The sequence below is a fragment of the Agrobacterium vitis genome, from assembly GCF_013337045.2.
Classification (GTDB): Bacteria; Pseudomonadota; Alphaproteobacteria; order Rhizobiales; family Rhizobiaceae; genus Allorhizobium; species Allorhizobium vitis_B.
Genome location: NZ_CP118262.1, coordinates 55255 through 112215 on the forward strand (window position 1 = coordinate 55255; position 56961 = coordinate 112215).

The 56961-nt window shown below is 57.0% G+C and carries 53 protein-coding genes and 4 pseudogenes (2 of these 57 cut by a window edge); 33 read left to right on the plus strand and 24 right to left on the minus strand.

Translation table 11 applies throughout. From position 1 onward, the window contains the following. Together G6L01_RS26075 and G6L01_RS26080 are read left to right on the plus strand one after the other, a co-directional pair. Positions 1-345: the final stretch of a zinc-dependent alcohol dehydrogenase gene (locus G6L01_RS26075; RefSeq protein WP_060716629.1), read on the plus strand. It extends 825 nt beyond the left edge of the window; only the last 345 of its 1170 coding nucleotides appear in the window; its start codon lies off the left edge, out of view; the stop codon is at positions 343-345. Between the two features lie 11 nt (positions 346-356). Beyond that, positions 357-1154, plus strand: coding sequence for an SDR family NAD(P)-dependent oxidoreductase (locus G6L01_RS26080; RefSeq protein ID WP_060716628.1), 798 nt, complete (start codon positions 357-359; stop codon positions 1152-1154). A 143-nt stretch (positions 1155-1297) separates the two neighbouring features. Here G6L01_RS26080 and G6L01_RS26085 read toward each other — a convergent pair whose 3' ends face one another. Further along, the gene (locus G6L01_RS26085) at positions 1298-1921 is read right to left on the minus strand and encodes a plasmid pRiA4b ORF-3 family protein (RefSeq protein ID WP_060716627.1); all 624 of its coding nucleotides are present in this window, start codon (positions 1919-1921) and stop codon (positions 1298-1300) included. A 182-nt stretch (positions 1922-2103) separates the two neighbouring features. Here G6L01_RS26085 and G6L01_RS26090 point away from each other — a divergent pair, with 182 nt between their 5' ends. Continuing rightward, positions 2104-3522: a sensor domain-containing diguanylate cyclase gene (locus G6L01_RS26090; protein ID WP_141747318.1), complete on the plus strand. Its 1419-nt coding sequence runs from the start codon at positions 2104-2106 to the stop codon at positions 3520-3522. Between the two features lie 275 nt (positions 3523-3797). Next, positions 3798-4160 (plus strand): response regulator, encoded by a 363-nt coding sequence (locus G6L01_RS26095; protein WP_060716625.1) that lies wholly within the window; start codon positions 3798-3800, stop codon positions 4158-4160. 75 nt (positions 4161-4235) lie between these two features. Here the strand turns inward: G6L01_RS26095 and G6L01_RS26100 are convergent, their stop codons facing one another. The 3 genes from G6L01_RS26100 to G6L01_RS26110 form a co-directional block, all read right to left on the minus strand. After that, positions 4236-5696, minus strand: coding sequence for a sensor histidine kinase (locus G6L01_RS26100; RefSeq protein ID WP_060716624.1), 1461 nt, complete (start codon positions 5694-5696; stop codon positions 4236-4238). A gap of 285 nt (positions 5697-5981) precedes the next feature. Next, positions 5982-6434, minus strand: coding sequence for a VOC family protein (locus G6L01_RS26105; RefSeq protein WP_060716623.1), 453 nt, complete (start codon positions 6432-6434; stop codon positions 5982-5984). A gap of 500 nt (positions 6435-6934) precedes the next feature. Next, positions 6935-7117, minus strand: coding sequence for a hypothetical protein (locus G6L01_RS26110; protein ID WP_141747319.1), 183 nt, complete (start codon positions 7115-7117; stop codon positions 6935-6937). Positions 7118-7409: 292 nt separating this feature from the next. On the opposite strand from G6L01_RS26110, the gene tnpA reads away from it, so the two are divergent. The 3 genes from tnpA to tnpC are packed head-to-tail and all read left to right on the plus strand — an operon-like array spanning position 7410 to position 9866. Continuing rightward, entirely contained in the window at positions 7410-7880 is a 471-nt protein-coding gene (gene tnpA, locus G6L01_RS26115; protein ID WP_114386920.1) for an IS66-like element accessory protein TnpA, read from the plus strand. Then, complete coding sequence (gene tnpB, locus G6L01_RS26120) at positions 7873-8226, plus strand: IS66 family insertion sequence element accessory protein TnpB (RefSeq protein WP_060716621.1); 354 nt, start codon at positions 7873-7875, stop codon at positions 8224-8226. The genes tnpA and tnpB overlap by 8 nt, the downstream gene beginning before the upstream one ends. Before the next feature lie 53 nt (positions 8227-8279). Then, a complete protein-coding gene (gene tnpC, locus G6L01_RS26125; RefSeq protein ID WP_060716620.1) occupies positions 8280-9866 on the plus strand; it encodes an IS66 family transposase in 1587 nt (528 codons plus the stop codon). Positions 9867-10331: 465 nt separating this feature from the next. On the opposite strand, the gene G6L01_RS26130 is transcribed toward tnpC, so the two are convergent. Next, positions 10332-12224 (minus strand): methyl-accepting chemotaxis protein, encoded by a 1893-nt coding sequence (locus tag G6L01_RS26130; protein WP_234886446.1) that lies wholly within the window; start codon positions 12222-12224, stop codon positions 10332-10334. On the opposite strand from G6L01_RS26130, the gene G6L01_RS26135 reads away from it, so the two are divergent. Beyond that, the gene (locus G6L01_RS26135; RefSeq protein WP_234614290.1) at positions 12124-12348 is read left to right on the plus strand and encodes a hypothetical protein; all 225 of its coding nucleotides are present in this window, start codon (positions 12124-12126) and stop codon (positions 12346-12348) included. The genes G6L01_RS26130 and G6L01_RS26135 overlap by 101 nt on opposite strands. Positions 12349-13405: 1057 nt before the next feature. Here G6L01_RS26135 and G6L01_RS26140 read toward each other — a convergent pair. After that, positions 13406-13909, minus strand: coding sequence for a TetR/AcrR family transcriptional regulator (locus tag G6L01_RS26140; RefSeq protein ID WP_060716618.1), 504 nt, complete (start codon positions 13907-13909; stop codon positions 13406-13408). 179 nt (positions 13910-14088) lie between these two features. Here G6L01_RS26140 and G6L01_RS26145 point away from each other — a divergent pair, with 179 nt between their 5' ends. The 3 genes from G6L01_RS26145 to G6L01_RS26155 all read left to right on the plus strand — a co-directional run bounded on the left by G6L01_RS26145 (position 14089) and on the right by G6L01_RS26155 (position 17112). Next, positions 14089-14937 (plus strand): oxygenase MpaB family protein, encoded by an 849-nt coding sequence (locus G6L01_RS26145; RefSeq protein WP_156545263.1) that lies wholly within the window; start codon positions 14089-14091, stop codon positions 14935-14937. Positions 14938-15233: 296 nt separating this feature from the next. Then, on the plus strand, positions 15234-16598 hold the full coding sequence (locus tag G6L01_RS26150; RefSeq protein ID WP_060716617.1) for an LLM class flavin-dependent oxidoreductase: 1365 nt from the start codon (positions 15234-15236) through the stop codon (positions 16596-16598). Continuing rightward, positions 16591-17112, plus strand: coding sequence for a flavin reductase family protein (locus G6L01_RS26155; RefSeq protein ID WP_060716616.1), 522 nt, complete (start codon positions 16591-16593; stop codon positions 17110-17112). Before G6L01_RS26150 ends, G6L01_RS26155 begins: the two co-directional genes overlap by 8 nt. Here the strand turns inward: G6L01_RS26155 and G6L01_RS26160 are convergent. Next, the gene (locus G6L01_RS26160; protein WP_060716615.1) at positions 17097-18041 is read right to left on the minus strand and encodes a LysR substrate-binding domain-containing protein; all 945 of its coding nucleotides are present in this window, start codon (positions 18039-18041) and stop codon (positions 17097-17099) included. The genes G6L01_RS26155 and G6L01_RS26160 overlap by 16 nt on opposite strands. Positions 18042-18236: 195 nt before the next feature. Here G6L01_RS26160 and G6L01_RS26165 point away from each other — a divergent pair, with 195 nt between their 5' ends. The 7 genes from G6L01_RS26165 to hisC all read left to right on the plus strand — a co-directional run bounded on the left by G6L01_RS26165 (position 18237) and on the right by hisC (position 24483). Beyond that, a complete protein-coding gene (locus G6L01_RS26165; protein ID WP_081088921.1) occupies positions 18237-19091 on the plus strand; it encodes a transporter substrate-binding domain-containing protein in 855 nt (284 codons plus the stop codon). Positions 19092-19118: 27 nt separating this feature from the next. Further along, positions 19119-19766, plus strand: coding sequence for an amino acid ABC transporter permease (locus G6L01_RS26170; protein WP_060716614.1), 648 nt, complete (start codon positions 19119-19121; stop codon positions 19764-19766). Beyond that, positions 19763-20431 (plus strand): amino acid ABC transporter permease, encoded by a 669-nt coding sequence (locus G6L01_RS26175; RefSeq protein ID WP_060716613.1) that lies wholly within the window; start codon positions 19763-19765, stop codon positions 20429-20431. Before G6L01_RS26170 ends, G6L01_RS26175 begins: the two co-directional genes overlap by 4 nt. After that, positions 20431-21210 carry an amino acid ABC transporter ATP-binding protein gene (locus G6L01_RS26180; RefSeq protein ID WP_081088920.1) on the plus strand — a complete coding sequence of 260 codons (780 nt, stop codon included), beginning with the start codon at positions 20431-20433 and terminating at the stop codon, positions 21208-21210. The genes G6L01_RS26175 and G6L01_RS26180 overlap by 1 nt, the downstream gene beginning before the upstream one ends. Before the next feature lie 11 nt (positions 21211-21221). Next, on the plus strand, positions 21222-22148 hold the full coding sequence (locus G6L01_RS26185) for a hydroxymethylglutaryl-CoA lyase (protein WP_060716611.1): 927 nt from the start codon (positions 21222-21224) through the stop codon (positions 22146-22148). Next, the gene (locus tag G6L01_RS26190) at positions 22145-23305 is read left to right on the plus strand and encodes a CaiB/BaiF CoA transferase family protein (RefSeq protein WP_060716610.1); all 1161 of its coding nucleotides are present in this window, start codon (positions 22145-22147) and stop codon (positions 23303-23305) included. Before G6L01_RS26185 ends, G6L01_RS26190 begins: the two co-directional genes overlap by 4 nt. 74 nt (positions 23306-23379) lie before the next feature. After that, the gene (hisC, locus tag G6L01_RS26195; RefSeq protein WP_070167324.1) at positions 23380-24483 is read left to right on the plus strand and encodes a histidinol-phosphate transaminase; all 1104 of its coding nucleotides are present in this window, start codon (positions 23380-23382) and stop codon (positions 24481-24483) included. A gap of 1210 nt (positions 24484-25693) precedes the next feature. On the opposite strand, the gene G6L01_RS26200 is transcribed toward hisC, so the two are convergent. Further along, positions 25694-26410 carry an IS6 family transposase gene (locus G6L01_RS26200; protein WP_060720071.1) on the minus strand — a complete coding sequence of 239 codons (717 nt, stop codon included), beginning with the start codon at positions 26408-26410 and terminating at the stop codon, positions 25694-25696. A gap of 290 nt (positions 26411-26700) precedes the next feature. Here G6L01_RS26200 and G6L01_RS26205 point away from each other — a divergent pair, with 290 nt between their 5' ends. The 3 genes from G6L01_RS26205 (at position 26701) to G6L01_RS26215 (ending at position 31173) form a co-directional block, all read left to right on the plus strand. Beyond that, positions 26701-27678, plus strand: coding sequence for a TIGR03885 family FMN-dependent LLM class oxidoreductase (locus G6L01_RS26205; RefSeq protein ID WP_070167334.1), 978 nt, complete (start codon positions 26701-26703; stop codon positions 27676-27678). Positions 27679-27737: 59 nt separating this feature from the next. After that, positions 27738-29399, plus strand: coding sequence for an alpha-amylase family protein (locus tag G6L01_RS26210; RefSeq protein WP_070167325.1), 1662 nt, complete (start codon positions 27738-27740; stop codon positions 29397-29399). 106 nt (positions 29400-29505) lie between these two features. Further along, a complete protein-coding gene (locus G6L01_RS26215) occupies positions 29506-31173 on the plus strand; it encodes a glycoside hydrolase family 13 protein (protein ID WP_070167326.1) in 1668 nt (555 codons plus the stop codon). Positions 31174-31351: 178 nt separating this feature from the next. On the opposite strand, the gene G6L01_RS28210 is transcribed toward G6L01_RS26215, so the two are convergent. Then, complete coding sequence (locus G6L01_RS28210; protein WP_081344234.1) at positions 31352-31645, minus strand: helix-turn-helix domain-containing protein; 294 nt, start codon at positions 31643-31645, stop codon at positions 31352-31354. Positions 31646-31692: 47 nt separating this feature from the next. On the opposite strand from G6L01_RS28210, the gene G6L01_RS26220 reads away from it, so the two are divergent. After that, entirely contained in the window at positions 31693-32484 is a 792-nt protein-coding gene (locus tag G6L01_RS26220) for an SDR family NAD(P)-dependent oxidoreductase (RefSeq protein WP_070167327.1), read from the plus strand. Positions 32485-32644: 160 nt separating this feature from the next. Here G6L01_RS26220 and G6L01_RS26225 read toward each other — a convergent pair. Beyond that, positions 32645-33641: pseudogene (locus tag G6L01_RS26225) on the minus strand (IS5 family transposase). A 126-nt stretch (positions 33642-33767) separates the two neighbouring features. Next, positions 33768-34151, minus strand: a complete 384-nt coding sequence (locus G6L01_RS26230; protein ID WP_070167328.1) for a BRA0787 family protein — start codon at positions 34149-34151, stop codon at positions 33768-33770. Between the two features lie 400 nt (positions 34152-34551). On the opposite strand from G6L01_RS26230, the pseudogene G6L01_RS26235 reads away from it, so the two are divergent. Further along, positions 34552-34693 (plus strand): annotated as a pseudogene (locus tag G6L01_RS26235) (HNH endonuclease); the annotation flags it as partial. Between the two features lie 69 nt (positions 34694-34762). On the opposite strand, the gene G6L01_RS26240 reads toward G6L01_RS26235, so the two are convergent. Further along, the gene (locus tag G6L01_RS26240; protein ID WP_070167335.1) at positions 34763-35596 is read right to left on the minus strand and encodes a helix-turn-helix domain-containing protein; all 834 of its coding nucleotides are present in this window, start codon (positions 35594-35596) and stop codon (positions 34763-34765) included. A 277-nt stretch (positions 35597-35873) separates the two neighbouring features. Between G6L01_RS26240 and G6L01_RS26245 the strand changes: the two genes are divergently transcribed. Continuing rightward, positions 35874-36779: a helix-turn-helix transcriptional regulator gene (locus tag G6L01_RS26245; RefSeq protein ID WP_234614281.1), complete on the plus strand. Its 906-nt coding sequence runs from the start codon at positions 35874-35876 to the stop codon at positions 36777-36779. 53 nt (positions 36780-36832) lie between these two features. On the opposite strand, the gene G6L01_RS26250 is transcribed toward G6L01_RS26245, so the two are convergent. The 6 genes from G6L01_RS26250 to G6L01_RS26275 form a co-directional block, all read right to left on the minus strand. Next, a complete protein-coding gene (locus tag G6L01_RS26250; protein ID WP_070167329.1) occupies positions 36833-37669 on the minus strand; it encodes an alpha/beta fold hydrolase in 837 nt (278 codons plus the stop codon). A 276-nt stretch (positions 37670-37945) separates the two neighbouring features. Next, positions 37946-39547, minus strand: a complete 1602-nt coding sequence (locus G6L01_RS26255; protein WP_156545325.1) for an MFS transporter — start codon at positions 39545-39547, stop codon at positions 37946-37948. Further along, positions 39547-39987 carry a DoxX family protein gene (locus G6L01_RS26260; RefSeq protein ID WP_156545324.1) on the minus strand — a complete coding sequence of 147 codons (441 nt, stop codon included), beginning with the start codon at positions 39985-39987 and terminating at the stop codon, positions 39547-39549. Before G6L01_RS26260 ends, G6L01_RS26255 begins: the two co-directional genes overlap by 1 nt. Positions 39988-40156: 169 nt before the next feature. Next, positions 40157-42139: an amidohydrolase gene (locus G6L01_RS26265; protein ID WP_174096650.1), complete on the minus strand. Its 1983-nt coding sequence runs from the start codon at positions 42137-42139 to the stop codon at positions 40157-40159. Continuing rightward, positions 42139-42429 carry a XapX domain-containing protein gene (locus G6L01_RS26270; protein WP_156545322.1) on the minus strand — a complete coding sequence of 97 codons (291 nt, stop codon included), beginning with the start codon at positions 42427-42429 and terminating at the stop codon, positions 42139-42141. The genes G6L01_RS26265 and G6L01_RS26270 overlap by 1 nt, the downstream gene beginning before the upstream one ends. 61 nt (positions 42430-42490) lie before the next feature. Further along, complete coding sequence (locus G6L01_RS26275) at positions 42491-43183, minus strand: hydrolase (protein ID WP_156545321.1); 693 nt, start codon at positions 43181-43183, stop codon at positions 42491-42493. A 215-nt stretch (positions 43184-43398) separates the two neighbouring features. Here G6L01_RS26275 and G6L01_RS26280 point away from each other — a divergent pair, with 215 nt between their 5' ends. The 6 genes and pseudogenes from G6L01_RS26280 to G6L01_RS26305 form a co-directional block, all read left to right on the plus strand. Then, a complete protein-coding gene (locus G6L01_RS26280) occupies positions 43399-44301 on the plus strand; it encodes a LysR family transcriptional regulator (protein ID WP_174096618.1) in 903 nt (300 codons plus the stop codon). 144 nt (positions 44302-44445) lie between these two features. Further along, positions 44446-44859: pseudogene (locus G6L01_RS26285) on the plus strand (OB-fold nucleic acid binding domain-containing protein); the annotation flags it as partial. A 138-nt stretch (positions 44860-44997) separates the two neighbouring features. Further along, positions 44998-45372, plus strand: coding sequence for a VOC family protein (locus G6L01_RS26290; protein WP_174096619.1), 375 nt, complete (start codon positions 44998-45000; stop codon positions 45370-45372). Between the two features lie 54 nt (positions 45373-45426). Further along, entirely contained in the window at positions 45427-45573 is a 147-nt protein-coding gene (locus G6L01_RS26295; protein WP_156545318.1) for a DUF2256 domain-containing protein, read from the plus strand. 62 nt (positions 45574-45635) lie between these two features. Beyond that, positions 45636-46112: a VOC family protein gene (locus tag G6L01_RS26300; RefSeq protein WP_174096620.1), complete on the plus strand. Its 477-nt coding sequence runs from the start codon at positions 45636-45638 to the stop codon at positions 46110-46112. A 181-nt stretch (positions 46113-46293) separates the two neighbouring features. After that, positions 46294-46734 (plus strand): annotated as a pseudogene (locus tag G6L01_RS26305) (transposase); the annotation flags it as partial. 58 nt (positions 46735-46792) lie between these two features. Here G6L01_RS26305 and G6L01_RS26310 read toward each other — a convergent pair. From G6L01_RS26310 to G6L01_RS26335, 6 genes are all read right to left on the minus strand, one after another. Next, positions 46793-47785, minus strand: coding sequence for an IS30 family transposase (locus tag G6L01_RS26310; protein WP_174096621.1), 993 nt, complete (start codon positions 47783-47785; stop codon positions 46793-46795). A 199-nt stretch (positions 47786-47984) separates the two neighbouring features. Continuing rightward, the gene (locus G6L01_RS26315; protein WP_337796332.1) at positions 47985-48764 is read right to left on the minus strand and encodes a transporter substrate-binding domain-containing protein; all 780 of its coding nucleotides are present in this window, start codon (positions 48762-48764) and stop codon (positions 47985-47987) included. Between the two features lie 84 nt (positions 48765-48848). Continuing rightward, complete coding sequence (gene alr, locus G6L01_RS26320) at positions 48849-50006, minus strand: alanine racemase (RefSeq protein ID WP_234902246.1); 1158 nt, start codon at positions 50004-50006, stop codon at positions 48849-48851. After that, on the minus strand, positions 50003-50761 hold the full coding sequence (locus G6L01_RS26325; protein ID WP_174096623.1) for an ABC transporter permease: 759 nt from the start codon (positions 50759-50761) through the stop codon (positions 50003-50005). Before G6L01_RS26325 ends, alr begins: the two co-directional genes overlap by 4 nt. A 9-nt stretch (positions 50762-50770) precedes the next feature. Next, a complete protein-coding gene (locus tag G6L01_RS26330) occupies positions 50771-51457 on the minus strand; it encodes an ABC transporter permease (RefSeq protein WP_174096624.1) in 687 nt (228 codons plus the stop codon). A 62-nt stretch (positions 51458-51519) separates the two neighbouring features. Next, on the minus strand, positions 51520-52101 hold the full coding sequence (locus tag G6L01_RS26335; protein ID WP_060716698.1) for a recombinase family protein: 582 nt from the start codon (positions 52099-52101) through the stop codon (positions 51520-51522). 137 nt (positions 52102-52238) lie between these two features. On the opposite strand from G6L01_RS26335, the gene G6L01_RS26340 reads away from it, so the two are divergent. The 3 genes in view from G6L01_RS26340 to G6L01_RS26350 are tightly spaced (at most 57 nt apart) and all read left to right on the plus strand, a layout consistent with a single transcriptional unit that may run on beyond the window. Then, positions 52239-55205, plus strand: a complete 2967-nt coding sequence (locus G6L01_RS26340; RefSeq protein WP_070167330.1) for a Tn3 family transposase — start codon at positions 52239-52241, stop codon at positions 55203-55205. A 57-nt stretch (positions 55206-55262) separates the two neighbouring features. Beyond that, a complete protein-coding gene (locus G6L01_RS26345) occupies positions 55263-55877 on the plus strand; it encodes a hypothetical protein (RefSeq protein ID WP_174096420.1) in 615 nt (204 codons plus the stop codon). Between the two features lie 9 nt (positions 55878-55886). Beyond that, a protein-coding gene (locus G6L01_RS26350) for a hypothetical protein (RefSeq protein WP_345799437.1) crosses the window boundary here: on the plus strand, positions 55887-56961 show its 5' portion. It continues 5 nt past the right edge of the window; 1075 of the gene's 1080 nt are visible here — the first part of the coding sequence; its start codon is at positions 55887-55889; its stop codon lies beyond the right edge, outside the window.

The window sequence follows — 56961 nt, forward strand, 5'->3', positions numbered from 1 at the left end:
GACCGCATCAAAGTCGCAACCTTCATGGGCACGGACCGCCCGCACGTCCTGCGCCAAGCGATCCATTGCTGCCGAAATTTCGGCACAGTCTCGATCGTCGGCGTCTACGGCGGGTTCCTGGACAAGATCCCGATGGGATCGGCGATCAATCGCGGCCTGACGTTCAAAATGGCCCAGACACCGGTCCAGCACTATCTGCCGATCCTGATGGAGCGAATTCAGAACGGCGAAATCGACCCCTCATTCATCATCACCCATACCGGAAGCCTGGAAGACGGACCGGACCTCTACAAGACCTTCCTCGAAAAGAAGGACGGTTGCGTCAAAGTCGTTCTCAAACCGTAAGGAGATACAGCATGGCGATTGAAATGGGAAAAGGCCTTGCCGTCGTCACGGGTGCATCGACGGGCATTGGGTACGAACTGGCCAAATGTGCCGCCCAGGATGGCTATGATCTGATCATTGCAGCCGATGAGCCCCGCATCAAACAGGCTGCAGCCAGCCTCAGGGAATTCGGCACTTCGGTCGATGCCATCGAGGCCGACCTGTCAACGGAGGAAGGCGTCGACCACCTTCTCGAAAACATCGAGGCATCTGGCCGCTCCGTTGACCTGCTGATGGCCAACGCCGGCAGGGGGCTTGGTAAGGGCTTCCTCGATCAGGACTTCGGTGAGGCCCGCAAGGTCGTAGACACAAACATCGTCGGCACCATCTACCTCGTGCAGCAGGTCGGAAATCTGATGCGCAGTCGCGGCGAGGGCCGGATCCTGCTGACGGGCTCGATTGCCGGCTTCATGCCCGGATCTTATCAAGCCGTCTATAATGGCACCAAGGCCTTCATCAACAGCTTCTCCTTCGCTTTGCGGGAAGAGCTGAAAGACAGCGGCATTACGGTCAGCTGCCTGATGCCGGGTCCGACGGAGACTGAGTTCTTCCAGCGCGCTGACCTGATGGATACGTCCGTCGGGCAGGCAAAGAAGGACGATCCGGCCGACGTCGCACGGGTTGGTTATGATGCGATGATGGATGGCGAAGGCGATGTTGTCAGCGGCTGGAAAAACAAGCTGCAGGCTGCGGTCGCCAACGTCACGCCGGCGAACATGCTGGCCCATCAACATGCAAAGATGGCCGAGCCGGGCTCCGGCAACAACTAAATCAGGCGCCGGACCCATGGACCCAACGTCGTTGGACTAGCAGGCACCCGCTGGTGCCCATAGTAACCTTTGAAGGCGAGAGCTTTGCGGTAGCAGGATTAACCGTTCGATTCTTTTCAAGGCGCACCTTGAATTTAGCCAACTCATTTCTTCGGGAAGGCTTTGGGCTTCGGTTGATACAACCGCCTTTTGGCATTCGAGCGCAGAGCATTGCGAACATCCTTGTCCACGATCGACAGGTCGAACCATTCCGGATCAAAGCAGCCGCCGCACCACTGAATGGTTTCGGCGTATTCAGGATCTTCCCGGTCGGCGATGGTCTCCAGGAACCGCTCATATCCTGAAACCCCGCCAACATCTTCGGGCGGTCGCGCTCTTTCGCCGGCAACGCAGCTCCCGTGTTTGGGCGTAGAAGAGAGCGACAGGAACTCCTCAACCGAGACGGTGTGCCGCCATCCGTCCCCGAAATCATAATTGTAGCTGAATACGGCACCTTGCTCGAAGTCCTGCAAGCGAACCTCGCTCTGCTCGAAGACCCGGGGATCGTCATCGGTCGCATCCTCTGTCAGGATCTCGACTTCCCCGTACCGCAGGCCACCAATCCGGAACTCATAGAGATGATAGTTCCACCAGTTGAATGCGGCCTGAATTCCGAGATGCAGCTGCTCCAGGTTCCAATGGACTGGCAGGACCAGTCGACGCCAGACGTCTGGCTTAATCTCATTGATAGAAACTCTGATCTGCACAGCGTTTGCGGCTTTAAACATTGCCCAAATGAACAAGGTTGGCGGCGATCGTCAAGATGATTGCTCGCGCCGCATGCCCGGATATTTTGCCGTGCCGCGCGTGCGACTCCCACCAAGACAACAGTCTTTGGCAGCAGTCCGGCAAACTTTCGTGTTTGAGATAACGGTATTGAAAGGACCGCCGGCTATCAAGTTCTTAGCTCTTGCGTGAGCGATCCCTTATCGATCGGCTTGGTATGCGTTTCGTTCGTTTTAAACTGGTTGGCCCAACTATTATCGGCGTGGCGGTCCTCATAGTCGGCATGGCCGCCACTTCCTATTTCGGTGTTGCACAGCTAGATGCGGAAACCCGGCGGCGGCAGGAAATGTTGGTCGAGCGGAACGTCTCCATCTGGATCAGCGAGGTTGAATTTTCGCTGACCGCCTGGACGGTCTGGGACGAAGCGATCGCCAACCTCGACAACGAGTTCGATCAAGCATGGACTGATCGTAATATCGGCGCATCCTTGATCGGTACGTCGCGCACGCGCGGCGCAATCGTGCTCGACGCCGCTGATAAGATCATCTATTCCAAGACGGATGAGACCGTGCAAGGTCTGCCGTATTTCGTCAGGGGTCCGTCGGCGATCGCGAAGGATGCGGCGGAACTGGTGAAAGGCGTTCGCATAAGAGAGCAGGAGCCCAAGCAGGCCGGCATTCCTCACCCGATTGCGGTGAGCCGGATCATGGTTATCGGCGAGGAATCTGTTCTGCTTTCTGCCAGCCTGTTTCAATCGGACTTCGGAACATCGAAGCGCAAGGGACCGCGTGGACCCATTCTGATCACGGCCATGCCGATCGCCGGCACGCTGCAGGGCGTTTTCGGGGAGCGGTTCGATCTGGACGACGCGCGCATCGAGCCTCTGCGCGAGGTTTCGCCCGAACGCGCCAGGGCGGCAATTGCGGTAGGACCGCAAGGCGAGGTCGAAGTCCTATCCTGGCGTCCGCCAACTCCGGCAACCGATATATTGTGGCAATCGTTTCCCCTGATCGTCACGGTAAGCCTGGTCCTGATCATAGGATCGTATCTGATGATCAGAACGTCACATTCCGCCGCTCAGTCCCTTCTGGGGCGCGAACGTCAAATGCGCCATGCCGCCACCCACGACTTTCTTACAGGTCTTCCAAATCGATTTTTGCTGGATCTGGAGTTTGCTGCTTGCACGAGCGCTGGCGTGACACAGGTCATATGTCTCGATCTGGATGGCTTCAAAGGGGTAAACGATAGTCATGGTCACGCGGTTGGCGACGAGTTGCTGCAAGTGGTGGCCGAGCGACTCCGATCCGGGACACGCGGTTCGGATCGGGTTTTCCGTCTTGGTGGCGACGAGTTCGCGATATTCATGCCCGGTATTTCGAGCGAGGAAGCAAGAGAGGCTTGTCAAAGATTGTCGGCCTCGCTGGCAGCGAAATTTAAGTTGCCGACCTGTGAGGTTTCGATCGGCGCGTCATTTGGCATAAGCCAGGCTGACGGTACTTCCACGAGCTGTGATGCGGCGTTGAAAGCCGCCGATGCCGCCCTTTATCATGCGAAGTCGGTGAAACGCGGCAGTGTGGTGGTTAACGACGATCTTGTTAGTTAGAGCCGCGCAGGATGACGGTTTTCCGGGTGGTCTCGCAACCGTGTCGGTGGCTTCAGGAAAACCTGCCTCCGTTTCAATGGCTTCAAATCGTGCCGCTGGTCTATTTGCAGGACTTTCCTTCAGCCAATGCATGCGACTGATGCGGAAAACTCCGCAACGCATATAATAAGTTTCTGAAAAATAATCCAAATTCCCGGATCATTATGCCATCGAGAGCGTTATCAAAGTCCTGGCTACGTCTCTGTATACCAGTGAACCACGGTGGAGCTACGGCGATGGGCTACAACGGCATAACGGTTCTGGTTGTGGAGGACGAGGTTCTTATCCGGATGGGCATCGTGGAGTCGCTGCAAGAAGAGGGTTTCGAGGTGCTCGAAGCATCGAACGCGGATGACGCCATTGCCGTTCTCAACAGCCATTCAGAAATTCGTCTGATGTTCACCGATATAAATATGCCGGGTAGCATGGATGGTTTGAAGCTTGCGACTGCGGTTCGCGATCGATGGCCGCCAGTCAAGATCATCGTTACGTCGGGTCATCTTCACATACGCGAGGATGCTCTTCCGGTCGTGGGGCGATTCTTTAGCAAACCGTACGATTCAACTCTCGTCGTCCGCGCGATACGCGATATGCTATAGGCAGTGACATCCTTAGACATTTGTCAGCCTCATTGCACGCTATGCCACGAACTCACAGTTTGTGGCATCGTGGTGTCAAATTGGGGACTGACTGTGGTCATGGTCGCTCCATCCGGTGTCGAGCGGCGCGTTGATCATGCAGCGTACACCGTAAACATCATAGCTAAGGTCTACCTTTCCACCAAGCTGGCCAGACGACAGCGCTTCGATCAAGCGCGACCCAAACCCCCTTCGGGTCGGCGGAGTGACTTGAGGCCCGCCGCTCTCTTGCCATGACAGATCGAGTTGAGCGTTGGAAGGTGAAACGTCCCATGACAGTGTCACCTTTCCGGAACTCACTCCCAAGGCGCCATATTTCGCAGCGTTGGTTGCTAGTTCATGCAAGATGAGCGCGAGGCCCACCACAGCCTTTGGCGAGACCTCGACATCGGGCCCGCTGATGTTGAACTGCTCGGGTGGATAGGGAGATAACGCTTCCGAAACAGCGGTACGAAGGCTGGCAGCCTTCCAGCTTCCTCGCGTGAGCAGGTCATGTGCTCTGGCCAGGCTCTGCAACCTGGCGTCGAAGGCTGTCCTCGCGATATCGATGTCTTGTGCGCCGGCGAACGTCTGACGGGCGATTGCGGCGACCGTCGCAAGGACGTTCTTGACGCGATGGTTCAACTCCCCAATGAGGAGATGCTGAGCTCGCTCCGCTTCTTTTCGTGCCGTGATGTCACGAGCAATCTTCGCGGCGCCGATGATCGTGCCATCCGAGCCGTAGATTGGGGAGACAGCCAGCGAAACGTCCAGGAGACGTCCACTCTTATGCCGCCGGACGGTCTCATGGGTCTCTACCCGTTCGCCTGCCCTGATGCGGGAGAGGATGTGCTCTTCCTCATCAGGGAGGCCGTCCGGAACTAGAAGCGTGACGGACCGGCCCACAATCTCGTCGGCCGAAAACCCATACAGTTTTTCGGCTCCGGTGTTCCAGTCTGTAACCGTCATGTCGAGGTCGATGCCGAGAATTGCGTCTTCCGAGGAGGAGATGATCGACGCCATTCTTTTGAGCGTTGACTCGTAGCCGACCCGTTCCGTCGTTTCATTGACGATACAAAGGGCGGCCAACACATGGCCCTGTTCGTCGGAAACGGGTGAATACGAGATGTCGAAGTAAACTGTTTCTGGAGTGCCGCTGCGTTCGATATAAAAGGGCCTGTCTTTGGCAACGACCGTCTCGCCGCGGTCGCGAACCCTACGCAGAAGCGGCTCCAGATCGTCCCAAAGTTCGGCCCAGTTTTCTTTCGCTGGTTTCCCTAAAGCCTTCGGGTGCTTGGCACCGATCGTCGGAGCATATGCATCATTATAAATGGCGGTGAAGTCATGGCCGCAAAACAATACGATCTGCGCGCCTGAGGGAATTGCCATGTCGACCGCACACTTTAACTGGACCGGCCAGGAGGACATCGGTCCGAGGCTGGTGTTTTCCCAGTCATAGTTGCGAATGATGTCAGCCAAGGACCGCTGATCGGAGGTGTCCGGCTTGTGATCGTGCATTTGAACCTCCTCCCGCCTTGCATTTATTTGAAAGCTTCCTTTTAGAAAGTCAACGCAAATCACGGCTGAAGCCGTACCGCTTTGAGCATAAAGCTATTTGGTACATGGTGTTAGCGTAACCCCGTGCGGTTGGTGAGGCTCCGCGCGTTCGAGCCCATTCAAGGTCAATTAAGGTACTGACGGCCTCTATCCAGGTGCTCGTGTTTCGGCGTGACGCCTGGCTGGGATCAGCAGCGTTTCACGTCAACATGCACGGTGTCAGCAGGATATAAAGCCAGGCGGAACCTATTCGTTTTTCGGCTTACCGAGTTCCTCGGCAAGACCGATGAGAAGACCGTCGGGTCCGCGAATGTAGCAGAGCTTATAGGCGTCCTGATATCGAACGACATCGCCGACGAGCCTTGCGCCGTGCCCGCGCAATCTTTCAACGGTCTCTTCGACGTCATCGACTGTGAACATGGCGCGCAGATAACCAAGGGCGTTCACCGGAGCGTTCCGATGATCAGCCACGACTTCCGGCGTGAGGAAGCGCGAAAGTTCAAGCCGGCTATGCCCATCCGGTGTGCGCATCATGGCGATTTCGACATGCTGGTCGCCCAGTCCAGTGACACGGCCGGCCCATTCGCCCTCGATCGTCGCGCGGCCCTCAAGTTCCAAGCCCAGCTCCTGAAAAAAGCCTATCGCCACTCCAAGGTCTTCGACGACGATCCCGATGTTGTCCATCCGCTTGAGCGCCATACTTCGCCTCCTCCGGTTTTCGGTCTCATTTACAGCTAGGACGTTGATGAACCACCAGATCCGACATCGCTATCGAAATCTCTAGGGGACCTGAAAATAGCAGATCGGCGGTTCATTTCCTTTCAAGGCGATGACATCCTTTCAGCAACGGAAAAGAAAAACTATAAAAGGATTTCCTGTCGAGCCTCGATGCCAATGCCCGACGCGTTCAATATGCTTCGGGTAAAGGTCTAGGGCGCTTCAAACGTCGACGTGCTTTACGACGTGACGCGCCCAGAAAGATCGCAAGATTTCGTCTTCGGCAGGGTTCACCGTTTCATACTCCTCCAACAGCGTTAGGAACGCTCGATGTGGGTGCATGACATCTTCAGGATTGCGGAAGCCCCACTCACATTCCTCGCAATGCGCATAGATCGTCTGCCGTGTCACGTCCTTCTGGAGATAGAGGCGGCCCTGATTGTTACACTGTGGGCAGGTCCCGACATAATACAGTCTCACCATTAGCAATCGCCGCTTCCGCCATCCCCGCCGGTGTCGTTGCAGCCGCCGGTATGCGGAGGATAGTCGTTGCTGCCAGCGCTACCCATCACGCCGCTGCCAAACACTCGCCGCAGTCCCTCTCTCCGTTGCCAAATGAAGACCAGCAGCACGAGTAGTACCAAGGCGAAGCTTACAGCTATCATGAATTGTAACAACAATCCGAAGTCTCCGCTCTACGTGATTGCCCTGCTAGAAAAGTCCCGTCAGCCTGAGACTGGGAAAGCCGCCAAATTTCATAGATATCCCCGCGTATCTATAGCTGATAAACACTCCTACATCTAACTCAATATGGAAGCGGGGAGCGATACGCTGGCGACATGCGCATATTTGGCGCGTAGACGCCGGGTGCCTCTGCCGCTGTCGTTGGATGGACGGCCTAAGTCGCAACGTAAGCGCGAATTTCTCAGCACCTTCAGTATTTGAGCGAGCTTTGGCATGAGGTGTCCACCTAAAAGAGGCGGACACCAAGTTATGGATGAAGGTCAAAAACTTACAGTGCGACTGGTCGGTCGGAATGGAAGACGCCGTTTCGATCAAAGTTCGAAAGATCGCCTTGTCGCGGCCTGCCTTGAACCTGGCGCATCAGTATCGAAACTTGCGCGAGAACACGGGGTCAATGCGAATCTCGTTTGGAAATGGATCAGGAAACATACCCAGGCACATCCATTATCGCCGTCTTCGACATCTGCGTTTATTCCGGTTCAGATCGCCGCCCCGAGCAGCGAGTTCGACATTGAGATGCCAGCCACGGATCGCGAAGAGCGATTGCCGACGGCGAAGAGGAGCGACCCGCTGACCTCTCCAGCGAAGGTGAGAGCGTCATTGCCGAATGGTGTGAGATTGACGCTGGAGTGCCGCGATCTCAGCGCATTGACGGCAATAATCGGAGCTCTGGGTCATGTTTAAGCTTGGCGCTGATCTTCAAGTCTATCTGCATCGCGAACCGATCGACTTCCGGGCCGGCATCAACAGCCTTGCGGTCCTGGTCCAGGAGACGATGGCGCTGGACCCGTTTGCTCCTGCAGTGTTTGCCTTCTGCAACCGCCGGCGTGACCGGGTGAAGCTGCTATTCTTCGATCGCTCGGGCTTTGTGCTAATCCTGAAGCGGTTGACCGAAGACAAGTTCCGATGGCCGCGCCGAGAGGTGACGGTGGTCACACTGACGACCGAGCAACTGCATTGGATTCTCGACGGGATCGATATCGATGCGATGATCCGCCATCCCGTGCGGCAGTATCAGATCGCCGGCTGAAGGTGGCGAATTGAGCTGTTGACGCGGCGACGCGGCTCAGATTCAAAACTGGGATGACCCGAGCCGGCGAACTGAGCGTTGCAGAACTGATGGCGCAGTTGGCGGCCAACGCCGCCGAAATTGCTGCGCTCAAAGCCGAGAAGGAGGCCCTCTCGCAGCGGATCGTCAAACTTGAAGAAGAACTGGCGCTCGCAAGGCTCCATCGTTTTGCACCCCGCAGCGAAAAGCACATCGATCGCATCTTCAACGAGGCCGAGGAGGCCGCGGATGAGGATGACAGTAACGACGGCGACGGCGTCGATCTTCCGGATACAGGCCTGCCGCCTGTCGAGAGCGCGGCGGGAAAGAAGCGTGGCCGCAGGCCTTTACCGGAAGACCTGCCGCGCGAGCGTGTCGAATACGACCTTGCCGACGATCAGAAGGCCTGCCCTTGCTGCGACAGTCAAATGCATCGCATGGGCGAGGCCGTTACCGAGCAACTCCATATCGAGGTCAAGGCAAAGGTCCTGCAGAATGTGCGGTTCAAACATACCTGCCGCCATTGCGACCGCACCGGGATCAACACGCCTGTCGTGATCGCGCCTATGCCGAGCCAACCTCTGCCGGGCAGCATCGCAACCGCCTCGACGCTGGCCTTCGCGCTCGTCCACAAATACGTCGATGGCACGCCGCTCTACCGCGTGGCTCAGACGTTCGAGCGAGCCGGCGTTCCGATCAGCCGAGGCGCTCTCGCTCACTGGGTGATCGGCTCGAGCGAGAAGCATCTTCACCGCATCTATGATGCGCTGAGACTGAGGCTCAGGTCGCAGCCCCTCATTCACGGTGATGAGACGACCGTTCAGGTTCTCAAGGAAAAGGACAAGGAAGCCACCAGCACATCGTATATGTGGGCCTACCGGAGCGGCGAGGACAGTAGCGAGCCGATCGTGCTGCTCGATTATCAGCCCGGCCGCGGTCAGATTCACCCACAGGCCTTCCTCGGCGACTACCGCGGCATACTCATGAGCGATGGCTATACAGCCTGGCGCACATTGGATGGTGCCACGCATGTCGGATGCATGGCTCATTCCCGACGGCGCTTCGTTGAAGCACTCAAAACCAGAAAGAACGGAGGCGGACCGCCGGAACAGGCGCTCCGGTTCTTCGAGCAGCTTTATCGGATCGAAAAGCAGGCAAGAGACAAAGCCCCAGATGCCGGCGAGACGAAGGCCGACTGCATTCGCCGCTTTCGCCAACAGCACAGCTTGCCTGTCCTGAACGCCCTCAAGTCCTGGCTCGATAATATCGCGCCAAAAGTCGTGCCGGACACCAGGCTCGGTGATGCCGTGTCCTACACTCTGAACCAATGGGATTATCTGACCCGCTATATCTCCGATGGCAGAATGCCGATCGATAACAACATTCTGGAACGCGACATCAGAGTTTTTGCCACCGGCAGAAAGAGTTGGCTGTTCAGCGACACCGCTGATGGAGCCAAGGCCAGCGCCGTAATCTACAGTCTGATGCTGACCTGCCGTGCCTGTGGCGTCGACCCACTCACCTGGCTGCGCCACGTGCTTGCAGAGTTGCCGCAGCGCAATGAAGATGCCGACATCAGCGACTTGCTACCGTTCAACGCCTCCAACGCCGTCACAGCCTAGCCAAGCAAGTCAACGTGCAGGGAAAATCGCGCTTACGTCGCAACGTATGAGTGCGGCGTTCATCCTAATTCGCCGTTAGACGCTGAACAGCTTTCGGGAAAGCGAGATGTAGGCGAGCGGTTCGAGATATTACCGAAGCCGATCCCGATCCATGTTCGAGATCCTGCCACGGAGAACACAGGATAACGGGCAGCTCGTCGCGGCATCCAGAATATAGCTTGGCTTCGGTTGATGGTTCGATTCTCAATGAACTTGGATGAAGACTGTCCTCCCGAACGACCTTCAGCAGAGCTACCATTCGCTCGTGCAATGTGACTTCATTTTTGCCGCTATCTGTACCAATCCGAGCGGCGGCCTGGCCAAGGTGGGCCCGCATCTCGCCCACCCCTTAGAGATCGCTCGCCTAGATTAGTATTTTTTTTAAAGCCATACACCGCCGTCGTCGATAGGATCTTCAGACCGTCTTCAAAACTCCTCCCAGCTTTCAGCGGCTGTATTGCCGCCATAGGCTTTAGCGACCTGTGCCGTCAGCCTGCGAGCCGGCGACGCCACAGCGCGGTTTGGCGCTCCGGCAGCTGTCACAGGCGCCATTTGCCGTTTTCCTTCGCCAAACTGGAACCGGCCGATGAGCTCGCGCAGAGTTCCTGCCTCGCCGGCGAGAGTCGCACTCGCCGCGTTGCTTTCCTCGACCATCGCGGCGTTCTGCTGGGTGACCTGGTCCATCTGGTTAACGGCGGTGTTCACCTCTGCAAGCCCGACCGACTGTTCTCTGGCCGACGTGGCAATGGCGTCCATATGCTGGTTGACGGCGACGATATAGCCTTCGATGGTCTTCAATGCCTCGCCGGTCTCGCTGACCAGCTTGACGCCGCTTTGAACCTCGACAGAGGAGTTGCGGATCAGTTCTTTGATTTCTTTCGCAGCTTTGGCAGAGCGCTGTGCAAGTTCACGAACTTCCTGAGCGACCACGGCAAAGCCCTTGCCTGCCTCGCCGGCCCGGGCGGCTTCGACGCCCGCATTCAAGGCCAGAAGATTGGTTTGGAAAGCGATCTCGTCGATGACGCCGATAATGTTTGACACCTGATTGGATGATTGCTCGATTTTCTGCATGGCATCGACGGTGCTTGCGACGACCTTGCCGGAATGAGCCGCACTGGCATTGGCCTGGACAGCAACAGAGCGTGCTTCATCGGCGCGCTTCGACGAATTGGAGACATTCGCCGTGATCTGATCGAGGGCTGCGGCTGTTTGTTCGAGCGAGGCTGCCTGTTGTTCTGTCCGCTTCGACAGGTCATCGGTGCTTTGACTGATCTCGCGGGTGCCGCTGTCGATCTGTGTCGTAGCTTGTGCAACGGCGCGCAGGGTGTCAGCAAGTTGACTGACGGCGCCGTTCAGATCATGACGCAGCGCTTCAAAGTCCGGCGCAAATGGCTCGTTGAGCTGGAAGCCCAGATCGCCGGCGGCAAGACGGCGAAGGCCCGTGGCAAGACCAGAGGTTGCTTCCTGGAGCCGTTTTTGTGCAGCCGCTTCCGCTTCGGCGGTCAATCGAACACGATCTGCCTCGCCTTGTATACGTGCCCCCTCGGCCTCTTCTTCGAGGCGTTTGTTCGACAATGCTGCTTGACGGAAAACCTCGACGGCTCCGGCCATTTCCCCGATTTCATCGGCGCGCCCGGCAAAGGGTACCGCAGTTTTTGTATCGCCGCCCGCCAGCTTCGTCATTGCGCTGGTGATCGTCTGAATGGGACGGGCAATACCCGTCAGCGCGAACCAGATTGATGCGAGGAGGACCACCGCGCACAATCCGATGGCAAAAAATGTCAGAACAAGGGTGGTGCTGAAAATAGCCTGACTTTCTGCAAATACCGTCTTGGCGCCCGTGGCATTGATGTCGATCAGCTTGTCTATATCCGCGATGAGTCTTATGGCCAAAGGCTTCATGTCCGTGGCAAGCAAGATCTTTGCCTGCTCATCGTTGTCATTCGCCGACAGTTTCATCAACTGCGTACCCAGGTCCGTGTAGCCTTTGAACTCCTCACGAACCTGCTTGGCGATGTCCAGCTCGCTTTGATACGTGTAAATTGCCTCAAACTGTGACGTCGTTTCAAGAAACGCGGAGATCCTGTTCGTCACGTCCGTTTCCGCGTTTTTCATTCCCTTGTCGTCCAGGGCCATGATATGGTCACGATATGCCAGTCGCAGATTACTGAAATCCTGCTGCATCCGTGTCGCCAGCGAAACGCTGGGCATCCAGTCATTGGCGATATTGCTGACAAATTCGTTGGTCGTCCTCAAGCGATTGACGGAATATGCGGCAAAACCACCGACGATGATGCCGATAAAGATGAAAACACTGATGAGGGCGGTTTTGATTTTCGGTCTGGACATGACGTATCCTCAAGGGCTGCAAGATGTTTCATGGCTCGACCCGGAAGGACAAAATTATTTTGCTGGGGTGGAAGACACGGTTCTCATCCCATGAAGTCGTGAAATAAATTTATAGTTTCTAAGTCTTAAAAAAGTTCATGCGTTATGAGCGATATTCTGTCGAAAGAGCGCCCTTGACCTGGAGGGCGTGACATTGGCGAAGGCCGGATCGACTGAAAGTAAAGACAATGGCTGCGACAGTGAGCGCAGATGGACTCCGATGCATGGGCTCCTAAACTTACCTGACCCACCATCTGACTGATTAGCCCACTCCTGTCGTTTACGATCCTTTAACCATAACCTTTTACAATAAGGACATCGGCACTGTCTCCTCCCTCCGCTGTCGAAGAAAAAACTCGGGCCCTGAGACATGTTCTCGGGCCCTTTTTCGTTCTGCTCCCTGAAGACGACCTTATCTGGGGCGCGGCACGAACGACCAGCACCACTGGAACAAGCCTGGCTCCATAAACCTTTACGCAAATAGACAACCCGAAAAGAAGGTTGCGCTGGTAAAGTCCGAGCTCCGAAAAGAACTGTTCGCCATGACCCTGGAACTGCAAAACGTAATTCTAGAAATGATCGCCCGTGGCGAAGCTTTGCAGGCAACGCTCGAGCGACTGTGCCGCGAAGTAGAGGCTCTGTTCCCGGACGTGGTGTGTTCGGTGTTGTCGGTGACAAAGGACATCTTAATCCCCTTGCCGGCCCATCACTTCCGCATTCCTACATGCTCTCGTGGAGAGAGAAATCGAGGGCCGCTCGCGTCTTGCGGTTCCCCGAGTGGTTATCGCCAAATTTAAGGCCTCAGGTTTTTAAGCTAGAGTCAGTGTCATCCCGCCGTAACCTCGCGTTGGACAGACAGCCCACGGTCACGAGCCAGCGACTGATGTTGCAGGAATAAGCCTTCTCCGCGCCGCTGCCGATGGCCGACATTTAAGGTGATCGCCTAAGTATGGACGTCTGGATAATTGGAAATCGATCCCGAGCGGCATCCCCGATGTCACTTTAATCTCAGGCTGGCTCCCTAAGTCGAGTAAGCGACAAGACGAATTACTACCGGAGTGGCCCCGCACGGCACCGGCAGAGATGTCTGAAGCACACCGAAACTTTTGGTTTCAGTCTCGTATCATGAGCGGTTGAAGTATAAGGGAGCTCAGCAGCTCCGAGATCTCTCCCGTGCTCCGGTCAGGCTCCTCATTGAGCCACCAATCCAGCAGTTCGACGGTCGATGCCACTGCAATCCTGATCGCAAGTCGACGCGGCAGACGGGTCGCGTTCGGATCCGGCGAAGACGCGAGACGATCAACGACTTGATGCCTGAGTTCAGCGCGTAGCGCGTTTCCAACCCGAGTGAGGGCGCTGACCTCCCGCCGTCGCGCATTCACGGCCTCGATAAACGCCCGGGCAGCTCCAGCCCCATCAAGCCGCATCAACGCAGGCATCATAGCCTGCGCCAGGGCATCCGTCAGAATTTCAACAGCATCGAGGACAAGTGCCGAAACATCCGTATAATGCCGAAAATAGGTAGAATAACCGACGCCGGCGCGCTCGGCCACCATAGCCCCCGTAATCTTATCGAGTGGAATGTCCAAAAGCAGCTCGAAAAGTGCACGGTGCATAGCGGTACGGGATCGCGACCTTCGAGCATCCTGCCGCAATCCTACCATTGTCTTTCCCATAGTATCGCCTATTTATGACTAGTCACTTGTCATATCTCGGGCCGACATAGTGAAATCGCGTTGCCACTTTGAAGGCGAGCGTCGTCACTGTCACTCCTAATAATCAGCGAGGTGTAATAATGAGTGCATTTGATGAACTTCTTAAACCGCCACCGGGCATGGATATAAACTTTGCTCAGCCCGCGGGAGAGCCTTCTCTCGCGCCGGCTGGGGGTGTGACGTGGCGCGTTTTCAGTAATCCGATCACAATGTTCGTAGGCGGCGTTTCAGCTGTTCTGCTAGAACTGGCTGAACCTTCGGTGCGGTCAGGCGTGTGGGATCACAGCAGTTTTCGGACCGATCCGGCAAAGCGCCTGCACCGCACCGGCTTTGCTGCGATGATCACAGCATACGCGGCACAATCGAAGGCCAGAGAGGTCATCGCCCATGTTGTATCGATCCATGATAAGGTCCGCGGGGCAACACCCGACGGTAAGCCCTACTTTGCGAACGATCCCCGCTTGCTCAACTGGGTTCAAGCAACTGCGACATTCGGCTTTACCGAGGCCTATCATCGCTTCGCGGCCTCGTTGTCGTCCACCGATAAGGACGCCGCCTTCGCCGAAAGCGGCCCATCAGCAGAGCTCTTCGGGGCGACAGGTGCGCCGCGTTCCTGGCGCGAATGGGAAAACATTCTCGCTGAAATGGCACCGGATTTGGAGGGCTCTGACATCTTAGGGGAATTCCTCGCGATCATGAACCAGGCGCCAATCTTGCCAAGGCCGTTGAGGTGGGTACAGAGGCTCCTCGTGCGGGCCGCCGTGGACATCACGCCGGAGCCCGTTCGGTCTTTGCCGCAATTGCGCGACAAGGGCTTGCGCGCTGGCGAGGCTTTGCTCATCACGGTTTTCGCCCACGTGGTTTCGGTGGTCCCGAAGCGGCACACGCCGGCAGCGCAGGCAGCGAAACGCATGGGCATTCGTCTTTAACTGTGAGCCGAGTGACCTCGGGCTTGGGACCGGAGCACTGTGGAAAAGAGACCCGGCTTCGAGAAGGAAGCAACGTCCTTGTGCTCTGGATCAGAGCAATGCCAATTGGCCGATCAACCGATTTGGAGCCGCAGTTACAGAAACGGCATCCATGCCCGTCGCCGATACCCACCCGCCTGTATCGGCGACACTACTTTAGTCCAGCTTAAGCTTCCCAACACTCGTTCAATATTGCTTCCGTGAACGCCACTTCATAATCTCCCAGATAATTCACTGTAAAATCAAAGGGGAACAATATGAAGCGACTGGACAAGATGAAGCTTGGTACGTTCGTATATACCTTCGGTTTTCATCCGGCTTCATGGCGCCATCCAGCGAGCAAGGTGACCGCGGCAACCGACTTCGCCCATATGCTCGACATTGCCAGAAAGTCGGAGGCGGCCAAGTTCGATTTCATGTTTTTGGCCGACTCCGCCGCTGCCGGTGTCGGGGATCCAGATGCTTTGTCGCGCAGCCCCACAAAGGCGAACCGTTTCGAACCCCTCTCGCTCATATCGGCGCTGTCGGTGATGACCGACAAGCTGGGCTTGGTCTCAACCCTATCAACGAGCTATTACGAGCCGTTCAACGTCGCCCGCATCTTCGCGTCGATCGATCAGCTCAGCAACGGCCGCGCCTGTTGGAACGTCGTTACTTCGGACCACGACGAAACTGGGTACAACTTCAACCGCCTGGGCCTCGATCCGCATGCCGTCCGTTATGAGCGCGCCCAGGAATTTATCGATGTCGTGTTCGGGCTCTGGGACAGTTTCGAACGAGATGCGCTTCTGCTCGATCGCGGAGAGGGCGTCTATTACGACAAGGACAAGCTCCATATCCTCAACCATGTCGGCAAGAATTTCCAGGTTCGCGGACCGCTGAACATTGCGCCGTCCGCCCAGGGCCGGCCGGTGATTGCCCAAGCCGGCGGATCGGAAGCCGGCATGGCACTTGCCGCCCGCACGTCCGAAATCGTGTTCAGCCTTGCCTCCAATATCGACAGCAATCGCGCCTTTTACCAGAACGTCAAGGGGCGCATGCCGGCCTTTGGGCGCAATCCCAACGACATGAAGATCATGCCGGGCATTGTTATCAATGTCGGCGAGACCGAGACCGAAGCCAAGGCTAAGGTTGATTTCCTGATCGACAACCTGCATCCGGACGTCGGACGCCTGATGCTTTCGGAGTTCCTGGAAGCCGATCTTCGCGGCGTTCCGTTCGACCAACCATTTCCAATGGACCGTTTGCCGGCCGAGCCGAAAGGATCGCGCAAGATGTTCGATCAGCTAGTGGAGTTTGTGAAGCAGGGTCAGACGGTGGGCCAGCTCATCCGCCACTATGCCGAACGACATACCGGCAATGGCATTACCGGCACGCCAACGCAGATCGCCGACTATATGGAAGAATGGTTCGAGACACGTGCCGCCGACGGGTTCATCTTGATGTTCCCCACGCTGCCTTCCAGTCTCGACGACTTCGTCAAGCTTGTTCTGCCGGAACTGCGTCGTCGCGGGTTATTCCGAGAGGAATATGAGGGCGCGACCCTTCGAGACAATCTTGGCCTTTCGATGCCGCCGAACCGATACGCTGCTGCAAGGATCGCCGGAGCGGAACATGGCTGAGGACGAGCACTCCGGCCCCTCGCTTCCAAAACCAAGTGCGGATCAGTTCAAAACGTCCATGCGGCATCTGGCCGGCGCCGTGTGTGTCGTGACGACTGGTGAGGGGGATCAACGTACCGGCTTCACGGCAACGTCGGTCACGGCGCTCTCTGCAGATGGACCAACCATCATGACCGCACTGAACCGCGGGTCTTCTTCCTGGCGAGCACTTGAACGTGGCCGACACTTTTGCATCAATATATTATCGGCTGAACATCAAGCGGTGGCACAATCCTTCTCGGGATTCGGGGGCGCTCAGGGTGCCGACCGCTATGAAGGCGCCCGATGGTGGCAGATGGAGACTGGAGGACTGGCTTTGGAGGGAGCCTTGGCGAGCTTCGACTGTGAATTGGAAGAGGCGATCATTCATCGCTCTCATGCCATCGTCATTGGGCTGGTCCGGACGATTGCAACTTTCGATGCAAACGAACCCCTGCTTTACTGGCGTGGTGCTTATCGTCATTTAAAAGCCTGACGGCTGTCCTCATGGGCCCGTCCTGTTTTCATGCATTTGGACGGATCGATGACGAGATCTCCCTGCTGCCGCCCCTTGCTCAATATCCATCGATGAAATTCCCGGCCAGCAGGCTTGTCGAAGGCGGCTGAAGACCACGCGACATAGTAGGGCTGTGGCATGGGAAGCCGGAGGTCGAATGGCACGATCAGGCGGCCCGCTACAATGTCGTCCCAAACCATGGACAACTGCGCGAGAACCACGCCTTCACCGTAAAGCGCTGCATCGAGCGCCGCATTGGTGAATGAAAACACCAATGTAGGCTCGATAAATGGGGAGCTTTTACAGTGTACTGCTGCCCATTGTGACCACCCTGGAGACTGTCCTTCACTGTCTGCCCATTCAATCTCGATGAGCGGCAATTGCAAGAGATGCTCCGGCCGCGTTACCAACTCTCGGCCTTTGAAGCCGGGTGCATAGACGGGCAGCACAATATCTGTAAACAGGCGCGCATATTGTCGATGCGGTTCTATATGCCGGCCATAGGTAATGCGGAAATCGGCGTCACCATTCTCCAGGTTCGGCTCAGTCAAGTCGCCTTGCAGACGCGCTTTTGCGCCATTGCTGATCTTCTGCCATTCCACCATCCTTGGGGCCAGCCACTTTGCCGCAAGGGAGCGCAAGCTGCTCACCGTGATCGAGCTGGTGGATCGGATTTTTCTCACGGCATCTTGGGCATCCTGAAATTCCTGAAAGCCCCGAGCCAGGAAGTTTCGATAGGATTGCCCCGCACTGGTCAGCTTGACGCTATTACCCGCTCTCGTCACCAGACTGATACCGACAGACCTCTCGAGGCTCTTTATATGCTGGCTGACAGCTCCAACCGTGATGCCAAGGGCTTCCGCGGCAGCCGTCATTGTTCCGAGGCGGCCGAACTCTTCAAACGCCATCAGGGATTTCATCGGCGGAAGGTTTTTTAGGGACAAGTCCGGGGCACCCAAGTTTAATTTAGCTAAAGCAGTCTATATTAAAAGCATGCTTCTTCAATAGGCATTAAATGATAAATTGTTCGATATTGGCTATGAAAGCCAATCAAAAGGGGAACGCTGCGGGCCGTCGGTCCGGGCAAAAAAGATGAGGTTACAATGGGAAGTTTCGTCTCAACTATCCGGACTGCTTTCAAGAGATCCGCGGGTGCACACCTTGCGAGCATCGTCCTTGCTGTGAGCGTTCTGGCGCCAAACATTGCCGCTGCCGATGCACTCCAGAAAGCGAAATCTGCGGGCAAGCTGGTGGTCGTAACCGAGATGCAGTTCGCGCCCTTCGACATGAAGGTCGATGGCAAATATGTCGGCGTCAACAGGGATCTCTTCGACGAGATCGGCAAGGAACTTGGTCTTGCGATGGACTACGTCGACCTGCCGTGGACAAGCGTCCTGCCTGGCTTGGAATCGGGGAAATTCGATTTCGTCGGCGCGCCCATCAATGCCACGAAAGAACGCGTCACCCGTTACGCCTTTACCAATCCTTTCGCCTTCTCCGGCAGCGCATTCATGAAGCGTAAGGGCGATGCAGCGGTTACCAAGCCTGAAGACCTCAAAGGGCAGACCGTCGGGGTGGTGAAGTCCAGCGCCATCCTGCGCCAGGTACAACGGTTCAACGAAACCACCCCCGTTACCATTCGCGAGTATTCGGACAACAACCAGCTCTATGCCGATCTCGCAATCGGCCGCGTCACGGCTGCCGCCAGCTCTTTGGCAAACGTCTCCTATGCCGCGCAGCAGCGTCCCGATACGTTCGAAGTCGTTAAGCCGACATTCGGCATCCCGACCTATTACGGCTGGATCGCCCGCAATGACGAAGACAGCAAGAGCCTGATTGCCGCCATCAACGTGGCCCTCGCCAAGGTCATTGCAGACGGACGCATGGCCGCCATCCAGAAAAAATGGTTCGGCGAAGCCTATGATCTGCCGGCAGTCATGCCCGAACCGCAGATCTAACTGAGCAAAGAATGCTGGCGAGAACCCATGCAAACGATATTACATACGCTTCCCTTCCTTCTGGAGGGCGCCTTGGTCACAATCTACATATCGGTGCTTGGAACGATCGTCGGCATTCCGATCGGAACGTTGGTTCTCATTCTGCGCCGTTCCGGAATTGCTGTCGCGGAGTTCTTTGCCCGCACCTATGTCAGCTACTTCCGCTCGGTGCCGCTTCTGGTCCAGTTGCTGCTCTTTTATAATTTCCTGCCGCTTGCCGGAATCGACATGTCGGCGACGATGGCGTCTGTCCTCGCGCTTGGCTTGATCAGTGGCGCCTATGTGGCTGAGATCCTGCGCGGCGTCCTTGGCAGCATTTCGCAAGGCCAGATAGAAGCTGCCCGAACGCTTGGCTACGACCCTGTCAGCATATGGCGCACCATCCTGCTTCCTCAGGTGTTTCGCCTGGCATTGCCGGCGCTCATGAACGAACTGACGCTGATGATGAAATCCTCTTCGCTGATCTCGGTCGTCGGTATCGCGGAACTGGCGCGCACGAGCCAGAATATCGTGTCGACAACATTTCGTCCAATCGAGATCTACACCGCCACCTGCGCCATCTACATCGTCATCACGCAGATCCTGCTTCTTGCCGGTCGGATTTTCGAGCACAGAATGAGGCGAGCAGGCCGATGAACTTCGATCTCTCTGCAATCGTCCCCTATGGTCCGGCACTGCTGAGTGGATTGGGCACGACCCTGCTGTGCTGGGTCGCCGGCAGCGCGGGCGCCATGGCGATCGGTTTTGTCGTGGTGCTGTGCCGTATCTCGCCGAGCCGCATTCTGTCCGCCGCGGCCCTGTTTTACACTGAGATCATTCGCGGGACGCCGCCGCTTCTGGTCGCCTTCTTCATCTATGGAGCAGGCCCTTCCTTTGGTCTGGTTCTAGAGCCCCTGCCGGCCGGCATTCTCGCGCTTTCGCTTCACGGCAGCGCCTATATGGCAGAAATCTACCGGGTCGGCTTCAACGCCGTTCCCCGCGGTCATGTCGAAGCCGGCATCAGCTTGGGACTTCCACGCCTTGCAATCTTCCGTCGGATTCAGGCACCCGAAGCTTTGGTCGCAATCACGCCGTCACTTGTGAACGCATTGATCGTCGTCAGCAAGGAGACCTCTGTCCTTTCCATTATCTCGGTCCCCGAGCTGACTTACGAGGTTCAGAAAATGTCCATCGAAACATTTGCAGCTTTCGAATCCCTGTTCGCGCTGGCCCTCGGTTACTGGATCGTCGTCAGTTCCATCGCCAGGGCCGGCCACTATATCGAACGCCGCGTCATGCGGCACACTGTCAGGAGCGAATAATGGCGGAAGAAATGGTCCGTATCGCCAGCGTTTCGAAGTCATTCGGTCCGTTGAAGGTGTTGCACGACGTCAATCTCGTCGCCGAGAAATCCGAGGTCCTTTGCCTCATTGGGCCGAGCGGGTCTGGCAAGAGTACGCTCCTGCGCTGTGTCAATTTCCTTGAGTCCTATGACGAAGGCGAAATTCTGGTGGAGGGCAAGCTGATGGGCTACGACATGTCCTCGGGCGCGCGCAAACTGATGCGCGGGGGGCAGTTGCGCGCCATGCGACGCAGCATCGGCATGGTCTTTCAGCACTTCAATCTGTGGCCTCACATGACCGCCCTCGACAATGTCGCCGATCCGTTGCGGCAGGTAAAGGGAATGTCCAAGGCCGATGCTCATCGCAAGGCGATGGAGACTTTGGAGGAGGTGGGACTGGCGGCCAAGGCTGACGGTTATCCCGCGGCCCTTTCGGGCGGACAGCAGCAGCGCGTAGCAATCGCGCGGTCGCTTGCCATGGACCCTCATCTGATGCTGTTTGACGAGCCGACCTCTGCATTGGATCCAGAACTTGTCGGCGAGGTGCTTCAAGTCATGCGCGATCTGGCGAAAGAGGGGATGACGATGATCGTTGTCACGCATGAGATCGGCTTTGCAGCGCAGGTCGCCGACAAAGTTGCCTTTCTTGACGGAGGCCGGATCGTTCGCTGCGGCCCTCCACGGGATGTTCTCTATTCTCCAGAGGAGCCGCGCCTCAAGCAGTTTCTCCAGACCTATCACGAACGCAATCAATTTTAGGAGGGGCGGCCATGCCAACCCGCGATATTTCCATATCGGACGTCGTGCTGCGCGACGGGCTGCAGCTCGTCGACACGGTGTTGATGCCGGAGACGAAGATGCAGATTTTCGACATGCTTTACGCAGCCGGCGTCAGGTCATTCGACGTCACAAGCTTCGTGCCGCCGGCGCGATTTCCACAATATGCAGATGCTGTCGAGTTGGTCGCCCATGGCCGCAGCAAACCAGATGTTTTCCTCTCTGCGTTTGCGCCCAATCCCAAAGGGGCCGAGCGAGCGGTTGCCGCAGGCGTTGACTCCGTGAGCTTCGTGGTGTCGGCAAGCGTCAGCCACAACCTCGCCAATGTCCGCAACACGCCGACCGAGCAGATGGAGGCGGCGAAGGCGGTCAAGATCTCCATGGCCTCCGCCGAGCGCCCGGCCCAGCTCGTCCTGGCGATTGCCGCGGCATTTGGCTGCTCGATTGAGGGGGCTGTCGATCCTGAAAGCGTCTTCAGGCTTGCCGAGCAGGCGCGCGACATCGGTGCCGACGAGATCTGCATTTCTGACACAGTTGGGTATGCCAGCCCTCGGCAGGTGAAAGACATCGTCGCGGGCGTCCGATCTGCGGCAGGTGCGGACATTCCGTTGCGCATTCACCTGCACGACACGACCGGAACCGGCATGGCCTGCGCCTACGCCGCTTTGGAGGTCGGGATCACCCGTTTCGATGCGGCGCTCGGCGGTCTTGGCGGCTGCCCGTTCGCGCCGGGTGCATCCGGCAACATTTCGACCGAAGACCTTGTCTACATGATGGAGACGTCAGGTCAGCGCACGGGGATCGACCTCGAAACGCTTCTGATCGCCACCCATGCCCTTCACACGTTTCTTCCGAACGATCCCATGCCGAGCCATATTTTCACGTCGGGGATTCCCAAAGCATACGGAATGCGCACATGACCAAGACCCTTCCCTTAAGCGGCATCAAAGTTCTGGAATTTTCCCAGATGATCATGGGGCCATGCTGTGGTCTGATCCTCGCCGATCTCGGCGCTGACGTGATCAAGATCGAACCGATCAAAGGTGATCGCACCCGCAATCTGACGGGTCTTGCCGCCGGTTTTTTCGACACGTTCGGTCGCAACAAGAAAAGTGTGGCGCTCGATCTGACGCTCAATGAGGACCGTGCCGTTCTCGATGACCTGATTGCCGAAACGGATATTCTGATCGAGAATTTTCGGCCTGGCATGATGAAAGCAACAGGGCTGGACTATGAGAGCCTGAAGAGCCAACATCCAGAGCTAATATATTGTTCGCTCAAGGGGTTTCTCGCGGGCCCCTATCAACATCGTACCGCGCTGGACGAGGTCGTCCAGATGATGAGCGGTCTCGCATTCATGACGGGATTGCCAGATCGGCCGTTACGAACCGGTGCGTCCGTCAACGATATCATGGGCGCCATGTTCGGCGTGATCGGTATCCAGGCGGCATTGCGCGAAAGACAAACCACCGGTCTTGGCCAGGAAGTGCAAGCTTCACTCTACGAGAACGCTGCCTTCCTGATGGCTCCCGCCATGCTGGCGGAGGTCATAACGGGCCAGGCCTCGACACCCTTCTCGGTCACCGAACGTCCTTGGCCGGCCTACGATCTTTTCGATCTCGCCGATGGCAACAAACTGTTCGTCGGTATTGTCGGTGACCAGCAGTGGCATGACTTCTGCGTGGCCTTCGAAAGGTCCGGCTGGCTGGCCGATCCCCGACTAGCAAGCAATGCTTTGCGCCAGCAGGCTCGCTCTTGGCTTATTCCCGAAATCCGCAGTCTGTTCCTGTCGCTCGACGCACCCGAGGTGAAAGCCACTGTCGAGCAGCTTGGCCTGCCGTTTGCTCCGGTCTGCACACCCATCGAGTTGCTGGACGATCCGCATCTCAACGCGAACCATGGCATGATCGACGTGGTGCTGAGCAACGGAATGGCCTCCAAGCTTCCAGCGCTGCCGCTGACGCTCGGCGGAAAGCGTCTCGGCGGAACGCGGCCGCGAGCGCCGCATATCGGCGAGCACACGTCCGAAGTCGCCCGCTCCAGCACGTTCGCTGCGCCGATCACACAGGTGGAGTGACAGGGAACGAACCGACGCTTTGTCGCGAAACGCCGTCAGGTGAAACCCCGCCACTCAGAGTAGGCATCAAACAGTTGGAGTCCGACGTGAAGCTCGTCCCAAATCCGGCAATTGCCGACCTTCCGCTCTACAATGCCGGCATGAATATCGAGTTTGCACGGAAGGTCAGTGGTAGATCGCAGATTGCTGCGCTCGCCAGCAATGAGAATCCATATGGCTGCTCGCCTAAAGTCCGAGCGATGTTCGCGTCGGATCTGTTTGATCCGTCGCGTTATCCGGACCCTGGTTGCACGGCATTGCGGGAGGCGATTTCAGCCAGAACCAATGTTGCCCTCGAGAATATCGTGGTGGGCAACGGATCCGAGGAAATCGTGGCAGCCATTTCCCGCGCTTATTTGGTCACTGGAAGTAGAGCGCTGACCGTCACGCCGAGTTTCGGCCTGCATGAGATCGATCCGATCGCGGCCGGTGCAACGGTCACGAAGATCCCGATGACGCAAGATATGGAGTTCGATATTGCCGCGCTTGAGGTGGCGCTCGCCGCGAAGCCTGCCGTCTTCTTCCTGCCGACGCCCTCCAACCCTGTCGGTTGTACGCTGGGCATGCTTCAGCTTGAGCGTCTTGCGGCAGCCACAAGTCCGGAGACCCTCTTCGTCATCGACGAGGCCTACTTCGAGTTCCAGAATGAAGTCGACGGGACGCGGTTCTTGGGTCGCAGCGGCCTCAACTGCGTCGTTCTGCGGACGTTTTCAAAAGCCTATGGTCTGGCAGGCCTGCGGGTCGGTTACGGCCTGTGCTCAAACGCCGGGATTGCCGATATGCTGAAGCGCGCCAAGCCGCCTTTCGACGTCAACTCCGCTGCGCAAATGGCAGCGACGATCGCGCTCGGCGATCAGGAATGGATGGAAGCCTCTGTTGCAAAAATAACGGCGGAACGTCAGCGCGTCGCGCTGCAAGTCACCGATCTTGGGCTGTTTGCCGCGCCGTCGTCGGCAAATTTCATCTTCGTAAGAACGCCGAAGCCGGGTTACGAGGTGGCACAGGCTCTTTTGATGAACGGGGTCGTCGTCAAGCCCTGGAAAGAAGCCGGTTTTGACAACTGGCTTAGGGTATCGATCGGCACAGATGTTGAGAACGATATGTTTCTCACAGCGCTGAAAGAAGTGATCACACCTTAACCGCGCTCTTCAATGGCGAGTTTTGAATTGCTGGACCAATTTGGGTTAGTCGCTTTTTCGGTCCGCCAGTCCAACATAACTGGTATCGAAATCTGCGTGTGCCGAATGTCGACCAATGCAATTGCCTAGCTGAATAGCCCAAGCCAATCTGCAGCTCTCAAAATCAAATCGCTTCCTTAACTAAGTTGTTTGTTCTCGTACGTCGGTTCACATCCCTTCAAGGCGAAATGGAGTAATTGCGAACATCAATGTGGTGGACATCCATTTAGAGCAGACCCGTGCGCCGGGGGCCGTCGGTCCCGGTTTCCGGCGTCGCCGTCGCTATGCTAAACCTCCTACGGCAACCCTTTTAACCGGTCTTGCGGGAGGCGAACGGATTTCGCAGTTTCTGCTGCATCTGGTATGCCCTTTGTTTTGGACGTCTGCGCAACGACCCAAGATCTGTCGCTCCGCGAAACTGCGCGGTTGTGAACCTTGCTCACCAGATTGGCTGAAAGCGTCCCCCCCGGCAACAAGGTTGAGCTGCCGATCGCGCCGTGTTTTGAAGTAAGAAAATTGGCGGCGGGGCTATGACAAGGAACAGCAGAACAGTTTGACACGTTTTCGGAGCAGGCTGCGGACGATCCGATTTTCACCCGTGTCGCATCCAAATCCGCCAAACCCGACAAACATGCCATCCCGATGAGTGAAGAGGACATGGCCCGGCATCTCTCGCAGACGGGCCGCTACCGCATCCTTACGAAACTGGTGCCGCGCGCGGTTGCGCCAAACCCGCGCCCGGAGTATCCCCCTCAAAAGTCTCGTTCTCGACACGGAGACGAGGGGGTCTCAAAGCGCGCAAGGATGCGTGATCCGCTTGAGAAACTCAACGCGATCATCCCCTGGCTTGTGTTTGAGAAGCCATTGGCGAAGACGCTGAAGCGGTCTGAGGAGCCGAAGGGCGGCCGACCTGTCTTCCCGTCGTGTTTGATGTTCAAGAACTTGGTGCCGCAGGCAATGTATATTCGTCTCCGAGGATCAGGCCGAGTCCGTCATCCAGGACAACCGGCTGTCATTCATGCCGTTCCTCGCTGCCCGGGAACCCAACCGTGCTTGAAGCCTCTTTCGCCCTCCGGCAGCGCGACACCAACCCGGCGACGGCTGGTGAACCCCCCAGACGGCACTGTAAACTTAACGCTTCGAAGGCAGGGTTTTGGATTATGTCTTTGGTTCAGGCGACGCGCAGGCGTGCGATCTGGTGCCATTTTTCCATGGCTATTGCTCGAAGCTCGCGATAATGGCTGGATGGGATGTCGTGGCGGGGAATATGAAAGAGATTGGCGATCGGGTCGTGGATTGAAACGAAGCGTTGCAGGTGCCTCGCTGACTTGAAACGCTTCATGATCCGCTCTCGCATTCGGATCGATTGATGGGAGTTTTCTGCCCGGTTGTTTAGGCCCTTGTGCGAGCGATGTTCGACGCCGGGCATGATATTGCGCTTTGCGGCGGCATAGGACCGAAGTTTGTCGGTGATCATCACACGGGGTAAACGACCTTGCCCTTTCAGAAGCTTTCGCATCAAACGCTTTGCAGCCTTGGTATTTCGGCGGCTCTGGACCAACACGTCAAGTACGAAGCCGCCCTGATCGACGGCGCGCCAAAGCCAATGTTTCTTGCCGGCGATCGTGATGACAACTTCATCGAGGTGCCATTTGTCGCCGAACCTGCCGGTCGATCGCTTCCGGATATCATTTGCAAAGTGCCTGCCGAATTTCTCAGCCCAGAGCCGCACCGTCTGGTGAGAAACGATGACGCCACGCGCGGCCAGCATATCCTCGACCATTCGCAGACTGAGCGGAAACCGGAAATAGAGCCAAACGGCGTGGGCAATCACGTCAGCTGGAAATCGGTGGCGACGATAAAGAGGATCACGGGCAAGTCTGGTCATACCGCCAGATCCCACATTTTGCTCGACGCCCGGTTAACGTTACGGTGCCGATACGGTTATTCGGCTCACGATTGGGTAACTACCGATTAAGCCCGCGGCCCCCGGTGGGATCGCGGTTGGGCAGCAAAAAAACATCTCGCTCAGCAGGCCCAAGGCCACACTCATCCCGTTGACAGGGAACCATCGAACTACGCAGCGCGTTCTCGTTTTTGGTGGATGCCTCGCGGGTGCTCGTAATCCCCATGGAATCGGCCAAACCCACGTCGAGCGAGAATGACAGGAAGCTGCGCATGATCATCGGATACCATGCATCTCATGAGCAGTTTGCGCCCAGCGATCTATTATCATACGTGCAAGCTGCGGAGGATGCTGGTTTTCAAGCCATCATGACTTCTGATCACATCGCCCCATGGTTGAGCCGTCAGGGTAATTCCGGGAACAACTGGGCGTGGCTTGGTGCAGCCATGGCCAAAACGTCGCTCCCGTTCGGCAGTCTAGCGATCCCAGGCGGCTTGCGCTATCACCCGACGGTCCTTGCACATCTTGTCGGAACGATCAGCGAAATGTTTCCCGGCCGATTGCGCTGGATCGCGATGGGGAGCGGGGAGGCTCTCAACGAACATGTCGTCGGCGGCAAATGGCCTGCAAAGGCAGAACGCAATGCGCGCCTACTCGCAGGCACCGAGATTATCCGCGCCCTTCTGCGCGGCGAAGAGGTGGACCGGCGTGATCGCTGGTTTACGGTCGACAAGGCGCGGCTCTGGTCACTGCCAGCTACGCCACCAGCCCTGTTTGCCGCGGCATTGTCCAACGAGACAGCACAATGGGCGGGCGGATGGTCCGACGGACTGGTTACGGTCAACAAACCGAAGCAGAAGCTTGACGAGATGAGGGACGTTTACCGCCATGGTGGCGGGCAGGGCAAGCCGCTTGCATTGCAGGTACAAGTTTCCTGGGCGCAAACCGAGGCCCAGGCGAGAGCAGCAGCTTTTGAAGAATGGCGGAACGCAACTTTGCCGCCCGCTGCCTTGGCGGATCTTCCGATGCCCAAGGATTTCGAGAGGGCAACGCGGCACGTCAAGCCCGAGGACATCGATGAGGTCATTCCGCTTGTCACGGGTCCGGATAGGCTATTCGAGCTGATCTTCGTGGCAAAAGACTGCGGATTTGAGGAGGTGTTCATCCATAACGTCTCTCGTGACCAGATAGGTTTTATCAATTTCATGAAACGTCAGGTCCTCCCCGCACTGCGCGTATCCGAAACCTGACATGCACGAATTATCGTCGCGCTGAGCGCCTGGGCTTTATTACCGGAAAGGAAAGCAGCTTGATCAACGACCTCTGGTACAAGAACGCTGTCGTCTACTGCCTGTCCGTCGAGACCTTCATGGATGCCAACGGCGATGGAGTGGGCGATTTTCAGGGGCTGCAACGGCGGTTGGATTATCTGGCCGGTCTGGGCGTCAATGCCATCTGGCTGATGCCGTTTCAGGCCTCTCCGGGTGTCGATGACGGCTACGATGTCTCCGACTATTACAACATCGATCCCAGATACGGCACCCTCGGCGACTTCGTCGAATTCACCCATAGCGCAAAGCAACGCGGTATACGGGTGCTGATCGACCTCGTCGTCAATCATACGTCCGATCAGCATCCCTGGTTCAAACAGGCCTGCGCCGACAAGAACTCCCGATACAGGGACTGGTACGTATGGTCTGAGAAGAAGCCGGAAAATGCCGACGAGGGCATGGTCTTTCCTGGTGTACAAAAGACCACATGGACACGGGACGAAAAGTCCGGCGAATACTATTTTCACCGTTTCTTCAAATTCCAGCCGGATCTCAACACCGGCAATCCACATGTCCAGGCGGAAATCCTCAAGATCATGGGTTTCTGGATACAGCTCGGCGTATCGGGTTTTCGCATGGACGCCGTTCCCTTCGTGATCGCCGAAAAGGGTGCAGATGTGAAGGAATCGAAGCCGCAGTTCGATCTGTTGCGCAGTTTCCGCGAGTTCCTGCAGTGGCGCAAGGGTGACAGCATCATCCTTGCGGAGGCCAATGTCGTGCCCAAGGAGAACCTGCAGTATTTCGGCGACGACGGCGATCGTATGCAGATGATGTTCAATTTCCACGTCAACCAGGCTCTGTTCTACGCGCTCGCTAGCGCCGATACCCGGCCCCTTGCCAAGGCGATGAACGAGACCCGGGAGCGACCGCAAACGGGGCAATGGGGAATATTCCTGCGCAACCACGACGAACTTGATCTTGGCCGGCTGACGGAAAAACAGCGGCAAGCCGTGTTTTCCGCCTTCGGTCCAGACAAGGACATGCAGCTCTATGATCGGGGGATACGGCGTCGCCTAGCGCCGATGCTGGGCGGCGATACCAGGCGTCTCAAGCTTGCTTATAGCCTGATGTATTCGCTGCCGGGCACCCCGGTCCTGCGATATGGTGACGAGATCGGCATGGGAGACGACCTAGCATTGGAGGAGCGCAACTGCGCCCGCACGCCTATGCAATGGTCGACCGAGCCGCATGGCGGCTTCACCAAGGCGGAAAAACCCGTCTTGCCCGTTATCGAAGGAGGTCCCTATGGGTTCGAACATGTCAATGTCGCGGCACAGCGGCGGGACGCGGAATCGATGCTGAACTGGACCGAGCGGATGATCCGCATGCGAAAGGAAGCCCCTGAAATCGGATGGGGAAGTTTCAGCGTTCTGGACTGCGGCGATACCGGTGTCCTGGCGATGCGCTACGATTGGCGCAACAATGCCGTCGTCATCATCCACAATCTCCACGACAAGCCAGTCGATATCTCGTTCGATCCCGGCGTAGGTGAGAGTGGACGCGTCCTGATCGACATCGCCGACGGCAGCGACAGCAGCGCGGACGAGAAAGGCCGGCATAACATGGTGATCGAGCCATTCGGTTATCGCTGGTACCGCGCCGGCGGGCTCGATTACCTGCTCAAGAGAAGCGACATCTGATCCCGCACCGGAACCTCGGCTTTGCTCCACCCGTTGCCCGATAGGCGAAGCGGCGTCTCTTGCCGTCCGTCATTCCGCCAGCCGACTCAAATCAGCGAGATCCGCAATGCCTGTAGTTGCTCCCGACAATCCGGTTCCCGATATCAAGTGGTGGCACACCGCGACCGTGTACCAGGTCTACCCGCGCAGCTTTTGCGACTCGGATGGCGACGGCATGGGAGACATCCCCGGCATCACTTCCCGGCTGGATTACCTGCAGCGGCTGGGCATAGACATCATCTGGCTCTCTCCCATCTACCAGTCGCCGATGGACGACAACGGCTACGATATTTCGGACTATCGCGCGGTCGCGCCGGAATTCGGCACGCTTGACGATTTCGATCGGCTAGTGTCCGAAGCAAGAGCGCGGGGGATCGGCATCATTCTCGATTTTGTGGTCAATCACACATCGGATGAACATCCGTGGTTTCAGCAGTCGCGCCAGGCTACCGACAACTCGTTCCGCGATTTCTACATCTGGCGCAAGCCGGCCGATGACGGCGGGCCGCCCAATGATCTGCAATCCTCATTCGGCGGGCCGGCCTGGACGCTGGACCCGACGACCGGCGAATATTATCTGCACCTGTTCTCGCGTCGGCAGCCCGATCTCAACTGGGAGAACCCGAAGGTCCGCGCCGAAATTTACGAGATGATGAACTGGTGGCTGGATCGAGGAATTGCCGGTTTCCGCATGGACGTTATCGATTATATCGGCAAGCAGGTCGACCGGCAGGTGATCACGGACGGACCACACCTGCACGACTATCTCCAGGAAATGAATGCCAGCACCCTCGGCGGCCGTGACGTCCTGACGGTGGGCGAGACGTGGAGCGCCACGCCGGGATCTGCCCTTCTTTATTCCGGGCGCGACCGCAAGGAACTGTCCATGGTCTTTCAGTTCGAACATGTGACCCAGCAATGGGATGCGGTCTACGGCAAATGGCGCCCGAAGCCGTTCGACCTCGCGGGCCTGAAGAGGGTGTTTGGCAAGTGGCAGCTGGCGCTGGCAAGGGACGGCTGGAACGCGCTGTTCTGGGGCAATCACGACCTTCCCCGCGCTGTTTCCCGTTACGGCGATGCGACCGGCCACCACAGCCAATCCGCAAAGATGCTGGCGACGGTGCTGCACCTGTTGAAGGGAACGCCCTTCGTCTATCAGGGCGAGGAGATCGGCATGACGAACATGCCTTTCACGTCGATCGACCAGTATCGCGACATCGAGACATTGAACATGCATCGGCTGCAAATGGAGGCCGGATTGTCACCTGAAGAGTTCATCCGAGGTGCCAACGAAAGCGGGCGCGACAACGCGCGCACGCCGATGCAGTGGAGCGCCGCACCGCATGGTGGTTTTTCCTCCGGAACGCCGTGGATCGAAGTAAACCCCAATTACGCCACCGTCAACGCCGAGACGGCGATGACCGACGATGCTTCGATATGGAACCATTACCGCAAGCTCATCGCACTTCGCAAAGCACATCCGGTCATCGTCTATGGGGATTACCAGTCCTGGCTCGACCAGCACCCGGATGTCTTCGTCTATACCCGCAGGCTTGCGCAGGTCCGACTTATCGTCGTCGCCAGTTTCAGGCCCAGCGAGGTCCGCCTCACCATGCCAACGGAGCTTGTCGCCAGGGGTAAGCGCCTCATCTGGAACTATGACCCCGTCGATGAAATCGAGGCTGAGCTGGTTCTAAGGCCCTATGAGGCCATCGCGCTGCTGACGGATGCGTAATGCGACGGTGCCCTTAAACAATTGGCTATTGGCATCAACCGCCAAGGGGATAATCGGCTCAGCAAAATTCTTCAGCCTAACACTCCCGGGCCGAAGGTTCAAGACCCAGAATACCCCGGTCAGAATTCCCGGCAGAGTTGATCGGTAGGACTTGGCCCATCGCTGTTCGGCGCTAGCTTCAATTCAGAATATGTTTTCGCGAGATGGCCGGAGCGACGCCCACGGTTGATGCGAAAATGCGCGAGAAATGTTCTGAACTGACGAATCCGCATGCTGTCGCGATCTGCGAAATCGGAAGGGCAGTCGTGCGGAGCAGCATCTTCGCCTTTTCAACCCGTTGATGGCGCATCCATCTGTCAGGTGCGCTGCCCGTTGTGTTTCGAAAGGCCTGTGCGAACTGCCGAGCTGTCAGGTCCAGTTCGGACGCAAGAGCCGTCAGGGAACCGGGAGGAGACCGTCCCCGGTTTCGCAGATATACTTTTCACAATTGAAGGCCATTGAATTCAGGGAGCAGATAAAATGCAGATTGATCTTACCGGAAAGACGGCCTTGGTGACGGGATCGACCGAGGGCATTGGCTACGCAATCGCCCGACAACTTGCGAAGGCCGGCGCGGACACGATCATCAACGGCCGGTCCGAAGACAAGACCGCAAGGGCCGTAGAACGGCTCAAAGGCGAGGGGATCACCGGAAGTATGACTGGGGTGGCCGCCGACCTGTCAACAGCAGAGGGATGCAAGGCACTCGTCGCCAAGGTTCCCCATGCGGACATCCTGATCAACAATGCCGGCATCTTCCAGCCTATCGACTTCTTTGACGCGGACGACGAGGTTTGGGACCGGCACTGGCAGGTCAACGTCATGTCCGCCGTCAGAATGTCTCGGGCATATCTGCCCGGCATGCAAAAGCTGAACTGGGGACGCGTGATCTTCCTCGCGTCGGAGTCCGGCTTCAACATCCCGGTCGAGATGATCCACTATGGCGTCAGCAAGACCGCCGACATCGCCGTTGCCCGGGGTCTGGCGAAGCGGATGGCCGGAACTGGCGTCACCGTCAACTCGGTCCTTCCAGGCCCTACGCTGTCCGAGGGCGTCCAGGCCATGCTTGCGGGTGAACAGCAAAAGACCGGCCTACCGATTGAGGATCTGGCTGCGGCGTTCGTCAAACAGCATCGCAGCACTTCAATCATCCAGAGAGCGGCAAGTGTCGAAGAGGTCGCGAATCTTGTGACCTATTTGGCGTCGCCGCTTGCGTCGGCCACGACAGGAGCCTCCGTACGTGTCGATGGTGGGGTGATCGATACTCTCTAGGCACAATATAACGCAACGAACGCGGCGGCGTCCATCGCTGCCTGCCTTACAGCAGGCGTTGCGTAATTGACCCCTCTCGCCAACGTTCTTTGTTTGCCCCTTCGCATGGCGTTGGTGCAGCGTTCAGCGACAGGTGATCATTCAGTCTTTGATGGGCCGCTTATTTGGTTGCTCCCGTCGAGGCTTGGCGTTGAGCGGATTTCGGGCGTCCGCAGGTGAGCATTCGGTTAAGAATAGCGACACCGATCGCAGCCTCTGTCTGCTGAGAACGGAATGAACGGGCGCGCAAACGGGGTCCGATCACACCCTTGTATCGACTCATCGCGGTTTCGATCAGCGCCCGTTTCCCATAGCCGGTAGATGCCTGCCATTTCAACCGGCCATCGATCTGGATGCATGCGATGTGGTCGTCTCTCTGGCAGGACGCCAGGGCGCTGGGTCGTTCAACCGCGTTTGAGCGCGGTGGAATGATGACCCTCGCGCCTGCGCTGTGACGCAGAATTGCGTCGTAAGTTGGATAGCCATCATAGGCTCCATCGGCAGTGAATTGGCCGATCCCATCATCGATCTGATCCAGCAATGGCTCAAGCTGCGAGGCATCGCCGACCTCCTGATCTGTCAGACTATGAGCAATGATCTCGCCACTGTCCGCGTCAACAGCCAAGTGGAGTTTGCGCCAGCTGCGCCGGGACTTTGCCCCATGCTTTTCTTCCAGCCATTGGCCCGTGCCATAGACATTGAGCCCGGTGCTGTCGACCAGAACATGAAGCGAGCCACTTGCCACAGGCTGACGGTCGTTGCTTCTGCCGATGGCTTCCAGGTTCTGGCCCTCCTGCTCAGCGTGGTGTGATCGGGCACAGGCAAATCCAATTCCATCATATCAAGCGCCGAACTCAAAAGCCCTTCGCTCTGGCATAACAGCAGCCCAAACACCATGCCAAGCATCAGCGTCGTTTCGATCGCCAGATCCGAATAGAGAGGCTGGCCACCGCGCGTCTTGCGTCGTGGGGCCGCCCAGCCTGCCAGCGCCTCTGGCGTTATCCAAAGAGTTAAACTGCCACGGCGGCGAAGGCCGCCTCATACTCTTGCCAGTTTATCACTTCGAACTTCATTTTACCGATGTGATGGCGGCGGGAAGCGTTATGTTTGTGCGGCATCCGGGATCAATCTTGCTATTTTCGATCCCGGTCGCATAGATGAAAAATGTTGAATTTGATCCCTGCACCAACGCCCGTTTAGCTTAGAGCGCGGGATCGCGCCGTTCATACGCGATCCCGCAGATATCATTCAGACGGCGTACGTTCGGCCGTCAGCCTGGAAATGGTGACAATCTCAGCAGCACCATCGGCCAGAAGGCGTTTACGCACTAGGACCCGCATGATGCGAGCGGCGGTCGAGAAACTCATCTGATCAAGCGGCCCTTCGCCTTCCCACGGCTTGGTTAGTCGTTCGATGATCGCCGTGGAAATGTTCATTGGCACTATGTCATCGCATTCGCGCATTGCTTCAAAAACGAGACTGATAGGGGTGATCCGACCCTCAAAAGTGACGAGCGGTTCTGTCAGTCCTGTGTCCCATTCTTCAAAGGCATAAAGCGCTTCGCGGAACAATTGCTGAAGGGTGATCGGCGCATGTCCGTTGTAAAGTGGCGGCAAGGCATTCGTCATGTCTGTCTCCTCTCGTGGATTAAGCCAGTTCCTTCTAATCGGCCGGATATAAGGAAAATGCGAAAGCTTCTGTGTCCCGAACCGAATACACGATGAATTTTATAGTGTAACAGTCGCGTGATAAAGTGATAATTGACGACTAACGCACTGGCGCCCTATTTTGTCAGGTAAGTTATTGATATGGCACCTATGTATTCGGTTACATCTCCAGGCAAACTGTTCTGCAACTTCCCAGGGGATAGCATCGCTCTAACATTTTCGCGATATTTAGCGGCATGAGCCCGAACCTGCTACCCGATAGTGTGAGTTCACGCCGAAGTGCGACTTGTGTGGCTTTCAAGCTATCTGGCATATCGCATCTGCGCGAGTAGTTTCTTGCGGAAGACCTCAGCCGGTGTTCGGTATCATAGAAAGAGGCGTGCTGAATGAAGAGGGCCGCATTTCCGGCAGGGTACAGGCGGCAGTGCGTCCGATATCCGCTGCAGATTTCAAGCACATCGTATCGATCGGCATCGACGATGCATGAGCCTGAACTGCCTCGGCTGTGCAAGCTAAAAACACAAAAAATGCCACCGTTGAACTAACCGGCCGAAACGTTGTCGAGGAGTAGGTCATACGTTCCGTCGCCATGTCCCAGGAGTGGTCCCGACAATGGCAGAAAAAACGCGTGTGAAGTGGCTCTGATCTGCGAATCCGCAAGCTACCGCGATCTCGGCGAGAGGGGCATTTGAGGTTCTGATCATGTGCCGGGCGCGATCAATGCGTTTGGTCAGGAGCCACTGATAAGGTGTCATGCCCGTCGCTTCCCGGAAGGCGCGAATGAAATAGCCGCGTGACAGGTTGCAGGCTTCTGCCACGTCGGCAATTGACACTTCACCTTCGAGATGTTCGAGAAGGATCGATTTTGCCATTTCCAGATGCGCGCGCGACAATGTCGGCGCCTTGCTGATGGCAGGAACGGTCTTTCCACCGTACCGCTGAACCAGATAGGTGCCGATGGCCGTCGTCATCTGGTCGACGAACAAGGCATTTGCTTCTTCAGGGCGTTGCAGCGCGGGGAGGATAGCGCGTGCTAGGTTGGCAAGGACGATGTCTTTGGATGCAGTTTCCGTCGTCAGCAGGGTTAGGCCACTCACATCCGCATCTTCTGCTATCTTTGCAAGGGAAGAGGGCGAAATCTGAAACAGCATAAAATCGAAAGGCGTGCTGAGATCTGCTTTATAATTGTTGGAGAGGTCGCGGATATATATCGCATTCTCGGAAAAATCATGGCTGGTTGCATGGTTTCCGTGAAAGATCCGCCGCTGGTGACCGGCGAGCAATGATACCCCGACCACAAACCCCTGATCGCTGGCCGGTGTCTTCACCTGATCAAGCGCGGTTGACTGTGTCGCTTTGCGAAAAATATCGATGTTCGAAGATGAAAAGCTTTGGTTGATCGACAACTGCGTCAGAGTGCAGCCAAACTTGTCGGATGTTTTTCCGGAGGTGGGGAGGCCTTTACATTCTGAACCGGCACTCATGAAAACCACCTTCCTTTTTTGCAACAATGGTTCTGGTTGGAGGGTTCTAATGGGTTCCGTATTGCATTCAGTTTACGAACTATAACCACTCTACAAGAATGCTTTTATACAAGATAGCATGACAAATAATGTGTAGGAAACTTCGATAGATGATCCGCAATCAGGCCCGCAACGCAGTTTATGCAAGAGCGATACGAATGTGAGTGAATGGTTGGCGGTCAGTGAAAAAATTGCGGCGAGCTTTGGTGTCAAAGCGGCAAGGGCATTGGTCATTCGGCCATTACGGGATGCCCAGCTCACTGTCGTGCATATTCAGCGGTGTTATGAACACGGAAACAGCCGTGTAATTCTGGAGCCGGACAACGCATTTCTCGTCATGCTCTATCTGGAAGATGCAGAGCATTCCGATATCGTGTCGGAAGAGCGTTTGGAGCCGATCAAGATCTATCCCAAGGCCTCGATCTGTCTTGTCAGTTTGAAACAGGGGGCGGCGATTTCAATTAATGGCCGACTGGATGTGCTTGCCTTCCACGTTCCCGTCGCGCATCTTGCCGAACTCACCGAGGAGGCAGGCGAGCCGCGGGTCGATGACTTTCTGACCTGTCGCGGTCTGCATGACCAGGTGATCAGCAATATGGGCGCAGCCCTCATGCCCCTGTTCGACATGCCGGATGAGGTAAGGGACACGCTCGTTCCCCACATCGGTCTCGCCTTCATCGCGCATCTTGCCCATAAATATGGCCGGTCTCCCTCCCAACACCTTTCGGCGTCCGGGCAGCTCAACTCCATGCAGGAAGAGCGAATCAAAACCTATATTAACACCAATCTTTCCCGCAATATCGGCCTTGAGGATATTTCCGTGGCCAGCGGCTTTTCGATAGAAGAGCTCTGCTCCGGCTTTGAAGAGACGACCGGACAGTCCATTGGCGAATGGCTATTGGCAAGCCGGATTGCCCGGGCGAAGGCCTACCTAACCAAGACCGGCGAGAGTATCGATCAGGTTGCGGAAACCTGTGGCTTTAGGAACCAGACGAGCTTTGTCGAAAGTTTTACGCATTCCGTGGGCGTTACGCCGGACGAGTGGCGCTCGCGCGATCGTCACTAAGCGGTGCGGTTGACGCCGACGACACTTGACCGTCGGCACCGTGTCGAGTTGGATCAAGCCTTGATGAAGGCCAGCAGGTCGGCGTTCAAGATGTCCGCGTTGACGGTTAGCATGCCATGCGAGAAGCCGGGATAGGTCTTGATCGTACCATTCTTCAGCAGCTTGATGGCTTTGTGAGCCGCATCCGCGATTGGCACGATCTGGTCGTCTTCGCCGTGGAGAACCAGGGTTGGCACGGTGATCGCTTTCAGGTCTTCCGTCTGGTCGGTTTCCGAAAAGGCCTTGATGCCATCATAATGGGCCTTCGCGCTGCCCATCATGCCCTGACGCCACCAATTCTGGATCACGCCTTCATGAACGGTCGCGCCTTCGCGGTTGAAGCCGTAGAAAGGTCCGGCAGGAACGTCGCGGAAGAACTGAGCGCGGTTGGCAGCGGTGGCTGACCGGAAACCGTCGAAGACTTCCCTCGGCAGGCCTTCTGGGTTCGCTTCTGTCTTTAGCATCAACGGCGGCACGGCGGACACCAATACGGCCTTTGCAACGCGACCGGCAGGCTGGCCGTGCTTCGCGACATAGCGTGCAACTTCACCGCCACCTGTCGAGTGACCTATGTGACCTGCGTTCTTCAAATCCAGTGCTTCGACAACGGCAAACGCATCCGCGGCGTAATGGTCCATGTCATGGCCATCGGAGACCTGCGCCGAGCGACCATGACCGCGACGGTCGTGGGCAACCACGCGGTAACCGTTGGCGAGGAAGAACAGCATCTGTGCGTCCCAGTCATCGGAAGACAAAGGCCAGCCGTGATGGAATACGATTGGCTGTGCGTCCTTCGAACCCCAGTCCTTGTAGAATATGTCGGTGCCGTCTGTGGTTTTAACGAAGCCCATTGTCGTGTCTCCTGTGGTTGGATTTGGGTTTGTGGCAGCCGGTGCAGCATGGACCGGGCGGGTTGGAAGCAGCACTCCCGCAGTCATTGCCGCGCCGACAAGAAGTGCATCACGGCGGCTCAGAGTAAAATTGTGGTTAGCCATGATGGCTCCCTTTTGGTTCGAAGTGGTCTCGTGTGCAGTGCGTTTGTCTATGTGGAGAAAATGCGCCGAAAACGAACGACTAACAATTGCAATAAAAGTCTCGAATAAATTTCGATAATTGCAATAATGCCGTCACGTTGTTATGCCCGGTTTGTTAATTGTCAGAAGGTGCCGAACCACGGGCTTTTCCGGACCGGTATGGAATGCGATGACCTTCCTCTGGACATCCGCATCCGCATTGGACACGCGCTTGTGTTGGCGCAAATGTTCTGCCCAGGATTCCACCATGAACCATTCGGTTATCTTCTCGGGGTCGGCGGAGTCCTCGGTAACACCCCAACCATAGGCACCATCGCGACGTCGTTCGGATGACATTTCATCGAGCGCATTCAGGAACTTGGTGCGGTTGTGCTTCTCGACATGGTAGTCGATCAGGATCAGAACGGGACCGCGATCATGCGCGACAGGCTCGGCCACCAGCGGCTCAGGCCAGTGATTGGACGAAACCAGATCCGCATCGCCTGCGGGAAGCTTGACGCGGTGCATGATGAAGCCCGCAACCATCAGTCCGGCCGCTCCGATAAGCAGCGTTGACGAGACGCCCACGGCTTCACCGACGGCACCCCATCCAAGGCTGCCCGCCGTCATCGCGCCGTTGAAGACGGTAAGATAAACCGCAAGTCCCCGGCCTCTGACCCAGTTGGGCAGAACGGCCTGTGCAGCACCGTTCAGGGTCGTCAACGCCGTGATCCAGGATGCGCCGAGAAACAGGAGGATGACGATGGCCAGCCATTGCGGCGGGGCCAGTGAGAGGATGCCCATGACGACGGCCGTCACGATGGCAGAACCTAAAAGCAGGCCGTTGGAGTCAAAACGTTCGCGCAGTTTCGGCATCACCAGCGCGCCGCCAATGGCACCCGCGCCGACCGAGCCGAGCAGAAGGCCGTAGAAGCTGGCATCGCCGCCGAGAAGCTGGCGGGCGACGAGGGGCAGCAGTGCCCAGACTGCACTGGCAAAGGCGAAGAAAATAGCGGCGCGCAATAGCACGACGTGCAGCGGTTTGCTGGCGCGGGTATATCGCAGGCCCGAGCGGAACGCGCCTAAGAAACCTTCGGACAAAGCGTCGTCCGCATTTTTGGCACGTGGCCACCAGATTAGCGCTGCTATGACGAGGATATAGCTGGCAACATCGGCGCCATAGGTGACAGCAGCCCCGAAAGCCGCAAGCAGCAGACCACCCGCCGCAGGTCCGATGGACCGGGCAATGTTGATGCCGAGTGAGTTCAGCGCAACCGCGCCTTTCACATCTTCACGCGGCACCAGTTCCGGGACGATGGCCTGCCATGTCGGCCCCATCAGTGCTGCGCCTATCCCGCCCAGAAATGTCAGGCCGATCAACGCGCTGACTGAGAGCATGCCGACATAGGATAGTGTCATTAGCGATATGCTGACGCTGGCAAGCAGAAGCTGGATGGCGATCAGGAACTTGCGGCGATCAAGAATATCCGAGAGCACGCCTGCCGGGATTGCCAGTAGGAAGATTGGCAGCGTTCCAGCGGCCTGAACAAGGGCGACGGCTGCGGGCGCGGCGGAGAGATCGGTCATCAACCAGGAACTGGCGACATCGCGCATGAAGCTGCCGGTGTTACCCAGAACCGTTGCCGCCCAAAGGACCGCAAAGACAGGCTGACGAAGTGGGGCAAAGCTCCCACCCGTGGATGTGCGAGCGGTCATCACTTCGCTCCTTTGGTGAGATCGAAGGCGGCGACGAAGACGAATGCACCGGCAAGGCCAAGATGTTCGAAGAAAGCGTTGGTGGCCATCATGCGGTCCATGCCGGGAGCCATTTCCCAGAACCGAAGCGCGATGAATGTGGCCATCAGCGTGAAGCCCGCAAGTGCCAATGCTCCTGCCCAGCGCAGAACGCCTGAGATCACCATGGCAGAGGCTGTCAGCTCGAAAATGATGACGACGACTGCAAAGACGGCGGCTGGATGCAGACCAAAATGGTCCATCTCGGCTATGGCGCCGTTGAAATCGAAGATCTTGGTCAGCGGACCCTGAATATAGGCGGCGCAGAGCGCTAGCAGCGCAACGGTGCGGACTGCTGGCGTTGCGATGATGCCCGCCAAACCTGTTTTCAGTTGGTTGGTGGTCTGTGTTTGGTGGGTCATGGCTGCTCCTGCAGGTTGGCCCGGTTTGACGGGCTGTCGTCTTGCGATGGAGTGATCTTGCGCCGAAACATTGCTGCCAACAATTGCATCAATAGTTTCGATTTAATTGCATTTTTCGCAACTATGAGAGCGAACGGGCGGTAAGGCCCGTTCGCCAAAGCAGGAACGATCACACCGCCCAGCACGAGCAACCCAGCGCCCCGAAGAAGCCCTTGAGATCAGCAATCGGCAGTTTCGACGTCCATGCACCTGCATGGTCATGGCCGTGAACACCGCAATCACTGGCGCAGCCGCAGGAGGTTATGGCAGTCCGGCGCAGCGACCTCTGACCGGCACCTTCCGGCTCGCCCCAGGCGGCGTAACCACCGAACTTTCGAACGGGAGACCAGTCCGGCATTGCGGGCGGAACGTCGTTTACATCCAGCGCCTTGAAATCACCGGAACCATAGACGATCTTGCCTCCGACCATGGTGAGGTCCGATGTCAGGAGCGAGATTTCATCTTCGGCGCAGGAGAAGAAGTCTTTGTCCGGCACGACAAGGTCAGCGAACTGGCCCTTTTCAATGCGTCCCTTCTTACCTTCCTCATTGGAAAACCATGTGACCTTTTCCGTCCACATGCGCAGCGCCGTTTCACGGTCCAGGCAGTTTGCACGCGGATAAAGCTGCATGCCGCCAACGGTCTTGCCGGTCACCATCCACGACAGCGACACCCACGGATTATAGGAGGCAACACGGGTCGCATCTGTACCGGCGGAGACATGAACGCCCTTGTCCAGCATTTTGCGAATGGGAGGCGTTGCTTCGGCAACGCCGTGTCCGTAACGCTCTACGAAATATTCGCCTTGATAGGCCATGCGATGCTGGGTGGCGATGCCGCCGCCAAGCGCTGCGATACGGTCGATGGAGCGATCCGAAATCGTCTCCGCATGGTCGAAGAACCAGTTCAGGCCCTCAAGCGGAATGTCCTTATTGACCTTTTCGAAGACATCCAGCGCGCGCGTGATGGTTTCGTCATAGGTGGCGTGCAGGCGCCATGGCCAGCGGTTTTCGGCCAGAACCCGCACCACCTCTTCCAGCTCGCCCTCCATTTCCGGGGCCATTTCAGGCCTCGGCTGACGGAAGTCCTCGAAATCGGCTGCGGAAAAGACCAGCATTTCGCCTGCGCCATTGTGGCGGAAGTAATCGTTGCCCTGCTTGTATTTGACCGACCGTGTCCATTTGAGAAAATCCTCTTTCTCTTCCGTCGGCTTTTGCGTGAAGAGATTATAGGCCAAACGAACCGTCATTTGGTTTTCGTCGGAAAGCTTCTGGATGACTTCGTAATCATCCGGATAATTCTGGAAACCACCGCCCGCGTCGATGACGCCAGTAATGCCCAGCCGGTTCAGCTCCCGCATGAAATGGCGCGTGGAATTGACCTGATAGTCCAGCGGCAGCTTCGGACCCTTGGCAAGCGTGGAATAGAGAATGCCCGCATTTGGCTTGGCAAGCAGCAGCCCTGTCGGATTTCCGTTGAGGTCGCGGGTGATCTCACCGCCCGGCGGGTTGGGCGTATCTCTCGTGTAACCAACGGCGCGAAGGGCGGCACCATTGAGAAGCGCCCGGTCATAAAGGTGCAGCAGGAACACCGGCGTATCCGGCGCAATCGCATTGATTTCCTCGATTGTCGGCAGACGCTTTTCCGCAAACTGATGTTCGGTAAAACCGCCAACGACGCGCACCCATTGCGGGGCAGGGGTGTTTGCCACCTGCCGCTTCAGCATATCCATGGCATCGGCCAGCGAGCGGACGCCATCCCAGCGCAGTTCCATGTTGAAGTTCAACCCGCCGCGCACGACGTGCGTGTGGTTGTCGATTAAACCCGGAAGGACGCGTCTGCCCTTGAGATCGATGGTCTCGGTATCTATTCCGGCAAGCGCCATGACATCGCCATCGCTGCCCACTTCGTTAAACAGACCGTCTTTGATGGCAATGGCCGTTGCGCTGGGGTTGGCGCGGTCGAGTGTCGTAACGCGGCCATTGTGAAGGATAATATCGGGATGCATGGTGTCTGCTCCGGTCTTGATAGGATCCGCGGCTTTGGCCGGGGAGAAGAGATTGGACAAAGCGAGGCTGGAAGCGGCACCAAGGAATGTGCGGCGCGTCGTGATCAGCCTTTACCTTCGGGAGCGTCTTGTCTGGAGGCGGCAAGATCGACAGAGGTCTGCCCGCCCTTGGGCATATGGCCGAACATGTGCGGCTTGACGTGGTTGAGCCACGAGACCGCCGCAGGCTCCTTGTTCCAGATTGTCTTTGCCAGCGGCACGATCTGTTCGCCAACGAGAATGCCAAGAAGACCGATGAGAGCGATGACCGGCGGCGCGGGTGAGCGGACATTGAGAAGGCCGTAAATAACTCCGACGAGAAGGCCGACGGTAAGCGAGAGCAGGTAGATTTTCATCGATACGTTCCTTTTCCAAAATGATCGCCCCGCCCGACAATTCAGGCGGGGCAGCTTCAAATCAGATGGCGGCAGGGTTGGGGCCGATGCGCTTGCCGTGGCTGACGCGCTCGGCACCGCCGTGGACGTGCGTCACAGCGTAATCAATGCCCATGCCGTAAGCGCCGGAATGCTCTTTGACCAAGGTTGTGACGGCATCGTAGGTTTCCTTGCGCGCCCAATCGCGCTGCCATTCCAGAAGAACCTGCTGCCAGGTGACGGGAACCACACCGGCCTGAACCATGCGATCCATCGCATATTTATGCGCATCCGCAGAGGTGCCGCCGGAGGCATCGGCAACCATGTAGACTTCATAATCCGTGTCGTTCATGCAGGAGAGCGCGAAGGTCGTGTTGCAGACTTCGGTCCACAGACCGGCGACGACGATCTTCTTGCGACCATCAGCAGCATTCTTGGCAAGCGCATCACGAACGTTCTGGTCGTCCCAGGAATTCATCGAGGTACGTTCGAGAATGTCATTGTCTGGTACGACTGCAAGCAATTCCGGGAACGTGTTGCCCGAGAAGCTGTCTGTCTCAACGGTGGTGACTGTGGTGGGAATGTTGAAAATCTTGGCCGCCTTAGCAAGGCCAACGACATTGTTCTTCAAAACCTGTCTGTCTATGGATTGCACGCCGAAGGCCATCTGTGGCTGCTGGTCGATGAAGATGATCTGGCTGTTCTGGGGCGTGAGAACCTGAAGCTTGTTGGACATTGTCGTCTTTCCTTTGATGTGTTGACTAAGGGAATGGAGGAGGGGAGGCGTTAAGTCTTGAAGGTTATGCCGACCGATTGTCTGAAAGTGACATCGCGCTGCTGGCCTTCCTTTTATGAGTTCGTTGTCTGGTGTGATTTGAAATCTAAGCCAGTTGATCACGTGGCAGAATTGCAATAATAATCGTCAATGAATTGCGCTGGATGAAATAATCGATGAACGACTACAAGGCGCTGCGAATCTTTTTGATGGCTGCGGAAAAGCGCAACTTCGCGCAGGTCGCACGGGAACTGGATATGACGCCAGCGGCCGTGACGCGTGCGATTGCAGCGCTGGAGGACGATCTCGGCGTCCAGCTCTTTGTCCGCACGACCCGGCAGGTATCTCTGACGACCGACGGGGCAATCTATGCGGCGCAGATACAGCCCGCGTTCGAGGCGTTGGAGAACGCCCGAAAAGACGTGATGGACACCCACAAGACCGACCATGGCCGCCTGCGGATCAGTGCGCCCACATGGTTCGGCCAGCAGGTCCTGCCGCGTATCCTGTCCGGGTTCCGCGAACGTTACCCAAAGATTAGCTTCGAAGTGTCCCTCGGTGATGGTCTGGTCAACATCATCGATGACGATTTCGATCTGGCGATCCGTATCTCGGCAGCACCCTCGGACAAGTTCACGATCTGGCGAAAAATCAGTGTGGTGAAGCGCATTCTCGTTGCGGCTCCGGGCAGCCGATTTGCCGATATGCAGCAGCCAAGCGAATTGACGCCGGATGATTGCCTTGCCTATAGCGGGCAGAGCAGGCGGGAAAACTGGGTGCTTTCTGACGGTAGCAGAAGCGCCATCATCTCAGCGGGCAGAGCGTTCAGCGCCAATAGTGGCGAGGTGCTGGCGAGAATGGCGGTAGAGGGCGCTGGCGTGGCGTTGCTTCCAACGTTTCATGTTGCGGCACATGTGCATTCAGGAAAACTCGTCCATATTTTACAGGGCTGGACGCCACCGGACCTGTGGTTGACGCTTTACTATCCACCCTATCAAGCGCTGCCGCCGCGAATTGCATCCTTCTCGAAGTTCTTCGAAGAGGAGGTTTCCAGCTTTATGGCTCAACGTGGGAGTTGAGAACTTTCGCAAGCATAAGATCCCTTACAAACAATCCAAATTAGCTGTGCTGATGATGATGTCGTAGATCAGAACACGCCCCAGCCGGCGCATAAGAAGAAAATTCGACCCGCAGATGACGCTGCCCGTGCTCCGTCTCGGCTTGCCGGGTTGGTTCTTGTTCGGCAGAAGCCTGGCAGCGCAAAGGGCGTGATGTTCATCACCATCGAGGACGAGACCGGGCTTGCGAACATCGTCGTCTGGCCTAGCCCATTTGAGAAGCGGCGACGCGTCATGCTCGGTGCATCGATGATGGCGATCCAGGGCAAGATCCAGAGGGAAGGAGAGGTGGTTCACCTCATTGCGCGGCAGCTCTATGACCTATCTAGCGATCTCTCATCTTTGTCGGACCGCGACGCCGAATTCCGGAACCCCAGCGGCAGAGGAGACGAGTTCGGACATGGGTCTCCCGGAGGAGGAGATGCGAGGGATCGTCCGAAGCCCAACAAGGTGCGCGACATCTTCATTCCTGATCTTCACATCGACAGTCTCAAGATCAAAAGCAGGAATTTCCAGTAGATTGCTGGGTTATGTTATCAGGGTGAAGTTTCGCGCTGCTTCAAGGGCTCGGGCTTCTTCCCGTATCCGAGGAGACGCGCTGCTGGTTTGCTGTTAAATTCGGGCTTCGCATATCCCAAACAGCATAGGATTCGTACGATGTTTACGCACGTGATGATCGGCAGCAATGATCTGGAGAGATCGAAAGCTTTCTACGACGCCACCTTCCATGCCCTTGGCGGCGGACCCGGTGAAATCGACGCCAGAGGGAGGATTGTCTACGTATATGGCGCAAGCAGACTAATGGTGACCACGCCGATTGATGGAAAACCCGCGACGGTCGCCAACGGTGGAACGATCGGTCTTGTCGCTCCGAGCCCTGCCCATGTGAAAGCATGGCACGACGCGGGGACAAGCCACGGAGGGAAGTCGATCGAGACACCGCCGTCAGAACGCGCGAATGGCTCATTCGTCGCCTATCTCCGTGATCCAGACGGAAACAAGCTAACCGCACGGACGTTACCGTCGGCTTGAGTTCGCTTTTTACGGCAAAGTCTCGTCATCGATGGAAACAGTCTGGAGTAACGGATGCCGAAGCGTCGTGAGAAATCGGACCTGCCTACTAAGATCTGTCCGGTCTGTAGCAGGTCGTTCTCATGGAGAAAAAAGTGGGAAAAGACCTGGGACAACGTGAAGTTTTGCTCGCAACGATGTCGAGAGACGAAAGTAAGATAGTAAGGCTATTGAGCCGTCGTTAGATCGGGCAGACGTAACTGGTAGATATGTGAGGATTAAAAATGGCCGAAGATGCCGGCGTGATAGCTGTGGACCACACGGGATTCTCGGTCGCCTCGTTGGAGGAGGCGATCCAGTTCTGGACTGAGGCGATGGGTTTCGACCTTGCTCGCCGAGGAGAGATGGGTGGGGAGTTCCTACGGGACGCCACGGGGGTTGACGATCCGCGCTGCCGAATGGCGCTGGTGACGGCTCCAAATGGCTACCCTATCGAGCTGCTCGAATATTCGACAGGCCGTACGCTGGGCCAGACACCCCATAGCGCTGGTGCGATCGGCGCCGCGCACATTGCCTTCACGGTTACAGATATTCGCACGGCGATTGCGCGGGTTGAGAGGGCAGGGTGGGCAGTGAAGGGTTCGCCGCAGCCAATACCGGCCGGACCCCGACGCGGAACAATGGTCGCGTACATCTCTGGCCCGGATGGTATCACCATAGAGCTGATGCAGCATCCTGTTCAACATTCCCGCGTCGTGTAACGCCCTAGTCCGGGAAAGCTGAACCTTGTGCAGGTCTTCCTACATTGACCAAGAGCCCCAAAGGTCGTCTCGAAACTGCAAAGTTCATGGCCGGATTGCGCCGATACTGTTGAAAAAGTCGGCGTTGCTGTCGGTGCGAAGTTCTGATTCACTCCTTGTAGGGATTTAGGAGGATGTGCCGATGATGGGCGAGCGGACGGTAGCGCAGGAAGCGCTGTTTTACGGGTTCAGCATCGAGCGGCACGTCCCGGCGAACCATCTTCTTCGGTCTATCGACCGCTTCGTCGATCTGTCTGGCCTTCGGACTCACTTACGCCCTTTCTACAGCGAGATCGGGCGGCCCTCGATTGATCCAGAACTGATGATCCGCATGCTGATCGTTGGTTACTGCTTCGGCATTCGGTCAGAGCGTCGGCTATGTGAGGAGGTACATCTGAACCTCGCCTATCGCTGGTTTTGCGGGCTCGGGCTTGAAGGCGATGTCCCGGATCATTCAACTTTCTCCAAGAACCGGCATGGCCGCTTCCGCGATAGTGACTTGCTGCGCGAGCTGTTTGAGACGACGGTCAGGCGTTGCATCGAAGAGGGCCTTGTCGGTGGCGAAGGCTTCGCCGTCGATGCGTGTGAGTTCACGCTGAAGCGCGACCTGCGTGGCTTTCAAGCTAGCTGGCATGTCGCGTCTACGCGAGTAGTTTCTTGCGGAAGACCTCAGCCGGTGTTCGGTAGCCGAGGCATTTACGCGGCGTCTGATTGAGTTGATTGCAGATCTTGATCAGATCGGCATCGGCTACGGACAAGGGGTCGACGTCCCTGGAAAGCCATTTCCGCGCTCGCCTGTTGGTGTTTTCGACCGTTCCTTTTTGCCAGGGCGACTGAGGGTCACAAAACCATGTTTGCGTGCCTATACCAGCCTGAAGGTACGGCCAATCAGTGAATTCCGTGACTCGGTCGAATGTCATTGATCGGCGGGCGAGGTGAGGGAGGCTCCTCAACGCCTGGATGATGCCATCCATGACCGGGCGGGACTGGCGATCATTGTTGCGCAACAAGATCGTAAAGCGGCTCACCCGCTCAACAAGCGATGTCACGTTGGCCTTGCCGAACTTCTTCCGGAACTGAATCAGATCGCATTCCCAATGTCCGAACTGCTTGCGTTCAGCAACGACATTCGGACGATGCAGAATGTTGAGTTCCGGGCCAAACCTTTGACCATGCTTACGTCTTGCATGTCGTGGTCGTCGCTTAGCTCGATGCTCCGGCAGGTGACGCCACAGCTTGATGGCATGACCGTCGGCCGAGTATGCGAACTTGTAAATTGTCTCGTGACTGACAAAGATCGGATGCTGTTCCAGCCGCATGCGACCGGCGATCTGCTGGGGCGACCAACCATGCATGATCCGGTCGATCACAGACTGCCTCACATTCGCAAAGCGCGCCAGCTTCCGCAGCTTGGCCCGCCGTTCGCAAGCCATGTCATGCGCCGTGACGCAGTAATAGCCATTGAGGTCCGGGACCACCTCATCGATAAACGTATTCCGCTTGATTTCACGAAAGATCGTCGAGCGATGGCGACCGAGTGTCTCGGCGATCATCTCAATACTCTGGCCCGCCATACGCCAGCGAGCGATCTTACGGCGTTCGTCCAAGTCGATATGGGAGTAGGTGCGTTTCATTGCAGCTTCCTTGCAAACGATAAACCTTTGTTATCTATTGCAAGTCGCACTTCATCCTTGAACCCACCCGCTGACGGTTAAAAATTTAATAATCAGAATTATGGAATTTATCTTGGCAGTTATTATGGGGGTATGTGCAATGGGAATCTCCGTAGCCATCGTCGAACACAAAAAAACCTACTCCTGCATCCGGGAACTATCACTCTGATACCAGATCCGCCCCAAACCATTTCAAGCTTAGCGCTTTCAGCGTGCCGTCAACCTTTAGAGATTTGATTGCAGCGTTGAGTTGCTCAGTTAGTTCATTGTCCTGCTTTCGCAATCCGATCCCGACACCGGGCCCGAACACGCCACCGGAGATCTGAGGGCCATAAAGGGTCATTGCGTCGCCCTCTTTCGTTTCCAGAAAAATCTTCCAGACCGAGTAATCCGCTAATCCCGCATCAATCCGCCCGGCAATCAGGTCAAGATTGAGACTATCCTGCTTATCATAGGTGCGGACATCAACGGCCTCCCCCAGATAGTCGCGGACAAAGGCTTCGGCATTTGTGGAACTCTGGACCCCTATGATTTTCTCTTGAAGATTGGCCTTCAGGACCTTCAAAGACTGGCTATCTTTCACTCCCATGGATGAGAGTGAAAGACGTGCTGTGCCGTCCATCTCTGGAAGCTTAAGCGCCTTTGCGACGACAAAATAGTTGGAGGTAAGGGCATAAGGCTCCGAAAACCCGATGATGGCTTTTCGCTTATCAGTGATCGACATGCCGGCCATGATTGCATCGACTTTGCCAACCGTCAGCGCGGGAATGATGCCGTCCCATGCTTGTGTGACAAACTCGCATCTGAGTTTGGCGCGCTCGCAGATCGCCTTGCCGGCATCGACATCAAATCCTATGGCATTTCCGGATGGATCGACTGCGTTCCAGGGTGGAAACGCGCCTTCGGTGGCAATCTTGATCAGTCGCGGTTCATCAGCCACAGCCGGTCCGGCGATCGCAAGGATGGAAAGCAATATGAGTGGCAATCTGCATATATTCATTGTTTGTTCCGGTTTTTTGTTGATTCAGAGATAGCGTCGAGGGACGTGGTCCCGTAGATCGGCATAGAGGCCGACAGCATCTGTGCCCCAGATGGCGCAGACTTCGTCGTGAGTGATCATCTCCGGTCCCTGTCGACCGAGAAGAATGACCTCGTCTCCCGTTCTGGCGTTCGGGATACCGGTCAGATCAATGCGAATATGTTCAAGATGCGCCGGCGCCAGCAGTCGGGCACGCCTGCCGTGAACCAGACCAACAGCGCCTTCTGGAATATGCCGGGGCAAACCGTCTCCCCAGCCCATACCAATAACGCCGAGGATCATATCCGTCTTGTAACCTGGGATTTCCGGCACTGGCCCAAGGGATGGGTCGAGGCGCTTGACACAAGCAAGGCTCGTGGAAATAGTTTTAAGGGCTGGACGCAACTCGACTGCGCGCGCGCGCAATGAAGGGCCGCCGATCCCCACGAACAGCGCTCCTGGATCAACAGCGTCGAAATCCATTTCGGGATGGTTCAAGACACCGTCGGTGCTTGACATCATCACAATCGGCGGACGGATTCCCTGATTGTCAAGATCAGTGATAATGCCGACCAGGCGTTGATATTGCGCGTCGGCGTCGGTGGACTGCACCGTCGGGAGCTCACTCATGTGAGCGTACATACCCTCAACTCGGACAGTGGGATCTGCCATTGCCGCAGCGACCAGCTTCCTGGCACCCGCAGGTGTGACCCCGGCCCGAAAAAACCCGAGATCCAGTTTGATGAACACTCGCAAGGTGTTGACGACAGCAGACCATTGTTGGAGTTCATCGAGGCTCGATATACTGACGATGAGATCAAGGCTTTCCACCATGGCGGCCCCCACAGGTGTGACGCCGGGATATAGAAGGATCGGGTTCGAGACCCCCGCGCGCCGGATGGCTAAAGCATCCAGCATGGAGGCAACCGCGAAGCCGTCAATGTTCTCACAGGCCAGGGCCGCAGCGACCGGACCGGCGCCACAGCCATAGGCATTGCGTTTCAGGCAGGCAAAGACCTTGACATGGGCGGACAAATGTCCGCGCAGCTGACGATAATTATGCCGGATTGCGCCGAGATCAATATCATACCAGCTGCCGCGCAAAGCGGCCTCGCTCACCCCATAAAGTGGATCATTCGATGCAGGGAACATGCGACCGTTCATTGTGACGCCCTTTCTTTCGTCGAGAGTGGGGGTGTAACGTTGGTCAGTGCTTTGTATTCATTCACCTCAGAACTACGCTTTTCCTGGTTGGCCAGATGTCGCTCCAGGCAAGCAAAGATATGAACAAGAACCAGGGTCAGTCCAAGGTAGACCAGGGCCGCCGACACAAAGACTTCGTATGGCGAAAAGGTTTGGGCGACGAGCTTTCGGGCCGTTCCGGTCAACTCCATGAGCGTGATCGTGCTGGCGAGAGAACTTGCCTTCAGCATCAGAACGACCTCATTTCCATAAGCGGGGAAGGATAGACGCAAGGCATTGGGAAAAATGATCCGCCTCATGCGCAACAGGGCCGACATGCCGAGCGCCTTTGCCGCTTCCACTTCTCCTTGCGGAACAGCACGAATTCCACCCGCCAAGATTTCGGTCGCGTAGGCCGCGTGGTTGAGTGAAAAGGCGATGAGGGCGCAGCCATAGGGGTCGCGCAAGACAATCCAGGCAGGGCTCGCTCGAAGCCAGCCGATCTGGCTCGCACCATAGTAAATCAGGAAAAGCTGGACCAGCAGTGGCGTGCCCCGAAACAGGAAAGTGTAGAACTGAACGGGCGTGGAGACGACCAATGACGGAGATGCACGCAGCAAGGACAAAGGCACCGCAATCAGAAATCCGGCCACAACGGCCGTGACCGTCAATTCTGCTGTCAGCAATGCGCCACCAAGCAGATGCGGCAGAACCTCAAGGATGAGAGTGATGTTCATGATGATTTCCTATCGGCTCAGACCACGGCTTGCTCGCCGCTCAAGCAGCGTCAAAACCACCAAAGATACTGAGGTGAACAGCAGATAGAGGCAGGCGGCAACCAGATAGAACCTGAGAGGATCGTGGGTCACTCCAGCCGCGACACCAGTCTTGCGCATGAGATCCTCCAGCCCGACCACGGAAATGAGAGCCGTGTCCTTGAGCAAGGTGAGCCAGAGATTGCCAAGACCCGGCAAGGCGTAGCGCCACATCTGCGGCAGGACGATCAAATGCCAGAGAGCAAAGCGAGACAGACCAAGGGCGCAAGCGGCCTCAATTTGTCCCCGTGGCACTGCCAGGATTGCGGCCCTGAAGACTTCAGTCGCATAGGCACCGAACACGATGGTCAGGGCAAACACGCCGGCTGCAAACGCATTGACCTCGACATAGCGCCCGAACATCGCCGTCAGGGCAACAGTTCCCCCGAAATACAAGATGAGAATGATCAGGAGTTCAGGAATGCCCCTGATGATTGTCGTGTAGGCTTGCGCCAGACGACGAAGCAGCGGCAAGCGGCTGCACTTTGCTGCTGCCCCGGACAGGCCGACAAAGATCCCCACAGGGAGGGTTGTTAATGCTGTCTGAAGCGTCGTGACGGCACCTGCCGCGATTTGCGCTCCAAACCCTTGCAGGCCAAGCTCTTGCAGAGATATCATCGGATGGGCTTCACGACACGAAAGTGGCGAATCTGTCCGACTTTTAAGAACGTATCCGGAACTCAGGTTGGTTTGACCGTGGATGTCGTTGCTTTTTCGGCCTTGAGAGCTTCGTAGAGGGCGGTTTTCCCGATTTTCACGCGGGCCGCGGCTTCCCGGACGTTCAAACCGGCCGCCAGATGCTGGCGGGCTTTGGCAAGTTTGTCCGGGGTTACGACGACTTGTCGGCCACCGCGTCGGCCGCGTTCCTCTGCGGCTTGCAGACCGGCACGTGTTCGTTCCCGGATCAGATCGCGCTCGAACTGTGCCAGCGCGCCGAACAGGTGGAAGACCAGGCGACCGCCGGATGTCGTGGTGTCGATGTTTTCGGTGATGGATCGGAAGCCGACGCCTTTGGCCTCCAGTTCGGTGATGATCTCGATGAGGTGCTTCATCAACCGGCCGAGGCGGTCGAGCTTCCAGACTGTGAGCGTGTCGCCGTCGCGAACGTAGCGGATCGCCTCCGCCAATCCGAGTCGGTCAGTCTTCGTGCCGGATGCCTTATCCTCGAACAGCCTTTCACAACCTGCTTTGCGCAAAGCGTCGAGTTGCAGGGCGGTGTCCTGGTCGCCGGTGGAGACCCTTGCATAGCCGATAGCGGTCATGAGACGTGGTTTGTCCGATTTGCCGTTTCATGACAAGGTTTGCGGACAAGAACTGTGGATGCCGCGAAACGTTCGTTTGTCGGACACGCATTTTCCGTTTCGCTGCACTCTCCGCGGCGAAACGGGAAGATCAGAGAATGGTGCGAAGAGCATTACTGAGCGAGGCATGGTGGCAACAGGCGACGATCATCCCGGATAACGAAAGGGAGATCGCCAAACATTACACGCTGGATCGATCGGATCTCGACCTGATCATGCGACAGAACAAGGCCTCGAACAGACTGGGCCTCGCCTGTGTTCTGGCCACGCTACGATACCCTGGCCGACCGCTTGCGGATGGCGAGGTCCTGCCGGCTGGCGTCTTACGATTTCTGGCGCGGCAGATCGGCGTCGATCACCATGAGATCGAACGTTATTTCGAGCGCCCACAGACGCGGCGCGAGCATCTGGCCCTGCTTTTCGACAGAATGCAGATGCGTCCGTTTGTGCCTTCGGACGTGCGGGCACTCACAGGCTGGCTGACACCTGCCGCACAAACCCTGCGCCACGCCGATGTATTGGCGGATATGGTCGTGGAAGAACTGCGACGCAGGAGAATTCTCTTGCCAGCGCGGCCAGCGCTCGAAGCCATCATTCATGTGGCGATCAGGCGCGGCATTCGTATTGCTCATCGGGCCTTGGCCGGCGGGATCTCAGAAGGCCAAAAGCTCGATCTGGACAAGCTTCTCGATCCGCGTGAGGGGACAAGCGTGACTATTCTTGCCTGGGCGAGAACGCCAGCATTGTCGCCAGCCGCCGTCAACCTCGACAGAATTGCCGAGCGCATTCGCTTTCTCCGGTCTCTGAACCTGCCGACGACGTTGATGGATCGCATTCCGGCCAAGGTCTTTGACGAATTTGCTGCAGAGGGGACGCGAATGAGCGCGCAGCATCTGCGCGACCTTAACACCGAACGCCGACATGCTGTCCTGGCTGCAACAGTGCTCCACCTTTCCCGCCATCTCACCGATTGCGCGATCGACATGTTCAAGAAACTCATGGGCATCCTGACGCGGCGAGCCAATAACCAGGCGGCTGCTCGCGTCACCCGATCCGTTCGGGAAGTGCAGACGCCGTTGAAGGACGTTTCAAAAGTCTGCCATGCGATCATCAAGGCCAGAGAGAAGGGTGAGGACATGGCCAAAGCGCTTGATCTGGTCATCCAATGGCCAGCTTTTACAACCAGTGTCCAGGCGGTCGATACGCTGATCGCGCCGGATGTTATCGACGGTAAAATCGAAATGCTCCAGCGCTATCCGACGATCAGGAAACTGGCGCCACAGTTTCTCTCCACTCTCGTGTTCCGCGGTCACGCAGTGGCGGCGAACCTCTTGCGGGCGCTATCCGTGGTCGCGGGTCTATATCGTACGGGCAAAAGGACCATACCCGACAAGGCACCGATCTCCTTTGCGCCGAAGGGCTGGATGCCTCTCATACTCAAAGATGGAAAGATTGATCGCAGGGCTTATGAGCTTTGCCTGTTCAGCGAATTGAAGCGCCGGCTCGATGCGGGCGATGTCTGGGTGGAAGGAGCCAAACGCTTCCAGTCTTTCGAAAGCTTTCTCATTCCCACGCCGACATTCGAGCTGATGCGTGAGGAAGGACCGCTTCCAATCGCCGTTGATACCGATGTCGAGACGTATCTTCGCCAACAGCGCCAGCTGCTGAACGATGGACTGGCTGACCTCTCGCGTCTGGCCGCAGCCGGCGAGCTCGACGATGTAGAACTGACCGGGGCGGGGTTTAGCGTCACGCCGCACAAGGCTATGTTTCCGGACATCGCCAAGTCGCTGAAGCTAAAGGTGGAAAGCCGTCTGCCTGCGATCCGCATCACTGACCTTTTGCTCGAGGTTGACGCCCGAACGGAATTTTCGAACGCCTTTACCCATTTGCGCAGCGGTCGGACGGCCGACAACAAGCTTGCGCTCCTCACCGCCATCCTGGCGGACGGGATCAATCTCGGTCTCACGAGAATGGCGGACGTTTCCCCCGGCATTACGATGCGCCAACTCGCCTGGGCGCACGACTGGCATATTCGCGAGGAAGGTTACACGGCCGCGCACGCCATTCTCGTCAACGCCCAGAGGCAATTGCCTCTGGCAAGCTTGTGGGGCGATGGAACAACGTCATCCTCCGATGGCCAGTATTTTCCGGCGGGCGGACACGCCGAGGCGATCGGCGACCTCAACGGCCGCTATGGTCCCAACCCCGGCGCCAAATTCTACCGGTTCACCTCTGACCAGTACGGCGCTTTCTACATCATCGCCATGAATGCCAATGCGAGCGAAGCCATCTATGTCCTCGATGGACTGCTCTATCATGGCAGCGATCTCGCCATCGGAACCCACTATGTCGATACCGGCGGGGTAAGCGATATGAGCTTCGCCCTTTGCCATCTCGTTGGTTTCCAGATTGTGCCTCGGCTGCGCGGTCTCAAGGATCGCAAGCTCTATCTTTTCCCGCGCGACGCGCCTCCCGAAAACCTGGCGCCGCTCGTTGGCGAGCACATCAACGTCGAGCGGATCAAGGCAAACTGGAACGACATCCTGCGGCTGGTCACGACGATCCGTTCCGGGCAGGTTCGGCCTTCGACCCTGTTGGCAAAGCTGTCCGCATTCCCACGCCAGAACGGACTGGCGTTGGCGCTACGCGATCTCGGTCGCATCAATCGGTCCATCTTTCTGCCCCAGTGGTGGCAGAACCCCGAAATGCGCAGGAACGCGACGGCCGGCCTCAACAAGAGCGAATCCCAGAACACCTTGGCCCGCGCACTGTTCTTCAATCGCCTCGGAGAATTGCGCGACCGGACTTTCGAGAGCCAGTTCTACCGAGCATCTGGACTGAACCTGCTAATCAACGCCATCGTCTACTGGAACACACTCTATCTTGAACCGGCGTTCGCCGAGCTCAACCGAGATGGCATTCCCACGCCGCTTGACATCATCAAACACATTACCCCACTCGGCTGGCAGCACATCAGTCTCACCGGCGATTACATCTGGACCCCAACAGACGGCGTTGATCTCAGGCCATTGCGGCGCGAAACATCTATCCTCGCAGCGTGATCACCATACGTTCTCAAAAGTCGGACAGATCCAACACTTTCGTGTCGTGACGCCTATATGGATGCCCCAGAGAAGGACGCGCTGCGCCAGAAAGTAAATCAGATTTTCGAGCTACACGATTGCCCTTGGCGAATGTCGGACAGTGAATTTTTCAAGCTTGATGCAGACTTCGTAGGGGCGAGGATCGCAGCGAGCGCGCACGATTCATTGGCGGCAAATCACTTCGCTGGCGCTGCCAACGAGTTCGCAAAAGCTCGCCAGTATCTAGGTACGGGCGACGTCAGAGAAGCGATCTTCTTTGCAGGCCACAGTTTCGAGAGCGTGATGACGGTGCTCACGAACCTCGAACATGCCAATGGTGATCGCCTTATCAAAGAGCTTGGGGCACAGGGTTTCCTCGATGACCTGCCCGAGTCTGTTCGCGGCGGCTTTATGGATCAGGTCCTCAAAGCTCTCCCCTTTTTGCGCAACAAGCTCGGCGGACACGGCCAGGGCAAAAGCGTTGTGGCCATTCCACCCGCCTACGGCGATCTCGCCATCCAAATCGCCGCGGCCTTCCAGAATTTTCTCATCACCAAGCATATGGAGCGATCGCCGCCGCCCCCGCCTCCACTTGCGCCTGAGCCCGTCAAGGGGAAGCAATTCTCTTTCGATGACGACAATCCGTTCTGACAGGAACATATGATGGAAAAGCATGTCCTGAAATATCGAGAACTGAGCAAGTATGGGACTCTTGCGCGCGAATTAGCCTTTACAGACATCACATTCAGCCCGTTAGGTTATGAGGCGTTGCGCACTGCCAAACTTCATCAGCAGATAGAGATTCCATTGAGCGGGCGCGGGGCAATCCTTAGCAGTGATGTCGCAGAGATTGACGCTGGGCAGACTGCGAAGTTCGGCGCGACTTTGGAAAGCCAATTCACATCGAAGGCGATCGGTCTCGTGAAGGGTGGCTGGCTTCCGTCGATGCTTGCTGCCATCGACGACACCATCGTACTTCCAGATCGTTGCGTGGTTGCGCAGCTCAGCGCAAGGCTGAAGGATGGCGTCACGAAGCCCGAGGCGGACAAAGACTTTATCGACCTTTTTGCCGATACCGTCATCCGCATCAATCCCATGCTGTTTGTCCTCGAAGGAGATGGCGGACAAAACGCCACGCCCGAGACGATCGGGAAACAGCTCGAAGAGGCGGTGACCAAGCTTCGGTCGGCACTGCCGAAGGCCGAAATGGTCGCGGCCGACGCGAAAGGACTACAAGGGGTGCTAGGGCTGATCCAGGACACGCAAGATGGCATCGCGCGCAGGCAAGACTTCCTCATCAGCCTCAATCCAAAACTCAAGTCGTCCGTTAGCCGAAAGAACGTGCAGTCTTGCTGGGATGAGGTTCTCATTGCGGCCGACCACTACGACATTCCAAAAGCATCTCTGGTCGTCCTCGCGGCTTTAAGCGCCGTCGTCATGCCGCAGGGTAGAAATCCGGCAAAAGGCTTGCTGAAGTTTGGCGAAGCATATGGGCCAAAGGACGCATACAATGGTCTCGCCGATATCCGCGCGCTCGAAATCCTGATCTATCTCTTTGGGCTCTTTCCCGACCAGCGCGTAATGCTTTGTACGGCTGATAAAGACATGGCCATGTTCTGGGTCGGGCTCCAGGCATCGAATTTTGCATTCAGCCATGGCCGCATGACCTACGATATAGCTCCCACCGACTTGCTTCCCGGTGTCGCCACCGAAAAATGGAGAGAGTGGCTTGGCT

What these genes read in the sequence shown, in the direction of transcription:
- G6L01_RS26165 (WP_081088921.1), top strand. Translation starts at nt 18,237, where the DNA reads ATGGGAAGTTTCGTCTCAACTATCCGGACTGCTTTCAAGAGATCCGCG.
- G6L01_RS26345 (WP_174096420.1), top strand. Translation starts at nt 55,263, where the DNA reads ATGGATGCCCCAGAGAAGGACGCGCTGCGCCAGAAAGTAAATCAGATT.
- G6L01_RS26170 (WP_060716614.1), top strand. Translation starts at nt 19,119, where the DNA reads ATGCAAACGATATTACATACGCTTCCCTTCCTTCTGGAGGGCGCCTTG.
- G6L01_RS26295 (WP_156545318.1), top strand. Translation starts at nt 45,427, where the DNA reads ATGCCGAAGCGTCGTGAGAAATCGGACCTGCCTACTAAGATCTGTCCG.
- G6L01_RS26310 (WP_174096621.1), bottom strand. Translation starts at nt 47,785, where the DNA reads ATGAAACGCACCTACTCCCATATCGACTTGGACGAACGCCGTAAGATC.
- G6L01_RS26260 (WP_156545324.1), bottom strand. Translation starts at nt 39,987, where the DNA reads ATGACCCACCAAACACAGACCACCAACCAACTGAAAACAGGTTTGGCG.
- G6L01_RS26155 (WP_060716616.1), top strand. Translation starts at nt 16,591, where the DNA reads ATGGCTGAGGACGAGCACTCCGGCCCCTCGCTTCCAAAACCAAGTGCG.
- tnpC (WP_060716620.1), top strand. Translation starts at nt 8,280, where the DNA reads ATGACCCGAGCCGGCGAACTGAGCGTTGCAGAACTGATGGCGCAGTTG.
- G6L01_RS26325 (WP_174096623.1), bottom strand. Translation starts at nt 50,761, where the DNA reads ATGAACATCACTCTCATCCTTGAGGTTCTGCCGCATCTGCTTGGTGGC.
- G6L01_RS26100 (WP_060716624.1), bottom strand. Translation starts at nt 5,696, where the DNA reads ATGCACGATCACAAGCCGGACACCTCCGATCAGCGGTCCTTGGCTGAC.
- G6L01_RS26330 (WP_174096624.1), bottom strand. Translation starts at nt 51,457, where the DNA reads ATGATATCTCTGCAAGAGCTTGGCCTGCAAGGGTTTGGAGCGCAAATC.
- G6L01_RS26160 (WP_060716615.1), bottom strand. Translation starts at nt 18,041, where the DNA reads ATGGCGTTTGAAGAGTTCGGCCGCCTCGGAACAATGACGGCTGCCGCG.
- G6L01_RS26215 (WP_070167326.1), top strand. Translation starts at nt 29,506, where the DNA reads ATGCCTGTAGTTGCTCCCGACAATCCGGTTCCCGATATCAAGTGGTGG.
- G6L01_RS26275 (WP_156545321.1), bottom strand. Translation starts at nt 43,183, where the DNA reads ATGTCCAACAAGCTTCAGGTTCTCACGCCCCAGAACAGCCAGATCATC.
- G6L01_RS26175 (WP_060716613.1), top strand. Translation starts at nt 19,763, where the DNA reads ATGAACTTCGATCTCTCTGCAATCGTCCCCTATGGTCCGGCACTGCTG.
- G6L01_RS26340 (WP_070167330.1), top strand. Translation starts at nt 52,239, where the DNA reads ATGGTGCGAAGAGCATTACTGAGCGAGGCATGGTGGCAACAGGCGACG.
- G6L01_RS26300 (WP_174096620.1), top strand. Translation starts at nt 45,636, where the DNA reads ATGGCCGAAGATGCCGGCGTGATAGCTGTGGACCACACGGGATTCTCG.
- G6L01_RS26280 (WP_174096618.1), top strand. Translation starts at nt 43,399, where the DNA reads ATGAACGACTACAAGGCGCTGCGAATCTTTTTGATGGCTGCGGAAAAG.
- G6L01_RS26290 (WP_174096619.1), top strand. Translation starts at nt 44,998, where the DNA reads ATGTTTACGCACGTGATGATCGGCAGCAATGATCTGGAGAGATCGAAA.
- G6L01_RS26190 (WP_060716610.1), top strand. Translation starts at nt 22,145, where the DNA reads ATGACCAAGACCCTTCCCTTAAGCGGCATCAAAGTTCTGGAATTTTCC.
- tnpA (WP_114386920.1), top strand. Translation starts at nt 7,410, where the DNA reads ATGAGGTGTCCACCTAAAAGAGGCGGACACCAAGTTATGGATGAAGGT.
- G6L01_RS26110 (WP_141747319.1), bottom strand. Translation starts at nt 7,117, where the DNA reads ATGATAGCTGTAAGCTTCGCCTTGGTACTACTCGTGCTGCTGGTCTTC.
- G6L01_RS26080 (WP_060716628.1), top strand. Translation starts at nt 357, where the DNA reads ATGGCGATTGAAATGGGAAAAGGCCTTGCCGTCGTCACGGGTGCATCG.
- G6L01_RS26250 (WP_070167329.1), bottom strand. Translation starts at nt 37,669, where the DNA reads ATGGGCTTCGTTAAAACCACAGACGGCACCGACATATTCTACAAGGAC.
- G6L01_RS26200 (WP_060720071.1), bottom strand. Translation starts at nt 26,410, where the DNA reads ATGACCAGACTTGCCCGTGATCCTCTTTATCGTCGCCACCGATTTCCA.
- G6L01_RS26230 (WP_070167328.1), bottom strand. Translation starts at nt 34,151, where the DNA reads ATGACGAATGCCTTGCCGCCACTTTACAACGGACATGCGCCGATCACC.
- G6L01_RS26270 (WP_156545322.1), bottom strand. Translation starts at nt 42,429, where the DNA reads ATGAAAATCTACCTGCTCTCGCTTACCGTCGGCCTTCTCGTCGGAGTT.
- G6L01_RS26085 (WP_060716627.1), bottom strand. Translation starts at nt 1,921, where the DNA reads ATGTTTAAAGCCGCAAACGCTGTGCAGATCAGAGTTTCTATCAATGAG.
- G6L01_RS26205 (WP_070167334.1), top strand. Translation starts at nt 26,701, where the DNA reads ATGATCATCGGATACCATGCATCTCATGAGCAGTTTGCGCCCAGCGAT.
- alr (WP_234902246.1), bottom strand. Translation starts at nt 50,006, where the DNA reads ATGAACGGTCGCATGTTCCCTGCATCGAATGATCCACTTTATGGGGTG.
- G6L01_RS26105 (WP_060716623.1), bottom strand. Translation starts at nt 6,434, where the DNA reads ATGGCGCTCAAGCGGATGGACAACATCGGGATCGTCGTCGAAGACCTT.
- G6L01_RS26335 (WP_060716698.1), bottom strand. Translation starts at nt 52,101, where the DNA reads ATGACCGCTATCGGCTATGCAAGGGTCTCCACCGGCGACCAGGACACC.
- tnpB (WP_060716621.1), top strand. Translation starts at nt 7,873, where the DNA reads ATGTTTAAGCTTGGCGCTGATCTTCAAGTCTATCTGCATCGCGAACCG.
- G6L01_RS26145 (WP_156545263.1), top strand. Translation starts at nt 14,089, where the DNA reads ATGAGTGCATTTGATGAACTTCTTAAACCGCCACCGGGCATGGATATA.
- G6L01_RS26095 (WP_060716625.1), top strand. Translation starts at nt 3,798, where the DNA reads ATGGGCTACAACGGCATAACGGTTCTGGTTGTGGAGGACGAGGTTCTT.
- G6L01_RS26150 (WP_060716617.1), top strand. Translation starts at nt 15,234, where the DNA reads ATGAAGCGACTGGACAAGATGAAGCTTGGTACGTTCGTATATACCTTC.
- G6L01_RS26180 (WP_081088920.1), top strand. Translation starts at nt 20,431, where the DNA reads ATGGCGGAAGAAATGGTCCGTATCGCCAGCGTTTCGAAGTCATTCGGT.
- G6L01_RS26255 (WP_156545325.1), bottom strand. Translation starts at nt 39,547, where the DNA reads ATGACCGCTCGCACATCCACGGGTGGGAGCTTTGCCCCACTTCGTCAG.
- G6L01_RS26185 (WP_060716611.1), top strand. Translation starts at nt 21,222, where the DNA reads ATGCCAACCCGCGATATTTCCATATCGGACGTCGTGCTGCGCGACGGG.
- G6L01_RS26220 (WP_070167327.1), top strand. Translation starts at nt 31,693, where the DNA reads ATGCAGATTGATCTTACCGGAAAGACGGCCTTGGTGACGGGATCGACC.
- G6L01_RS26140 (WP_060716618.1), bottom strand. Translation starts at nt 13,909, where the DNA reads ATGCACCGTGCACTTTTCGAGCTGCTTTTGGACATTCCACTCGATAAG.